The following is a 56893-nucleotide window of genomic DNA, read 5'->3' as shown; positions in this document are numbered from 1 at the left end:
GCGCTGGGCGCCACCTCGCCTCCGCCTGAATGCTGACGCTGATCAACTCCTGATGCGAACTAGCCAGGGCGCGGAAGCCCACAACCGCAGCTAGTCGGTAGTCGGCGGCTTGTTGTCGTCTCGTGACGCTGCGCGTCACCTCGGAGCAGAGAGCGTGCGGAGGTGGGTGCCGCGAGCGACGGCGTACCCGGCTCGTGGCGCTGGGCGCCACCTCGCCTCCGCCTGGATGCTGACGGCGATGAATCCCCCGATGCGACTAGCCCAGGGTGGGCGCCGGGTGTGTTGAGCGGTTGGGATCCGGCAGGGGGTACAGCTTGTGGCGCTGGGCGCCACCTCGCCTTCGTCTGGATGCTGACGCCAACCAACTCCTGATGCGAACCAGCCACAGCGCGTGAGCCTACAACCGCGGCTAGTTGGCAGTCGGCGACTTGTCGCCTCGTGACGCTGCGCGTCACCTCGGACCAGAGGGATGCATAGTGGGTGCTGCGAGCGCGGGAGGGTTGGCGCCGTACCCGGCTCGTGGCGCTAGGCGCCACCTCGCCTCCGCCTGGATGCTGACGCCGATGGATCTCCTGATGCGAACAGCCCAGGCTGGGTGCCGGGTGCCTTGAGCGGTTGAGATCCGGCAGTGGGTAAGGCTCGTGACCTCCGCGTCACCTCGGACTGGGGAGGCGCGGCGGGCGGGCCGCGCGTGGCTGAGAGCCTGTGCTCGGTCCGCCTCGTTGGAGATGGATGCCACTTCTCCTTCGTCTGAACGTACTTCGAGTCACCTCCCGGCCGAATCGTGGGTGGCGCTACCGAGGTCTGGCAGGTGCAGACGTAGGTCGACTTCGCGGAGACCGGCCGAAGAGTGATAGAACTTATAGGTTCTAGAACCTCTAGGTGTTAGGGTTGGTGGCAGTGTTCGAAGTTGTTTACACCGACTGTTGTTACGAGTGGTTGCGGCAGTTGCCTCCAACTGAGCGAGCTCGGCTACTTGCTCGGGTGGGTCTGGTAGCTGAATACGGTCCTGGCCTTGGCCGGCCGGTGGTGGAAACGATCAAAGGATCGCGACATTCGAATCTGAAGGAGATCCGAAGTGGCACAATCCGGGTGCTGTTCGCCTTCGATCCGGTTCGGCAGGCCGTGCTGTTGCTTGGTGGGGACAAGGTGAATCGTTGGGAGTCGTGGTACCTGCAGCGCATTCCGATAGCCGACGACCTGTACGACGAGTGGTTGATTGAACTGAAGGAGAACTGAGCGATGCGTGCGGCGTCCGCCGCTTGCGTCGGCCGGCTGAGCGCTCGGCAGAACAGGGGAAACAAGATGAAATATCGCAGGCATGACGAAGTACGGAGCGAGTTCGTCAGTACGCCGCAGGATGAGGCTGAGTTGGCCGCGTTCAGGGAGGAGGCGCTCGATGAGATCCGTGCCTACCGGCTCGCTGACGTTCGCCAGAAGCATGGGCTGACCCAGGTCGAGGTCGCTGAGCGGCTGCATGTCACCCAGACCGCGGTGTCCAAGATCGAGCGAGGCGACTTGGCTCGCTCCGAGCTCAGCACCATCCGTAAGTACGTGGAAGCGATCGGCGGCAAGCTCGAGATCGTCGCTGACTTCGGTGATGAACGCCTGGTTCTCGGCTGAGGCCTGAGGTAGGTCCACTGGTCGCCTGATCGTCGGTAGCGAGGTGCTCGGATCGTTCGAGCAGCCTCAGGCTTCTTCCCGATCGAAGGATTAGGTGGCGTCAGCATCCAGGCGTGGGCGAGGTGGCGCGCAGCGCCACGAGCCGGTCCTGGCGGCATTTGCATCCGGGAAACAGCGCAGGTCGCGCGGGTGCTTGCTCGCATCAGGCGGGTCGATCGGCGTCAGCATCCAGGCGGAGGCGAGGTGGCGCCCAGCGCCACGAGCCTGGTACCGGAGAGGGATAGGTTCCGGTTATGGCACTGGCTGGTGAGTCGGTTTCGGTGGATGCCGCGCGACGGATTGCGTTGAATGCTCAGGGGTTCGGGGAGGCTCGGCCGCGGCGTGCAGATGTGCGGCACCTTCGGCAGGTGGTCGGGCGGCTAGGAGTGCTGCAGCTGGACTCGGTGAACGTGTTGGTGCGGTCGCAGTACCTGCCGGGGTTTTCGCGGGTGGGGGACTACTCGCGGGCGACGCTTGATCGGATGGTCGCGCAGGGGGAGTTGTTCGAGTACTTCTGGGCGCACAAGGCGAGTTTGCTGCCGGTGCAGGGGTATCCGTTGGTGCGGTGGCGGATGCGGGCGGTGGAGCGGCAGCGGTGGGACGAACCGCCGGCTCCCGAGGTGTCGGTGCCGTGGGCGGTGGTGGTGGGGATGCGGCGGTTGAGTGTGGAGCGGCCGGGGTTGGTGGGTGAGGTGCTGGCCAGGATCGCTGATGGTGGGCCGATGACGGCGGGGGAGGCGAGCCCGGACGGCGTACGGCGGAAGCGCAGTGATCCTGATCCGGATCCGGGCACCGGGACGATGTGGAACTGGCAGGATGCCAAGATCGCGGTCGAGTACCTGTTCTGCGCCGGACAGTTGGCGATTGCGGGGCGGCGGAACTTCGAGCGGGTGTACGACCTCAGCGAGCGGGTGTTGCCGGACGCGGTACTGCGTGCGCCCGAGCTGACCGCCGATGAGGCGCGGCGCGAGCTGGTGCGGAGCTCGGCGCGGAACCTCGGGATCGCCACAGCTAAAGAGTTGTGTGGCGCGTCGGGACACTATCCGTTGCCTGTAGCAACAGCTCGGCAGGTGATCGGTGAGTTGGTGGACGGCGGCGAGCTGGTGCCGGTGCGGGTCGACGGGGTGAAGCAGCAGAGTTATCGGTGGTCGACCGCGACGGACCGGGCGGTCGAGGCGCGCGCGTTGCTCTCGCCGTTCGACACGTTGATCTGGAATCGGGATCGAACCGAGCGGCTCTTCGACTTCTTCTACCGGATCAGCATCTACACGCCGGCGGCTCAGCGGGTGCACGGGTACTACGTGCTGCCGTTCCTGCTCGGCGACCGGCTGGTCGCCAGGGTCGATCTGAAGGCCGACCGGAAGAACTCCACCCTGCTCGGTCCGACCGTCACCGCCGAGCCGGGAGCGCCCGACTTCGCTGAGCCGCTCGCGGCCGAGCTCGAGCTGATGGCGGGGTGGCTCGGGCTGGAGAAGGTGCAAATGCCGGGTAAGTCAGCACAAGGTTCCTGAAAGCCTGTCCATATTTGTTCGCTGATGTGGATTTGTGAACAAATCGGTCGTAGGGTCGATGGTTGTGACCTACGACCACAGCTATGTCGAAGACTTCGCCTCGGGTGCGGGTGTGCTGGCCCCGCGAGCCCGGCTCGACGACGATTCCGCCCGGGTGTCGCTCAGTGGGGAGTGGAGCTTCCGGCTCTCGCCCAGCTTGGCCGAGGCGCCGGACGACCTGAAGGAGCCCGACACCTCGGGCTGGGACACGATCGTGGTGCCGGGGCACTGGCAGCTCGGGGGGTACGGCGCACCGGCGTACACGAATATCGACTATCCGTTCCCGGTCGATCCGCCGCATGTGCCGACGGCCAACCCGACCGGCGACTACGCGCGGACCGTGACGGTGCCGGCCGACTGGGATGGACGCCGGGTGGTGCTGCGGTTCGAAGGGGTCGACTCGCGGTTCGCCGTGTTCGTCGACGGCACTCCGGTCGGCTGGTCCTCGGGGTCGCGGCTGCCGAGTGAGTTCGATCTCACGGATTTGGTTGCTCCGGGCAAGGAAATTCGGATCGCCGTCCGGGTGCACCAGTGGTCGGCCGGGTCCTATGTCGAGGACCAGGACATGTGGTGGCTGTCCGGGATTTTCCGCGAGGTCAATCTGCTCGGCCTCGCGCCGCAGGCGCCGACTGACGTGTTCGTGCACGTGACGTACGCCGATGGCGCGGGCACGCTGAAGGTCGACTCCGACGTACCGGGCACTGTCGTCGTCGAGGAGCTCGGGCTGGAGTTCCCGACCGGGTTCGAGACGCCGGTGCCGGCGGTCGAGCCGTGGAGTGCCGAGAGCCCACGGCTCTACGACGCCGTACTGCGGACCGAGGGCGGCGAGGTCCGGCTCAAGGTCGGGTTCCGCACCGTGGCGATCCCGGACGGCGTACTGACCGTCAACGGCAACCGGGTGCTGTTCAACGGCGTCAACCGGCACGAGTTCCACCCTGACCGCGGCCGGGCGCTGACCGAGCAGGACATGCTCGACGACGTGCTGATCATGAAGCGGGCCGGGATCAATGCGGTCCGCACCAGCCACTACCCGCCGCACCCGCACTTCCTCGACCTGTGCGACCAATACGGCCTGTACGTCGTGGATGAGTGCGACCTGGAGACGCACGGCTTCGGCTACGAGCCCGAGCCGCCGAAGCTGCCGAACCCGGTGATGGACCCGCGGTTCGAGGCCGACCTGGTCGACCGGATGCGGCGGATGGTCGAGCGGGACAAGAACCACCCGAGCATCGTGATCTGGTCGCTCGGCAACGAGTGCGGGATGGGCGAGAACCTGCGCTCGATGTACGCGTTCGCGCATGATCGCGATCCGTCCCGGCCGGTGCACTACGAGCGGGACACCCAGGCGGAGTTCGTCGATGTGTACTCGCAGATGTACACGTCGCCGGAGGACGTCACCCGGATCGGCGAGGACCCGTCGTTGTACCGCGGGTTGCCGTTCATTCTGTGCGAGTACGGGCACGCGATGGGCAACGGGCCGGGCGGGCTGGCTGACTACCACGCGCTGTTCGAGAAGTACCCGCGCTGCCAGGGTGGATTCATCTGGGAGTTCATCGACCACGGGTTGCGGACCTCGGCCGACGGCCAGGAGTTCTACGCGTACGGCGGGGACTTCGGCGAGGAGATCCATGACGGCAACTTCGTCTGCGACGGGCTGCTGTTCCCGGACCGGACGCCGACGCCGGGGATGCTCGAGTACATCAAGGTGATCGAGCCGCTGGTCATCTCCGGTGACGCTGCCGGGGTCACGATCGCCAACCGGTACGAGGTGCTGGACACCAGCCACCTGACCTTCCGGATCGTCACCGAGGTCGGCGGCGAGCGGGTTGGCGGCGGGACTCTCGCAGTACCGGCTGTTGCTGCTGGTACGTCGGTGTCGGTGGAGTTGCCGCCCGCCATCCTCGCTGAGTCGGCTCAGCCGGAGACGTGGGTAACCGTCACGGCGGAGCTGACCGAGTCGACCGCCTGGGCGGAGGCTGGGCATCGGGTCGCCTGGGGTCAGATCCGGCTGGACCAGCCGACAGGCGCACGCCACGTCGGTGCCCGGACGCAGGAAGCGGGCGCGGCGGCCTTCGCCGGCACCGGCACCAGCGACAGTACCGGCAACGGCACTGGCACCAGCGACGGCACCGGCAGCGGCACTGGCACCGGCGACGCTGCTGATGCGGCCTCCTCTTCTCTTTCTTCCGCCGATGTCGCCGAAGGCGGCGAGGCGCGGCACGCGCGCGGAGACGCCGGGGAGGACGTCATCGCCGGGGCCAACGGCATCGGAGTCGCCTCGCTGGGCATCAACAACCTGCGGCTCGACGTGTGGCGGGCGCCGATCGACAACGACGTGATTCCGGGGGTTGCAGACACCTGGAAGGAAGCGGGACTGCACCGGGTGCAGCACCGGGTGGTGTCGGCCGGGCTGGTCGACGGTGCCTGGGAGGTTGTGACCAGGACGGCGCCGCCGGCGTTGCAGTGGGGGCTGGTTGCCACCTGGCGGTGGACTCACGGGCAGGACGGGTCCGTAGTACTGGATCTGTCGGTGGAGCCTGACGGGCAGTTCCCGGCGACACTGCCGCGGCTCGGCATCACCTTCGAGCTACCGACGGTCGGCCGGGTCGAGTGGTTCGGCACCGGCCCGAGTGAGGCGTACGTCGACACCCGCAACGCTGCGGCCGTCGGCAAGTACTCCGGCACGGTGGCCGAGCTGCAGACGCCGTACGTGCGTCCGCAGGAGAACGGCCACCGCATCGACACCCGCTGGGCCCAGCTGGACTCGCTGCGGGTCGAGGCGGCGCCCGACCTGTTCGGCTTGACCGTCCGCGACTGGACGACTGCCGACCTGGCCAACGCGAAGCACGCACCTGACCTGGTCGCCGGCGATACGACGTACGTGACGCTGGACCTGGCTCAGGCGGGGATCGGCTCCAACTCCTGCGGCCCGGCGCTGCCGGACCGCTACCAGCTCCACGCCGCGGCAGCCTCGCTGTCGCTCCGCTTCACCACCAGCTGACGCGAACACAACGACAGGCAACTCGGGGGTGAGGTACTGCGCCCGCGCAGCCTCCGCGGCTCGCTCCTCCGTCGCTCCCAGCTCCGGCTGCTCCCACCCACCCTCTTTTGAAAGCCGCTCCTCCGTCGCGTGGGTGCCGGGGCGCGGGTTGTTTGTCGATCAGGCGACCAGGCGAGGTTCCGGTCAGCATCAGGTTGCGAGGTGACGCGAAGCGTCACGAGCCCCGGCGCGGGCGGCCACGCGATCTGATCAGTCATCCGATCAACATCTGCAGTTGCGAGGTGACGCCGGGCTCACGCCTGGCGATCGGCTGTCGGGATGACTACTGCCTGTCGTTGTGTACGCAAGTACGAGGTTGTCGATGGGCCCGACTAGGCTTCGGGATGTGCCGGAGGTGTATGACCCCTTGACCGATCCAGCACCGGCGCACGACGTGCGCGCGGTGTTGCGGATCCGGGCGTTCCGGCGGCTGTGGATCGGCTTCGGGCTGTCCAGTCTGGGTGACTGGATCGGGTTGCTCGCGCTGACCGCGATGGCGAAGTCCTTCGCCGGCGACGACTACCAGGCCGCCAACTTCGCGATCGGCGGGGTGCTGTTCCTGCGGGTGCTGCCCGCGCTGGTGATGGGCCCGGTCGCGGGCTGGGTCGCCGACCGGCTGGACCGGCGCTGGACGATGATCCTGGGCGACTTCATCCGGGCCGCGTTCTTCGTCAGTATCCCGATCGTCGGCACCCTCACCTGGGTGCTGGTGGCAACCGTCCTGATCGAGATCGTCAGCTTGATCTGGGGGCCGGCCAAGGACGCCAGCGTGCCGAACCTGGTGCCCCGGCACCGGCTGGAGGCGGCCAACCAGCTCAGCCTGGTCACCACCTACGGGTCGGCGCTGCCGGCCGCCGCGATCTTCACCGCGATCACCCTGGTCACCCGCGGCTTCGGCGGCAACTTCTCGATCAACCTGGCCGTCTACCTGAACGCGGCCACCTTCTTCATCTCCGGCCTGGCGATCATCTCGGTCGCGGAGATCGGCCGGTCCGGCAGCCACGACCACGAGGGTCACCCAACCCTGTGGCGCACGATGGTCGAAGGCTGGTCCTACGTCACCGGCACTCCGGTCGTGCGCGGCCTGGTCGTCGGCATCTCCGGCGCCTTCGCGGCCGGCGCGGTGGTGATCGGCCTCGGCCGCACGTACGTCGAGGACCTGGACGCGGGCGACCCGGGGTACGGCGTGCTCTTCGGGGCCGTCTTCGGCGGTCTCGCGCTGGGCATGGGGTTCGCCCCGCGGATCTTCTCCGGGCTGTCGCGGCGCCGGTTGTTCGCCGCCGGTCTGGTCGGGTCGGGGATCGGGCTGGCCGGCCTGGCGCTGATCCAGCAGATCGAGATCGCCACCATGATCGCGATCGTGCTCGGCTTCTGCGCCGGCGCCTCCTGGGTCTCCGGCTACACCCTGCTCGGGCTGGAGGTGCCGGACCACGTCCGCGGGCGGACCTTCGCCTTCGTGCAGTCCGCGGTCCGGACCGTGCTCGCGGTGACGCTGGCGATCGCGCCGTTCGTCGCGGGCGCGATCGGGCGCCGGACGGTGTCGGCCGGCGGCCACTCGATCAGCTACAACGGCGCCGCGATGACGATGCTGATCTCGGCCGTGCTGGCCACGGTGATCGGTGTGGTCGCCTGGCGGCAGATGGACGATCGCCCCGGCGTGCCGTTCTGGCGCGATCTGCGCCGCAGCTTCGGCAAGACGCCCGGGGTCTACCCGACGACCGGACTGTTCATCGCGCTCGAGGGCGGTGAGGGCGCGGGCAAGTCGACCCAGTCGGCGCTGCTGGTCGAGTGGCTGAAGGAGCAGGGCCAGGAGGTGCTGCTCACCCGCGAGCCGGGCGCCACCGACCTCGGCAAGAAGCTCCGCCAGATCGTGCTGGACCCGGCCACCGGCGACATCTCGCACCGCGCCGAAGCTCTCCTGTACGCCGCCGACAAGGCCGAGCACGTCGATTCGGTGATCCTGCCCGCGCTGAAGTCCGGCACGGTCGTCATCACTGACCGGTACGTCGACTCCGCGCTCGCCTACCAGGGCTCCGGGCGTGACCTGGAGGTCGCCGACGTCGAGCGGGTGAACCGCTGGGCCACCGACGACCTGCGCCCCAACCTGACGATCCTGCTGGACCTGCCGCCCAGGAGCGGGCTCGGCCGATTCGAGGAGCGGGACCGGATCGAGGCGCAGTCCGCCGACTTCCACGAGCGGGTCCGGGCGGCGTTCCTCGAGCTCGCCGCTGCCGAGCCGCAGCACTATCTGGTCCTGGACGCGACCCAGGAGCGCTCCGAGCTGGCAGCCCAGATCCAGGCGCGGCTGCGCCCGCTGCTGCCCCAGCTGACCCCCCAGCCGGAGCAGCAGCCCGAGCGGGTGCAGGAGGCAGTGCAGCAGCAGCCCGACCTGACGCAGCAGCCCGAGGCGGCGCAGCAGCAGGCGGTGCAGCAGCAGTCCGGCCTGGCGCGGCAGCCTGGGCCAGCGCAGGAGCAGCAGCCGGAGTCGCAGTCGAAGGTGGAGCAATGACTGTTTGGGACGACCTGGTCGGGCAGGAGCCCGCGGTCGCCGTACTGCGTAAGGCTGTCTCCGGCGCGTCAGCCCGGCTGCGCGGCGAGAGCGGCACCGTCACCAACGGCATGACGCACGCCTGGCTGATCACCGGGCCGCCCGGGTCGGGCCGGTCCAACGCGGGTCGGGCGTTCGCCGCCGGTCTGCAGTGTCTCAACGAGGGCTGCGGCGAGTGCGCCGTCTGCGCCACCGCGCTCAACGGCGCGCACCCCGACGTCACACTGATCCGCACCGAGCTGCTGTCGATCCGGGTTAGCGAGATCCGCGAGCTGGTCCGCCGGGCCGCGATGAGCCCGACCCAGGGCCGCTGGCAGGTGATGTTGATCGAGGACGCGGACCGGCTGACCGACCAGGCCGCCGACGCGTTGCTGAAGAGCATCGAGGAGCCGCCGCCGCGCACGGTGTGGGTGCTCTGCGCGCCGACCGTCGAGGACGTCGTACCGACCATCCGGTCCCGCTGCCGCTTGCTCGTACTGCGTACCCCGCCGGTGGTCGCGGTCGCCGAGATGCTCACCCGGCAGGCCGGGATCGAGCCTGCGCTGGCCGGTTTCGCGGCGCGCGCGGCGCAGGGGCACATCGGCCGGGCGAAGGCGCTGGCGCGCGACGAGGAGGTCCGGAGCCGTCGCAGCAAGGTGCTCGAGGTTCCGTTCGAGCTGCACGACATCGGCGCCTGCCTGAACGCGGCCCAGCGGCTCGTCGAGGCGGCCAAGGCGGAGGCCAAGGCGAGCGCGGCGAAGGTCGACGAGCAGGAGCGGACCAATCTCGAGCAGGCGCTCGGCGTCGGCACGAAGGGCGCCAAGCCGCGCGAGGCCGGCGCCGCGCTGAAGGAGCTGGAGGACCAGCAGAAGGCCCGGGCGAAGCGCTGGGAGCGCGACGTACTCGATCGGTCTCTGGTCGACCTGATGGCTTTGTACCGCGATGTACTGGTCGTGCAGACCGGCGCGGGAGCAGAACTGATCAACGCCGAGCTGCGCCAGGACATCGACCGGCTGGCCGGCCGGACCAGCCCGGAGTCGACCGTACGCCGGATCGACGCGCTGACCGGTTGCCGAGAGGCGATCGAGGGCAACGTCGCGCCACTGCTCGCGCTGGAAGCGATGACGATCGCCCTGTTCGAGGGCTGAGACACGCGTCTGGGTTGCGGACGCGCCTGTAACGAAGGTAGTGGCCTCGCCGATACGTGGGTGGTTAGCCCCGCCAGACCGGCGTGCCCCTTCGTAAGGATGTTCCTTGACCCAACCTCCGCCGATCCAGCCTGTGCGGGCTCCACTGCCGTCCGCCGAGTCCTGGCTGGAGGGCGTGCCGACGCCCGCGCAACGTCGGCTGGATCGCTATGCCGTGGCGGCGTTCGCGACCAGCCTGCCGGGGCTGGTGCCGATCGCGGCGGTGCTCGGACTGATCGCGCTGCCGCGGATCCGGCGGTCGGGCGCGCGCGGGCGCGGACTGGTGGTCGGCGCGCTGGTGATCTGCTGCTGCTGGCTGATCGCGATCGGGGTCGCCGCGTTCCTCAACCTGCGCGGTGAGCAGCGCGCGGGGATCGGCCGCACCACGGTGATCTCGCAGGTGGCGGTCCAGCAGTGTTTCGACGCCGACCTGGAGGTGGACACGCTGCGCCAGGTGAAGATCGCGGACTGTGCCGCGCCGCACTCCGGTGAGGCGTACGCGAAGGTCCGGGCGTCGATGACCGGGCTGTCGGTCGAGCAGAAGGGCACCGCCGCGACGCAGCAGTGCGCGACCGCTTTCCAGACCTTCGTCGGCAAGCCGTACGAGCGGTCGGAACTGGACATGTACTACGTGGTGCTGGAAGATCGTGCCGTTGCTGATGGCAACGTCCTGTGCATGGTCGGGCAGCCCGGAGCGAAATTGACCGGGTCCATGCGTGGATCTCAGCGCTAGGGGAGGCAGCTGTGAGTTATCCACCGTCGGGGTACGACCCGAACCGGCCGCAGGACGAGCCGCAGGAGCCGACCAGGCAGTTGCCGACGTACGGGCGACCGCCGGAGCAGCCGAATCCGTATCAGCCGCAGTTCGGGCAGCAGGTTCCGCAGTACGGGCAGACGCCGCAGCAGCCCTACCAGCAGGCCCAGCAGGCCCAGCAGCCGCATCAGCAGTCGCAGCAGCCGCAGTACAGGCAGCAGGCGCCGCAGTACGGGCAGGCGCAGTACCCGGCGGCGTACGGGTACGGGTACGGCTATCCGGGCGGGCAGCAGGTCAAGACGAACACCCTCGCGATCGCGGCGCTGGTCTGCGGGCTGGGTGGTCTCGTGATCGGGATCAGCGCGCCGGTCGGGGTCGGGCTGGGGATCGCCGCGCTGGCGCAGATCAAGAAGAGCGGCGAGTCGGGCAAGGGCCAGGCGATCGCGGGCATCGTGATCGGCGGCCTGATCACCCTGGTCGGCGCCGTTATCCTCACGATCGTGCTGGTGATCGCCTCCAACGACGAGTACCAGGGCAAGAACGAGTCAACCGGCACCAGGGTGATCTCCATCGAGGCGCTGGCGGTCGGCGAGTGCTTCGACGACGGCTTCGAGGAGGACGAGGTGTACCGGCGGCCGTGCACCAGCTCGCACGACGGCGAGCTGGTCTCGAACGTCACCCTGCCGGCCGGCCCGTATCCGGGCAATCGCCCGGTGGAGGACCTGGCCCAGGGCAAGTGCGACGCCGAATTCGCGAAGTACGTCGGCAACACGGTGGAGAAGTCGGAGCTGCAGTCCGGCTTCTGGACGCCGACCAAGGACCAGTGGGACGACGGCGACCGGCTCGTCATCTGCGCCGCCTACGGCCCCGACGACGACCCGCTGACCAGCAGCGTCAAGGACAGCAAGCGCTGAAGCACCGCCCCTCGAGGCCGCCAAAAGGCGCTCGTCGGGGGCGAAGCGTCCACCACCGGACGCATTGGCACGTAGTCTGGCGCGGTGGGCATGGTGATGGCGGTGTCGTTCGAGCGCTACGGGCGGCTGTACTACCTGGACCCCGGCCCGCACAGACCGCGGGTCGGGGACAAAGTGCTGGTCCCGACCGACGACGGGCCCGAGGTCGCCGAGTGCGTCTGGGCGCCGCAGTACGTCACGGAGGAGATCGGCGGGCTGCCGCTGTGTGAGGGCGTCGCCACCACGGCCGACCTGGACCGCGACGAGCAGAACCGGGTACGCCGGGCCGACGCGCGGCTGATCGCCAAGCGGCTGATCCGCGAGCACGGGTTGCCGATGAAGGTGGTCGGTATCGACTTCGTGGACCGGCGGGCGGATGTCGATCAGCTGGTCATCATCTACTTCTCCGCGCCGCACCGGGTGGACTTCCGGGAACTGGTCCGGGACCTGGCCCGTGGGTTGCGCGCGCGGATCGAGCTGCGGCAGGTCGGCGCTCGCGACGAGGCGCGGTTACAGGGCGGGATCGGGCCGTGCGGGCGGGACCTGTGCTGCGCGACGTTCCTGAAGGACTTCGAGCCGGTCAGTGTGCGGATGGCGAAGGACCAGGACCTGCCGCTCAACCCGCTGAAGATCTCCGGGGCTTGTGGGCGGCTGATGTGCTGCCTGAAGTACGAGCACCCGCTGTACCAGGAGTTCAACGCCAAGGCGCCGGCCAACGGGACGCAGGTCGAGACGCCTGCCGGTGACGGTGTTGTCGTCGGGCACAACGTCCCGAGCGACACGGTGGTCGTGCGGCTGGCTGCGTCGGGTCGGCGGTGTGCTTGTAGCCGGGCGGATGTCTGCTCGCCGAGGCAGCAGTACGAGGCCTCCGACACCACCACTTCAGATGCTCCAGCTCGGGTTGACCTCACGCTGACCACTGCTCCTGCTCCTGCGGAGCAGGAGGTAGCTGTCGAGCCGGCAGCTGCCGCTGCGCTGGCGGGGGAAGCCGAGCAGTCGGACGGCGAGGCGCTGGCCGCGCGCTCGCGGCGCAAGCCGCGTCGCCGCCGCCGGCTGAGCCAAGCGGACGGCGACAGCGCCGAGCAGGGCGGCAGCGCCGAGCAGGGCGGCAGCGCCGAGCAGGGCGGCAGCGCAGGGCCGGGCGGCGGCGCCGAGCAGGGCGAGGGCGGCAGCAGCGCAGTACAGGACGGGTTGGACGAGGGTACGGGAGACGGCTCGCTGTGAAGATGCGCAGGACGACCGTGGTGCTGACAGGCCTCGCGCTCTTGGTGAGTGGGTGTGGGGTGGCCAGTCGGGCGCAGGATGCCGACGGGCCGGGTGGGACTCAGACGAGTGCCGGGCCGAAGGGGCCAGTTGGGCCGGTGCCGGCGGGGCTGGAGAAGTTCTACGGTCAGCAGCCGAACTGGGAGCGCTGCGGGTCGGGCAACCAGTGCGCCACCATCAATGTGCCGCTCGACTACAGCAAGCCCGACGGCAAGACGATCGAGTTGCGGGCCCGCAAGGTGCCGGCGCGGGATCGGACCGGCAAGATCGGCACGCTGTTCATCAACCCGGGTGGTCCGGGCGCCTCCGGGCAGGAGTTCGCGGCGTCGGCCGGGTTCGTGCTCGGCGCTCCGCTGCTGCGGAAGTTCGACGTGATCGGCTGGGACCCGCGTGGCGTGGCCGATTCGACGCCGGTGCGCTGTCTCGACGCCGAGCAGCTGGACAAGTTCATCGCGGCTGACGGCAGCCCGGACGACGACGCCGAGATCGAGGCGCTGAACACCCAGGCCAAGACCCTTGCGAGCGGCTGCCAGCAGCGCTCCGCCGATCTGTTGCCGCACGTCGGCACCAAGGACGCGGCCCGCGACATCGACGTACTGCGTGGCATCGTCGGCGACTCCGAGCTCTACTACCTCGGCATGTCGTACGGAACCATGCTCGGCGCGACCTACGCGGAGCTGTTCCCGAAGAACGTCGGCCGGCTGGTCCTCGACGGCGCGGTCGACCCGTCGAAGTCGTCCGAGGAGAACAACATGGCCCAGGCGAAGGGCTTCGACACCGCGCTGGACGCGTTCGCCGCGGACTGCGCGCAGCGGTCCTGCCGGCTGGGCAGCAGCAAGGCCGAAGTACTGGCGAACGTGGACAAGCTGATCACCGACTCCGACGCCAAGCCGTTGCCCGGTGACGGCACTCGCGAGGTGACCCAGGCGCTGGTCGTGCTGGGCGTGATCTTCCCGCTGTACGTGAAGGACTACTGGCCGCGGCTCGAGGACGCGGTGGTCGACGGGCTGGCCGGCAAGGGCGCGCGGCTGCTCGCGCTGGCCAACGAGTACACCGACCGGACGCCGAAGGGCTACGGCAACAACCAGAACGAGGTGATCTACGCGGTCAACTGCATCGACCGCCCGGACATCACCTCGCTGGCCGAGGCGAAGGCCGACGAGCCGAAGTTCAAGGCCGCCTCGCCGCGGTTCGGCTCGTTCCTGCTCTGGGGCTCGCTGCCGTGCGCGAACTGGCCGGTGAAGCCGGTAGACAAGCCGCACACGATCAAGGCGGCCGGCGCCAAGCCGATCGTCGTGGTCGGCACCACCCGCGACCCGGCGACGCCGTACGACTGGGCCGTCGGGCTCGCCGGACAGCTGGACAGCGGTGTCCTGATCACCCGTGACGGCGACGGACACACTGGCTACAACGAAGGCAACCAGTGTGTCGACGACGCAGTCGAGGCCTACCTGCTGAAGGGCACGGCCCCGACCGCCGACATCAAGTGCTGAGCTAGTTCGGCCGGTTGTCCCCGGCGGCGCCGGTGAGCTGCAGCGTGTCCGTGGCGTGTTGGAGCACGGCGCGCAGGCCGGCCTCGTCCTGCGGGCGGCCGCCGACGGTGATCTCGACCAGGGTGCGTTTGCCGTCCTCGCTGGGGCGGAAGCTGGACAGCCCCATCCGCGGGCCGCGGGTCTTGTCGGTGTAGGTGTAGATCAGGGTGCCGTTGTCGCGGCTGATGACCTTGAGATCCTGCTCCTCGATGCTCCGTGCGCGGTTGTCGACCAGTTGGTCGGGCGACTGGCTGCTGCCGCGGGTGTCGAACCGGATCTGCCAGACCCCGGTCGGATCCACGTACTTCGGTCTGGTGCCGCCGGTGGCGCTCTTCCAGCCGGTGGGCACCTCGGCGGTAGCCGGTGCGTCGTCGGCCCCGAACGGCTGGGACGTGAACTGCAGCGAATCGGCCTGTAAACCGTCGCCGTTGCTGGGTGTCTGGGGTGGCTGGCTGCTGGCCACCTGGCTCGACTTCTTGTCGTCGCCGGAGAAATTGCCGTTGATCGCCAGTACGGTGCCGAAGACGGCGGTCCCCGCGATCATTCCCGCAAGCGTCGCCAGCAGCGCATGGTGCCTGGGCGTGAGCATCCCGACCTCACTTCCGTGTCTCGGTGTGCTCCTCGATTATCGGGTACGAAGGGGGCGTGGGCGAAACCCGCGTAACCTTGCCGCCTGTGGAGCCGCCTGTGGAGATGGACGAAGCACTGCGCGCGTACGACGCCGGCCAGGCCGGCCGGGCGGAGCTCAAGCTGCTGGTGAAGGAGTTGCTCAAGCTCCTGGTCGCCAAGGCGCCCGGTCACGCGGTCGAGGTGCGCGTCCCGCCGTACGGGGCGGTGCAGTGCATCGAGGGTCCACGGCACACCCGCGGTACGCCGAAGGCCGTGATCGAGATGCCCGCCGAGATGTGGATCGACCTCGCCCTGGGCCGGATCAGCTGGCCGGACGCGCGGGCAACAGGAAAGGTCCGCGCGTCAGGAGAACGCACGGACCTCTCTCAGCTACTGCCTGTGATGGTGCACTGACCTCAGTGCAGGACCTTGACCACGGTGCGGCCGTGGATCAGCAGCAGCTTGCCGTCGTCGCGCAGTTGCAGCACGGTGCCGGCCCGCTTGGTGGGGATGGTCCAGGCCGTGTCCCAGAAGCTCCGCATGCCGAAGGTGCCGTCCGCCAGCAGGAAGGCCCAGTTGCCCGCAGACGGCTTGTACGGCGCGGACCACAGCTTGACCTTGTTGTTCTGCATCAGTTCCAGCGCGCCGTTCGGGCGTACCTGCAGGGTGTAGACCCGGTTGCGGGAGAACAGCGAGACGGCACCGCTCACGTACCCGGTGGGCGGCCAGAGCTCGTAGCCCGGCGACATCGTCTCGATCACCATGTGGCGGTTCCAGACCGACCGGCCGGCGGTGTTGAAGACGGTCAGGTTGCCGTCGGTCGGCAGCACCAGCTTGGCGTTCGGGCTGGCCTTCGCGCCGCTGATCCAGTACTTCGTCCGGCCGTGGACGAGGCTCAGGCCGCCGTCCTTCTCCATCACCAGGACCGAGCCCGCACGGGTGGTGTTGGTGTCCCAGACCACACCGACGCCGGTCTCGACCAGCTCCAGGTTGCCGGTCGCACGCATCACGAGCGTGAAATGACGGTCAGCGGAGCGGATGTACTGCCCCGACAGCAGCCGCTGGCCGGGCAGCAGCGTGTTGGAGATCGCCGCAGCCTGAGTAGTGGAAGTGGCGGCCTGGGCCGGCGCGGTGGCCAGCGCGGCCCCGGTAGCGACGGTGGCCAGCGCCGCGGTGAAGGCGGCGGCTGAGCGTAGTTTGCGCTTGATCATGTGGGTGGTTCCCCCTGTGAGGTCCGGCAATCTCTCGCAGGGTAAGTGTCCGAGAGGGCCGACAGGTTGCAGCAGAGGCGCAGTTGCAGCTAGTTGCAACTGCGCCTCCCGAGGTCAGTGCAGGACCTTGACCACTGTGCGGCCGTGGACCAGCTGCAGCCGGCCGGTGTCGAGGAGCTGTACGACGGCGCCCGCGCGGCGGGTGGCGAACTCCCAGACCATGTAGCCGTTCGTGTCCCGGGTGAAGAACCAGCCGTCGGACTGCATCAGGGCGATGGAACCCGGGTGACCCGCGGTGCCCGTTCGCCACAGGACGGTCTTGCCGTTCTGCAGCAGGACAAGGTCGCCGTCGGGACGCATCACCAGCGTGTAGACGCGGTTCGTCGAGTACAGCACCGTGTTGCCGCCGAGCGCGGTGGTCGGGACGAGCTGCCAGCCCTGCGTCATGGTGTTGATCACCATGTGGCGGTTCCAGACCGCCTTGCCGCGGGTGTTGAGGATCTCCAGGTTGCCGGTGTTCTGCAGTACCAGCTTGGCGCCCGGGCTGTTCGCTCCGATGGAGGCGATCTGGGTCCGGCCGTAGATGATGGTCAGGCTGCCGCCGCTGCCCATCACCGCGACGACGCCGGGCCGGAAGGTCGCCTGCCAGAGCAGACCCTTCACCCCGCGCTGGGTCAGCCCGAGCGTGCCGTACCTGGTCATCGCCAGGCCGAAGACGCCGCTCTTGGAGCGGATGTACTGGCCGGCGAGCAGCTTCTGCCCGGGCAGCAGCGTGTCCGAGACGGCGGCTTGAGTGGTGGACGTGGTGGACGTGGTGGAAGCGGCGGTCGTGACGGTGGCGGTCGCATGGGCCGGCGTGGTGGCCAGTGCGGCGCCGGTGGCGACGGTGGCGAGCGCCGCGGCGAAGGCCGCGGCCGAGCGCAGTGTGCTCTTGAGCATGTTGGTGGTCCCCCTGTGAGATCCGACGAAGAGCCTTTTTCGCAGGCTAGACACGGCCAGGGGCAGCGCCGGCACTATTTCAGCCTGCTGCAACAGTCCGGCCGGACCACAGGGTGGAAACAGGTTCGTCCAGAGTTTCTGCACCTGACACGATGGGCCGGTGGCAACAAGTTTCCGGACCCGGCTGTCCCGTCTGAAGATCGATCTGACCCCGTGGCGGGGGTCGCGTGACTTCCGGATCCTGGTGGTGGCCGGCTCGGTCTTCTTCCTCGGCGGCATGGTCGGTTACGTGGCGTTGCCGTTCCAGCTCTACCAGTTGACCGGCTCCAACTTCGCGGTCGGCGCGATGGGCCTGGTCACCATCGTCCCGCTGGTCATCTTCGGCCTGTACGGCGGTGCGCTGGCCGATCACGTCGACCGCCGCAAGCTGCTGATCGGGACCGGGATCGCGCAGGCCGCGATCTGCTCCCTGATGCTGGCCAACTCGCTGCTGGCGAATCCGCAGGTCTGGCTGATCTACGTCTGCGGCGCTCTGAACGCGATCGCCACCTCGTTGCAGCGGCCGAGCCGGGAGGCGTTGTTCCCGCGGGTGGTCAAGCACGACGAGATGGCCGCGGCGGTCGCGCTGACCTCGCTCACGATGCAGATCGGCCAGCTGGCCGGCCCGGCGCTGGGCGGTGTGCTGGTCGGCACGGCCGGGGTGAGCTGGGCGTTCGGGATCGAGCTGGCCGGGCTCGTCATCGCGACCGCGCTCTACACCAAGCTCGGCTCGTACAAGATCAACGAGCACAGCAAACCGCCGACGCTGCGCGGGATCGGCGAGGGGATCGTCTACGCCTATCGCCGCAAGGACCTGCTGGCCACCTATCTGGTCGACATGGTCGGGATGTTCCTGGCGATGCCGATCGTGCTGTTCCCCGCGTTCGCGACCGACGTGCTGAAGGAACCCAAGCTGCTCGGGCTGCTCTACAGTGCCGAGGCGATCGGCGCGATGTGCGCCAGCCTGACCAGCGGCTGGGCGAAACGGGTGCACCACCAGGGCCGGGCGGTCGTCATCGCGACGATGATCTGGGGCGCGTCGGTCGGGATCGCCGGGCTGGCGCCGAACATCTGGTTCGCGATCGGCTTCTTCGCGATCGCCGGCGGCGCCGACATGGTCTCGGTGCTGTTCCGGTCGGTGATCTGGAACCAGACCATCCCGGACGAGATGCGTGGCCGGCTGGCCGGGATCGAGATGCTCGGCTACTCCCTCGGCCCGCTCGGCGGTCAGGCGCGCTCCGGTCTGGTCGCGGACGCCACCAGCGTCCGGACTGCGATCGTCAGCGGTGGCGCACTCTGCGTGATCGGGGTGGTCGGCACAGCGGCCTGGCTGAACGAGTTCTGGCGGTACGACGCCCGCACCGACGAGCACGCCGTCCGGCAACGCGACCTGCGCGCCGAGCCGACCAGCTGACCCACCGCCTCCGCCGGTTGACGGCTGTCAGCGGGTAGCTTCGGGAGCATGGTGCGGTACGTGCTGCTCGCGGTCCTCGTCCTGCTGGTTGCCGTCGGCATCCATGACCTGGTGCAGAAGAAGCACTCGATCCTGCGGAACTACCCGGTGGCCGGGCACCTGCGCTTCCTGCTGGAGAAGATCCGGCCGGAGCTGCAGCAGTACTTCATCGAGCGCAACTACGACGGCCGGCCGTACGACCGGGACACCCGCTCGACGATCTACGCCCGGGCCAAGGGCACCAACGAGGAACAGCCGTTCGGCACCGAGCGGGACGTGAACGAGATCGGGTACGAGTACCTGGTCCACTCGACCGTCCCGCGACCGGTCGCCGAGCAGGTCCCGCGGGTCAGGATCGGCGGGCCGGACTGTACTTCGCCCTACGAGATGGCGTTGCTGAACGTCTCGGCGATGAGCTTCGGCGCGCTCAGCGCCAACGCGATCGAGGCGCTCAACCGGGGCGCGGCGCAGGGCGGCTTCGCGCACGACACCGGTGAGGGCGGGATCAGCAGGTACCACCGCAGCGGCGGCGACCTGATCTGGGAGATCGGCAGCGGGTACTTCGGGACGCGCGACCGGCACGGCGGCTTCGATCCGGAGCAGTTCCGTGACAAGGCCGCCGACGACCAGATCAAACTCGTCTCGCTCAAGCTCAGCCAAGGCGCGAAACCTGGTCTCGGTGGCGTCCTGCCGGGCGCGAAGGTGACGCCCGAGATCGCGGCGGCGCGTGGGGTGCCGGTCGGGCAGAAGGTCGTCTCACCGGCGTACCACCAGGTCTTCTCGACGCCGCGCGAACTGGTCCTGTTCATCGCCCGGTTGCGGGAGCTGGCCGGCGGCAAACCGGCCGGTTTCAAGCTCTGTGTCGGGTCGCGCACCGACGTGCTGGCGATCTGCAAGGCGATGGTTGCCGAGGGCATCACTCCGGACTTCATCGTGGTCGACGGCTCGGAGGGTGGCACCGGCGCGGCGCCGCAGGAGTACGAGGACCACGTCGGTACGCCGCTGACCGAGGGCCTGCTGACCGTGCACAACGCGCTCACCGGGGTCGGGCTGCGCGACCAGGTCAAGATCGGGGCCAGCGGGAAGGTGGCCAACGGCGTCGACATCGTCAAGCGGATCCTGCAGGGCGCCGACTACACCAACGCGGCCCGGGCGATGATGATGGCGACCGGCTGCATCCAGGCCCAGACCTGTCACACCAACACCTGCCCGGTCGGCGTCGCGACCCAGGATCGACGCCGGATGCGCGCGCTCGACGTCACCGACAAGACCAGCCGGGTCGCCAACTACCAGCGCGAGACGGTCCAGCAGGCGATGCAGGTGATCGCCTCGATGGGGCTCGACGGCCCGCACCAACTCGAGCCGCGGATGCTGCGCCGGCGGGTCGACCACACCCGGACCGAGAGCTACGCGGAGCTCTTCGACTATCTGGCGCCGGGGCAGTTGCTGGCCGGCGTACAGGACCTGCCGAAGGCGTGGGCTCGCGATTGGGTACAGGCAGACCCGGACGTCTTTCGACCTTAGGGGAATCGCAGTGAGCACTGTCGCGGAGTTGCTGGTGGAGTCGTTGGCCGAGCACGGTGTCACGTCGGTGTGGGGTGTGGTCGGGGACGCGCTCAATCCGGTCACCGACGCGATCAGGCGCGAGGACCGGGTCGAGTGGATCGGCGTTCGGCACGAGGAGGCGGGAGCCTTCGCCGCAGGCGGGCAGGCATCGCTGACCGGGCGGCTCGGGGTCTGTATGGGGACGGTCGGTCCGGGGGCGATCCACCTGCTCAACGGCCTGTACGACGCCGCCAAGTCGCGGGTGCCCGTGCTCGCGATCTGCGGGCAGGTGCCGCGCGAGGAGATCGGCAGCAACTTCTTCCAGGAGGTCAACAACGACGTCCTGTTCGCCGACGTCGCGGTCTTCAGCGCGACCGTGTCGACCGCCGAGCAGGCGCCCGCGCTGATCGAGCAGGCGGTCAACGCGGCGCTGGCCGAGCGGGGCGTCGCCGTGCTGTCGATTCCTGGGGACGTCGGCGGGCTCGAAGTACCGAAGGACACGCCGGTGCCGCAGTTCCACGAGCCTGCGTCGCAGACGGTTCCGGAGGTGGCTGAGCTGCAGAAGGTCGCGGCGGTGCTGAATGCGGCCGAGCGCGTGACTTTGCTGGTCGGCGCTGGGGCTCGCGATGCGTTGGCCGAGGTGCAGCAGTTGGCGAGCACGTTGGCGGCGCCGGCGGTGCTGACGCTGAAGGCGAAGGAAGGCTTCGAGGAGAACCTGCCGCAGGAGGTCGGCCAGTCCGGGCTGCTCGGCAACCACGCGACCAAGGTCGCCTTCGACGGATGCGACGTGCTGTTCCTGGTCGGGACGGACTTCCCGTACCGCGAGTTCCTGCCGGCCGGGAAGACCGTCGTACAGCTGGATCTGCGGGGTGGCCACATCGGCAGGCGGGTGCAGGTCGACCACGGGTTGGTCGGGCACGCGCAGCCGACGTTGGCGCAGTTGCTGCCGCTGCTGGAGCAGAAGAGCGACACGGGTCATCTGGACAAGGCGCTGCACTCGTACGCCGCCTGGCGGGAGCGGCAGGTGCAGTTCACCGACCCTGCCTTCGACCGCAAGCCGAAGGGGTTGTTGCGGCGCAAGGTGGACAACCCGGAGGCCCGGATCCGGCCCGAGTTGCTGGCCGCGATGATCGACCGGCACGCGGACGACGACGCGGTGTTCACCAGCGACACCGGGATGTCGACGGTGTGGCTGGCGCGGTTCGTCCGGATGCGCGGCGACCGGCGGCTGATCGGCTCGTACAACCTCGGCTCGATGGCGAACGCGATGCCGCAGGCGCTCGGGCTGTCGGCGGTCGATCGGGATCGGCAGGTGATCGCGTTCTGTGGCGACGGCGGGTTGTCGATGCTGCTGGGCGATCTGATCACCGCGGTCGCGTACGAGTTGCCGGTGAAGCTGGTCGTCTTCAACAACGGGCGGCTGGGGATGGTCAAGCTGGAGATGGAGCAGGTCGGGTTGCCGGAGTACGGGACGAAGCTGGCGAACCCGGACTTCTCGGAGGTGGCCAAAGCGATCGGGCTGACCGGCTTCCGGGTCGAGCGGCCGGGCGAGGTGGAGGGTGCGGTCGAGGCGGCGCTCCGGACTCCGGGGCCGGTGCTGATCGACGTGGTGACCAATGCCGATGAGATCGCGCTGCCGCCGTCGCCGACCTTGCAGCAGGGCTGGGGTTTCGCGATCGCCAAGTCGAAGGAGTTTGTCGAGAGCCACGAGTAGTCCGAAGAAGTAGGCTCTGTGATCATGCGTACTCGTTCGGTGGTGGCCCTGCTCGGCAGTACTGCGTTGCTGGCTGGTTGCGGTGGTCCCGGCGGCGAGACGGCTCCCAGCGTGCCGCCGCTCGTCTCGATCAGTACGACGCCGACCGAGTCGCCCTCAGCCACACCGACCGAGACCCTGGGGACGCCGCCGACCTCCAAGGTGGCCGACACCCTGTGCATGCGGATGGACCAGACGCTCGTCCAGAGCGCTCTAGCCGTCCCCGTGGTGAAGATCGACCCGAAGCAGGTTCCTGCCGACTTCGGCTTCCCGACGTACGACGTATGCCAGCTAGGGCTCAGCACGACTCCCGCCGGTCCCGTACTGCGGGTCGGCATCTCGGTGTTCCCCTCGGCTCCGGCTGACCTCGCTGCGGCGCGCAAGGCCTACGACGCCACCAAGGGCGAGCCCGCCAAGCCGGTGACGGTCGCCCAGGGTGGCTTCGGGACCAGCAAGTTCGTGGTGTTCCTGCTCAACGGCAAGCTGGTCAAGGTCAGCGGGCCGCCCGCGACGCTCGCGAAGTACGTCGTACTGGGTGAGGAGGCGGCTCAACAGCTCGACGGGCTGCCATCGACCACACCGCCGCCCCCTCGGCAGGAATGCGACCGCGGCACCAAGACCGCCGCGAACGTGATGGGCGTCGAGGCCACCATCCGCCGCGACAGCGAGACCCCCGCCGGCGACCTCGTCTGCGGCTGGATCACCAAGACCCGCGTGCTCTACTCGACCGCCCGCCGGGTCGCCGACGCCGAAGCCGTCGTCGCCCCGACCCGCAAACTCGAGACCTCCTTCCCGATCCCGCTCGGCGACGAGGGCTACGTCGACACCGCCACCGGCCGCGGCGTGATCCGCGTCGGCACGGACAAAATCATCGACCTCGTCCCCCTCCCGGCCGGCACCGCCGACAAGGACGACATGGTCTCCTTCGCCCTCGCGATGTCCAGCCTGTACACCCGCTGAGCCCGGCGTCCACGGCGGGTGCTTAGGTTGAGCCGCCGTGGTGTTCGGGAAATCGGTGTGATGCCGGTGCGGCCCTCGCCACTGTGATCGGGATGTTCTGGGGTTGTTCCGGATTCGGAGACCACTGGCTGTAGTTGGCTGGGAAGGTCAGGCCCTTGGACGTAGTACCCGTCAGCCAGGAGACCGGCCACGGCGTGTCACACCGTCCACGAGGTGCTGGAGGCGCGCGTGAAAACGCTGGCTGCTGCTGTTGTCGTACTGTCCCTGGTCACCGGTTGTGGTGGTGCGGCGAAAGCCGGGCCCGGCGCTGACGCGGTGACGGTGAAGAACTGCGGGGTCGACGTCACGGTCGACGGACCGCCGAAGCGGGTGTTCGCGGCGTACCAGCCGGCGATCGAGATGGCGCACGCGCTGGGGATCTCCGATCGGCTGGTCGGTACGGCGTACCTGGACGCGGAGGTGCTGCCGCAGTACGCCGCGGCGCAGCAGGACCGCAAGTACTACAAGAACCTGCCGAGTCGCGAGGAACTGCTCAGCCAGGAGCCGGACTTCGTGCTCTCCGGGTTCAACGACGTGTTCGCCAGCGCGGGCAGCGACGGGAGTTTCGGGACCCGCAAGAGTCTGTCGGAGCTCGGCGTCCGGACCTGGATCTTCAGTCCGCTCTGCCCGACCGCGGACGGTAAGGGTGACGAGGCGATCGACCCGTCGACGGTCTCGATGGACAACGTGTACGCCGATCTGCGCGACCTCGGCAAACTCTTCGACGCGGGCAGCAAGGCCGAGGCGGTGATCGCCGACCAGCAGATGCGGATCTCGGCGGTCGAGGCGAAGGTGAAGGGCGCCGACCGGCCGACCGTGGCGATCCTGCGTCCGGGGCTCGAGGGCGGCGGTCTGACCGTGTCGGGTGGGCCCGACTTCGGCACCGTGCTGATCAAGCAGGCCGGCGGGGTGAACGCGTTCGCCGACCTGACCTCGAAGCGGAACGTGAAGATCAGCGTCGAGGAGTTCATCAAGCGCGATCCCGACTACGTCCTGATCAGCGGTTGCTGCGACGCCGGCCTGACCGAGGCGAAGGTCCAGCCTGACGTGCAGAAGATGCTGGCCAACCCGGCCTACGCCAACCTCAAGTCGGTCAGGAACAAGCACGTCCTGCCGTGGTTGTTCGCGCATCACTCGGCCGGCGTCCGCGGCGCCAACTCGACCGAGCTGATCGCGAAGATCATCCACCCCGACCTGGTCAAGTGAGGTCCGAGCCGGCCCTGCTGCGCAGTGGCGGCGCCCGGTCGGCCGGTCTGCTCGTCGCGGTGGCCGTCCTGTTGGCGGCCGCGTTGCTGTCGATGCTGGCCGGCAACCAGTGGTTCGGGCCTCATGACGTGTACGTCGCGGCGGCGGATTTCACCGGCTCCGACACCGACCGGGTGATCCGCTACCTGCGGTTCCCGCGGACGGCCGTCGGGCTGCTGGCCGGGATGGCGCTCGGCCTGTCAGGTGCCGTGATGCAGGGCATCACCCGCAACTCGCTCGCCGATCCGGGCATCCTGGGCGTCAACGCGGGTGCGGCGCTGGCGATCGTGGCGGCGATCAGCCTGCTCGGGGTGCAGTCGCTCAACGGCTATGTCTGGTTCGCGATGGGCGGCGCGCTGGTCGCCACCGTCGTGGTCTACCTGGTCGGATCGGTCGGCCGCGGCGGCGCCACTCCGGTCAAGCTCGCGCTGGCCGGCGCTGCCTTCTCCGCCCTGCTCGGCTCGGTCACCTCGGCCATCACCTTGCTCGACCTGACCGCCCTGAACGAGTTCCGGTTCTGGGTGGTCGGATCGTTGACCCTGGCAACCGGCGAGATCGTTGCCCAGAGCCTGCCATTCCTTGCCATCGGCATCGTTCTGGCGCTGGCCCTGGGCCGCTCGCTCAACCAGATCGCGCTCGGCGAGGAGCTGGCGGCAACCCTCGGCACCAGGGTCGGCCTGGTCCGCGTACTGGCCGCTCTCGCGATCATGCTGCTAGCCGGTACTGCGACAGCGATGGCCGGCCCGATCGCCTTCGTCGGCCTCGCCGTACCGCATGTCGCACGGTCCCTGGTCGGTGCGGACTACCGCTGGATCCTGCCCTGGTCACTGGTCCTCGCCCCGACCATGCTGCTGCTCGCCGACGTGGCCGGCCGGTTCGTCGCTCGCCCGGACGAGCTCCAGGTCGGCATCATCACCGCACTGATCGGGGCGCCGCTCTTCATCGCCCTGGTACGCCGCCGCAAATTGGCCGAGCTGTGAAGGCGCTCCGGATCGGCCCGGTCTCCACCCGGATCGACCTGACCAGCATCGTGGTGACCGTGGTCGCGCTGGCAGCGGCCACCGCGATCGGCGCGGTGTCACTAATGATCGGCGACTACGAGATCCCGCTGGCGAAGGTGCTCAACACCCTGGCCGGCAACGGCTCGCTGATCATGACCGACGTCATCGTGAACAACCGGCTGCCCCGCGTGCTGGTGGCGATCGGGGTGGGGATCGCGTTCGGGATCTCCGGCGCGATCTTCCAGCGGCTGGCCCGCAACCCGCTGGTCAGCCCGGACCTGATCGGGATCAACTCCGGTGCCGCGCTGGCCGCGGTCGTGCTGATCACTGTGATCGGTGCCGGTACAGGGTGGCTACCTGCCGGAGCGCTGATCGGCGCTGTGGCGACCGCGGTCACCATCTACCTGCTCGCGTACAAGAAGGGCGTGGCCGGCTATCGGCTGGTACTGGTTGGGATCGGCATCACCGCGATGGTCAGCTCGATCACCGTCTACCTGTTGACACTGGCCGACATCTACACCGCCAAGAGCGCCACGATGTGGCTGGCGGGCAGCCTGGCCGGCCGGTCCTGGCCGCACGCGACTCTGATCGGAATCAGTCTGCTGGTGCTGATTCCCGCCGCGTTGGCATCGTCGCGGCAACTGCGGCTGCTGGAACTCGGCGACGATCTAGCCCGCACGCTGGCCGGCAGGGTCGAGCTTTCCAGAGGCCTGCTGATCGCCATCGGAGTCGGCCTGGCAGCCCTGGCGACGGCAGCAGCAGGCCCGATCGCCTTCGTCGCGTTGGTGGCGCCGCAGATCGCCCGGCGCCTGGTCGCCGAGAGGGTGGCGGGATTGCTGGCGGCCGGAGCCGTCGGCGGGCTGCTGGTGGTCGCCGCCGACCTGGTCGCCAGAGAGCTCTTCGCCCCGACCGCGTTGCCCGTGGGAGTCGTCACCGCGTTCCTCGGCGCGCCGTACCTGCTGATCCTGATGGCCCGCGCGAACCGCGTCGGGCGAGGAGGCTGACATGCCCGTACTGCGAACCGACCACCTGAGCCTCGCGTACGACGGAACCCCGGTCGTCTCGGAGCTGTCGGTCGAGATCCCGGCCGGCCGGATCACCGTGATCGTCGGCGCGAACGCGTCCGGCAAATCCACCCTGCTGCGCGGCCTGGCGCGGCTGCTCACCCCCAAGGGCGGAACGGTCTATCTCGACGACGTCGACCTGGCACGCCTGTCGGGCGGCGCGTTGGCGACCAAACTCGGGATGCTGCCGCAGCAGCCCGTCGCGCCGGACGGCATCACGGTCTCCGACCTGGTCGGGCGTGGACGGCATCCGCATCAGCGCTGGTTCCGGCAGTGGTCGGAGGAGGACGAACGCGTCGTCGCAGCCGCTCTGCAGTCGACCGGTACGGCGGACCTGGCCGATCGGTCGTTGGACGAGCTGTCCGGTGGTCAGCGGCAACGGGTGTGGATCGCACTCGCGCTGGCCCAGGATGCGGAGACGATGCTGCTCGACGAGCCGACCACGTTCCTGGATCTGGCGCACCAGTTGGAGATCCTCGACCTGGTGCAGGACCTCAACCGCGAGCGGGGCAAGACGATCGTGCTGGTGCTGCACGATCTCAACCTGGCCACGCGGTACGCGGATCACCTGATCGCGCTGAAGCGCGGCGAAGTAGTTGCTGCTGGCAACCCTACGGAGGTGGTCACCGCCGCGGTGGTCGAGCAGGTTTTCGGGTTGTCCTGCGAGGTGATCGAGGACCCACTGACCGGGACTCCGCTAGTGCTGCCGCGACCGCGACGATCCCTTCGGTGATCTCGGTCGGCGTGCGCGCCGCATAGCCGAGGACCAGGCCTGGTGGCATCGGGTGCTGGCAGTGCCAGGACAGCGGCTGGGTCTTGACGCCCAGCCGGAGGGCTGCCGAGACGAGGTCCAGGTCGCTGAGGTCCTCGGTGTCGAAGGTGATGGTGAGATGCAACCCCGCGGCCGCGCCGTGAACTGTTGCTGTGGGCAAGTGATTGGCGATGGCGGTGATCATCGCGTCGCGGCGGGCCCGGTGGCGGCGGCGGACGAAGCGGAGTTGCCGTTCCAGCTCGCCGGACTCCATCAGGTGCGCGACGGTCAACTGCGGGAGACCGGCGTTGCCGAGGTCAGCCTGGCGTTTGGCGGCGACCAGGTCCCGGTGGAAGCGCGGTGGTGGCAGCATCCAGCCGATCCGGAGCGCGGGGGCCAGGAGCTTGGAGATGCTGCCGGTGTAGATCACCTGCTCGGTGAGCATGGCCCGGATCGCCGGCACCGGTGGGCGGTCGTACCGGTGCTCGGCGTCGTAGTCGTCTTCGATGATCAAGCCGCCGTCGGTTGCCCATTGCATCAGTTCGCGCCGCCGTTCGCCGCCGAGAACGACGCCGGTGGGGAACTGATGAGCGGGAGTGACCAGGACGGCGGGGGCGCCGCTGTCTCGGAGTACGTCGACGCGGAGGCCGTCGGCGTCGACCGTGATGGGGGTGGTTCGCATGCCCCAGAGCTGCAGGTGCTGCCGGGTTCCGAGCGAGCCGGGGTCCTCGACAGCGAGTTCGGTGATGTCCGCTCGGCTGAAGACCTGGGCGATCAGTGCGAGTGCCTGCGAGACGCCGGCGACGATGATGAGGTCGGCGGGGTCGGCCTGGATGCCGCGGTTGCGGGCGAGCCAGTTCGCGACGGCCAGCCGGAGGGCCGGAGTACCGGCTGGGTCTCCGTAGCCGAAGGCCGAGGCGGAGAGGTCGGTCAGTACTGCGCGCTCGGCCTTGAGCCAGGCGGCGCGGGGGAAGGCCGCCAGATCCGGTACGCCGGGGGTCAGGTCGATCCGCGCCTCGGTAGCGCGCATCGCGTCGAAGATCTCCTGGTCAGGAGCGTGCAGGGCAGGAGGTGCCAGGTGTGATGTGGAGGTGGCTGGTGAAGTGCCGATGGGCGCTGCCACCACGGTGGTGCCGGCGCGGCCGCGGCCGGTGACGTGACCGTCCTCGGTCAGACGCTGGTAGGCCTCCGTCACCACTCCACGCGAGACCTGGAGCTCGGCGGCGAGTTGCCGGGTCGCCGGGAGCCGGCTGCCGAGCGGAAGCCGGCCGTCGGCGATCGCCGTACGGAACTCGCCGGCCAGCCACTCGGCCAGCCCGCCCACCGGCGCGTCCTCGGGCCGCAGTTGAAGGAAGTCAGCACCTGCGACTTTGGACCTCTCACCGTCGCCTTGCCTGGTCCTGTTCACCAGTCCATTGTGCGGGTCTTAACGGGCAGGCTGGTGTGGCCGATTGGTTCCAACTGGTAAACAAGGGGCATGTCGCCGACTGAGCAACTCGAGATCGAGACCAAGTACGACGTCGACGAACACGCGATGCTGCCCACGCTGCACGAGCTGCCCGGAGTGGCGAGCGTCGCGCAGCCGGTCGAGCTGCACCTCGAGGCCGTGTACTTCGACACCGCCGCGCTCGACCTGGCCGCGAACAAGGTGACGCTACGCCGCCGGACGGGTGGCGAGGACGACGGCTGGCACGTGAAGCTGCCGGTGTCGTCGGGTGAGCGGCTGGAGATCCAGCACCCGCTCGGCAAGGCCGTGCGCAAGGTGCCGCTGCAGGTGATCCGCAGCGTCCGCGTGCACGTCCGCGACCAGGTGTTGATCCCGGTCGTGACGCTCGCGACGCGACGGATCGTGCACCGCTTGCTGGACGCCGACGGTGAGGTGCTGGCCGAGATCGCCGACGACGAGGTGACCTCGACGGTCGACGGCAAGACCGAGACCTGGCGCGAGTGGGAGGTCGAGCTGATCAACGGCGACCTCGCCCTGCTCGAAGCCACCGAGCCCGTACTCCGCGCCGCGGGCGCGCAGCCGGCGTCGGGGCCCAGCAAGCTCGCGCGGGCGCTCGGTGACCGGGTGCCGAAGCTGGCGAAGTGGGAGCTGCCGAAGAAGCCGACCACGGCCGACCTGTTCCGCGCGTACGCCGGTGAGCAGGTCAAGGCGATCCACGAGCGCGACCCCGAGGTACGACGTGACCTGCCCGACTCCGTGCACAAGATGCGGGTGGCGACGCGGCGGCTGCGATCCGCGCTGGCGACGTACCGGCCGGTGGTCGATCGGGAGGCCGGCGATCGGCTCCGCGCCGAGCTGAAGTGGTTCGCCGGTGAGCTGGGTGGCGCGCGCGATGCCGAAGTACTGCGTGAGCACTTCGGTACTGCGGTCGACGCGCAGCCGGTCGAGCTGGTGATGGGCAACGTGAAGGACTTCGTCGACACGCATCTGAGGTCGGTCTACAAGGCCGCCCGGGTGCAGGCGCTGGCCGCGTTGGAGAGCGAGCGGTACTTCCGGCTGCTGGACGCGTTGGACGAGTTGCTGGCCAACCCGCCGCTGGTCGGTGAGGAGCGCAAGGCGGCCAAGCAACTGCCCGAGCTGCTGGACCACGACTGGAAGCGGATGAGCAAGGCGGTTCGCCGGATGGAGGACGCCGAGGACCTCGCCACCCAGGACCACGAGCTGCACGAGGTCCGCAAGGCCTCCAAGCGACTCCGGTACGCCGCTGAGTCGGCGACCCCCGTGCTCGGTGACGAGGCGACCGGGCTGGTCTCGCGGGCCAAGGAGGTGCAGGAGGTGCTCGGCGACCACCAGGACAGCGTGGTGGCGCGTGACCTGCTGCGGCAGCTCGCAGTACAGGTTTATCTGGATGGCGGGAACGCGTTCACCTTCGGCCGGCTGCACGCCGCCGAGGAGCAGCGTGGCGAGGCGTCCCGGATCGCGTTCCTGGAGTTGTGGCCGACCCTGAAGGGCTGAGAACGGAAGACGGGGGACACCGGGCTGGCTGCGCCGGGTCCCCCGTCTCGGGGTTGAAGCTGTCAGGCAGGTTCGCGAGTGGTCCGCAGGGCCTGCCTGACAGGTCTAGTGTTCCGTCGCCTTCTCGGCGCCCGCGCCGGTCAGCGAGCGGACCTCCATCTCGGCGAACTTGTCGACGTTCGTGCCTTCCTTGCTGGTCAGCGTGCCGATGATGCCGAGCACGAAGGCCAGCGGGATCGAGACGATGCCGGGGTTGTCCAGCGGGAACCAGTGGAAGTCGATCCCGGTGTCGGTGATCATCGACAGGCTGGCGCCGGTCTTCTTGTCCACCTTGCCGGAGACGACCGGGCTGAAGATGATCAGGAAGATCGCCGAGCCCAGCCCGCCGTAGATGCTCCACAGCGCGCCGCGGGTGTTGAAACGCCGCCAGAACAGCGAGTAGAGGATCGTCGGCAGGTTCGCCGAAGCCGCCACCGCGAAGGCGAGCGCCACCAGGAAGGCGATGTTCTGGCCGTTGGCGAAGATGCCGCCGACGATCGCGACCGCGCCGATCACCAGCACGGTGATCCGGGCCACCCGGACCTCGCCGTCGCCGCTGACCTGGCCCTTCTTGATCACCTGACCGTAGATGTCGTGCGCGAACGACGCGCTCGCCGTGATGGTCAGACCGGCCACCACCGCGAGGATGGTGGCAAAGGCGACCGCCGAGATCACGCCCAGCAGGATCTCGCCGCCGAGTTCGTAGGCCAGCAACGGGGCCGCCGAGTTCGCCTTGCCCGGAGCCGCCCGGATCGCGTCCGGTCCGACCAGCGCCGCGGCGCCGTACCCGAGCACCAGGGTGAACAGGTAGAAGATGCCGATGATCCAGATCGCCCAGCTGACGCTGCGGCGGGCCTCCCGCGAGTTCGGCACGGTGTAGAAGCGCATCAGCACGTGCGGCAGACCCGCGGTACCGAGCACCAGGGCCAGGCCGAGCGAGATGAAGTCGAGCTTGCTGATCCCCGTTGCGCCGTACTGGAGACCGGGGCTGAGGAGCTTCTCTCCGGCGGCCGGGCTCTTGTCCACTGCAGCGCCCAGCAGGCTGGACAGGTTGAAGGTGTACTTCGCCAGCACCCAGATCGTCATGATGCCGGCGCCGATCACCAGCAGCACCGCCTTGACGATCTGCACCCAGGTGGTGCCCTTCATGCCACCGACGAGCACGTAGGTGATCATGATGGCGCCGACGATCGCGATCACCAGGTTCTGCCCGGCGCGGCCGTCGATGCCGAGCAGCAGCGCGACCAGGCCGCCGGCGCCGGCCATCTGGGCCAGCAGGTAGAAGAAGCAGACGCCCAGGGTGGAGATGGCCGCGGCCATTCGGACCGGACGCTGCTTGAGCCGGAACGACAGCACGTCGGCCATCGTGAACCGGCCGGTGTTGCGGAGCAGTTCGGCGACCAGCAGCAGGGCGACCAGCCAGGCCACCAGGAAGCCGATCGAGTACAGGAAGCCGTCGTACCCGTTCAGCGCGATGGCGCCGGCGATGCCGAGGAACGACGCGGCGGACAGGTAGTCGCCGGCGATCGCGATACCGTTCTGCGGTCCGGTGAACGAGCGGCCACCGGCGTAGAAGTCGGCCGCGCTCTTGTTGTTGCGGGAGGCCCGGATCACGATCGCCAGGGTGGCCACCACGAACAGCGCGAAGATCGCGATGTTCACCTTCGGGTCCCCGACGGTTGCCAGTGGCAACAGAAGTGGCGCGCTCACTGGTCGTCCCCCTCGATCAGGTGCCGCAGTTCCTTGGCCTCCGGGTCGAACTTCGTGTCGGCCCAGCGGACGTAGAGCAGGGTGATCGCGAAGGTGGAGACGAACTGGCCGAAGCCGAACAGCAGCCCGACGGTGATGTTGCCGCCGACCTTGTGCGACATGAACCCGTGGGCGTAGTCGGCGAGCAGGACGTAGACGAAGTACCAGACCAGGAACAGGCCGGTCATCGGGAACACGAAGCGCCGGAACCGGCGACGGAGCTCGGAGAAGTCCGGTGACAGCTGGACGTCTCGGTACGTCGTCAGTTCCGGATCGCCGGCCGCGCGGCGGGTATCGCTCATCGCGGGACCTCCAGACAGGATCAGGCCGGGCGGAAACCGGCGTGCAGGGTTGCTGGTCCGTACTGTGGGCCAGGTCACTGTCGCGCCGACAGCACCGGACCGCATCGAGCGCCCAGCGGCGCCCAGCTCTCGACCGGCGGTGAGCCCGGCCACGGTGAACGGTCGGAACCGTACGACGAACGGTCGGTTGCGGTGCTGCTTCAGGGGTGCGGCAGGCCGCGGTCGACGTCGACGGCCTCGGGGGTGTGCAGCCGGACCATGCTGCGGGCTGTGCCGCGGGGGATCTTGTGCGGGGTGAACTTGGAGACCACGATCACGGTGATGAAGGCCAGCGGCATGGTCCAGGCCGCGGGCTGGCCGATCAGGGCCTTGGGCCAGCCGGACTGCGGCGGCCCGATCACGTTGACCAGTACTGCGGTGATCGCGGCGACCCCGCCGACGACCAGGCCGGACGCGGCGCCGACCACCGACATCTTGCGCCACCAGATCCCGAGCACCAGCATCGGGCAGAACGTCGACGCGGCGACCGCGAAAGCCAGGCCGACGGTGTCGGCGAGACTCAGCGCGCCGGTCAGGTTGAACAACAGGTAGGGGATCAGGATCGCCAGCAGGGCAGCGATCCGGAAGCTGTTGACGGCCAGGTAGTCGCCGCCGGTCATCCGGTTGAGCCGGTTGCGGAGGAGGTCCTGGTCGATCACTCCTGCGATGGCGACGGTCAGGCCGGACGAGGTCGACAGGAACGCGGCGAAGGCGCCGGCGGCGACCAGTGCACCGAGCAGATCGCCTGCTGTGCCAGGGAAAATCCGTCCTGGCAGCTCCAGTACGACGGTGTCCGCGCTGCCGTCGATCAGCTCGGGCGCGAAGCTGCGGCCCAGGATCGCGTACAGGGGTGGGAAGAGGTAGAACGCGCCGAGCAGCGCCAGCACCACCACCGTCGTACGCCGGGCCGCGCGGCCGTCCGGGTTGGTGTAGAAGCGCACCAGCACGTGCGGCAGGCCCATCGTTCCGAAACAAAGGGCCAAGAGCAACGAATAGGTCGCGTACAGCGGGTGGTCGCGGCCGCCTGCCTTCGACAGCGGCTCGGCCCACTCGGCGCCGGCGCCCTGCAGGGACTCCAGCACGCCGATCGGGTGGCCGGACGAGCGCCAGGCGATCAGGATGACGAAGATCGGCGCGGCCAGGGCGGTGAGCTTGAGCCAGTACTGGAACGCCTGCACGAAGGTGATCGAGCGCATCCCACCTGCGGCAACGTTGATCACCACGATCACCGCGACCAGGGCGGCGCCGACCGCGGGCGGCGCGCCGGTCACCGTGTGGACCGTCAGGCCGGCGCCACGCAACTGGGGGAGGAGGTAGAGGGTGCCGATGCCGACGACCAGGCAGGAGCAGATCCGGCGTACGACGGCAGACTCGAAGCGGGTCTCGGCGAAGTCCGGCAAGGTGTAGGCGCCGGAGCGGCGCAGCGGGGCGGCGATCAGCACCAGCAGCATCAGGTAGCCGGTGGTGTAGCCGACCGAGAACCAGAGCATGTCGGCGCCGTTCACCAGCACCAGGCCGGCGACGCCGAGGAAGGATGCCGCCGACAAGTACTCGCCGCTGATCGCGGAGGCGTTCCAGCGTGGACTGACCGCCCGGCTGGCGACGTAGAAGTCACTGGTGGTGCGGGAGATCCGCAGCCCGAACAGGCCGATCCCGATGGTTGCCGCGATCACCAACCCGATCGCGGTCAAGCTCATCGCCGAATTCATCTACTTGCGCCCGACGAACTCGGTGAACTCGGCTTCGATCCGTTCGGCCTGGCGGACATAGATGCGGGCGGCAACATAAACCACGGGGTAGACGGCGATGCCGAGCAGTACCCAGGGCAGTGGCAGGCCGAAAACGAGGAAGGTCCGGGTGGCTGGGACGAGTAGGAAGAGCAGTGGCAGGCCGCCGAGGACGACGGCCGCGCTGCCGATCACCGCGAGGGCGAGGCGGAGTTGGGACTGGATCAGCGAGTTCATGTAGACCTCGCCGACCCGGGTCTGCTCGTCGATCTCGCGGGTGCCGGTGTGCGCGGTCATCCGGCGGGCCGCGCTGGTCCGCGGGCTGGTCACGCGAACCCGCCGCGGCGGCTCCGGCGTACTCATCGGTCCCGCCGGGGCGGCGCTGGCGTGCTCATCGGTCGCGCCGATCGGCAGGCATCTCAGCCCCGCAGGGAGGTCGAGCGGACCAGCAGGTCGCGGAGCTCGCGGGTGTGCCGGCGGCTGACCGGCAGCCAGTCGTCGCCGACCCGGACGGCGCAGCGGCCGCCGTCGACCCGCATCTCGTCGACGTGGGCGAGCGCGACCAGCGTGCTGCGATGGATCCGGGTGAAGCCCGCCTCCCGCCAGCGCTCCTCCAGGGTGCTGAGCGGGATCCGGACCAGGTGCGAGTTCTGCCCGGTGTGCAGCCGGGCGTAGTCGCCCTGCGCCTCGACGTACCGGACGGCGGAGCGCTGGACGAAGCGGGTGACACCGGCCAGCTCGACCGGGATCGTCTCGTCGTCGGAGTCCTCCTGCGGCGGTACCGCGGTCGGCGTCCGCGCGTTGATGACCCGGCGGACCGCCTCGGCGAGCCGCTCGGCGCGCACCGGCTTCATCACGTAGTCGGTGGCGTGCAACTCGAAGGCGGCCACCGCGTGCTCGTCGTACGCCGTGACGAAGACGATCTGCGGCGGGCGCTTGAAGTTGGACAGCACCCGGGCCAGGTCGAGACCGTCCAGGCCGGGCATCTTGATGTCGCAGAAGACCACGTCCAGGTCGGCCGCCTGCAGGATCTTCAGCGCCTCGGGACCGTTCGAAGCGGTGTCGATCGGGCCGATCCGAGGGTCCTGATCCAGCAGGTAGACCAGCTCGGCCAGCGCCGGCTCTTCATCGTCAGCGACGAGCGCGCGCAAGGGAGAGTCGGTCATGCCGCACACACTAAGCGGACGCATGCACTCCTGAGGAGTATTTGGGCACCCGGAAACTGACCTTTGTGCCTGCTTCCGGCGCGGTCTCGACCACCAGGCCGTAGACGTCGCCGTAGACCTGGCGGAGCCGGGCGTCGACGTTGCCGAGGCCGATCGAGTCGCTGGTCGACTCCCCGGCCAGCACCGCGCGGATCACCTCGGGGTCGCTGCCGGCCCCGTCGTCCTCGACGCTGATCTCCGCCTCCAGCCCGCGGTCCTGGGCGCGGATGGTGATCTTGCCGATCCCGGTGGTGCCGTCCAGCCCGTGCCGGACGGCGTTCTCCACCAGCGGCTGGACGACCAGGAACGGGATCGCCACCGACAGCACCTCGGGCGCGATCAGCAGCGAGACCTTGAGCCGGTCGCCGAATCGCGCCTGCTCCAGCACCAGGTACCGCTCGACGTTGCGCAGCTCGTCGGACAGCGTGGTGAACTCGCCGCCGCGGCGCAGCGCGTACCGGGAGAAGTCCGCGAACTCGAGCAGCAGCTCGCGGGCACGCTCGGGATCGGTCCGGACGAAGGACGCGATCGCGGCCAGCGCGTTGTAGATGAAGTGCGGGCTGATCTGCGCCCTGAGCGCCCGCAGCTCGGCCTCCATCGCCCGGGTGCGCTCCTTGTTGAGCTCAGCGAGCTCCACCTGACCGGAGACCCACCTGGCGACCTCCTCGGTGGCCCGGACGAGTGCTGCCGAGGAGCGCGGGCTGTAGGCGACCAGTACGGCGACCACTCGGTCCTCGGTGACGATCGGCGCGACTACCGCAGTACGGACTGGGCATTGAGGGTCGCCGCACGCCACATCATGAGCACCCAGTACTGCGGTACGCCCGGTCCGCAGTGTCGCCGCAGCGATCCCATGGGCCACGCCGCGGTGGTAGTCCTCGTAGGCGCCGCCGACACCGTCCCAGGCCAGCACACTGGTCGAGTCGCAGATCGCGATGGCCGCAGTACCGAGCAGGTCGCGCAGGTGCTTGCTCGCCTTGGTCGCGGCCGCAGGGGTCAGGCCCTCGCGCAGACTCGGCGTGGCCAGCGACGCGGTGTGCAGGGTCGCGTACGTCGCCTTGTCGGCCGAGGTGCCGAAGTGCTTCCGTCGCCGGGAAAACATGTCCCGACGGTACGCGCTCAGACCTCCGAGCGGGGCCGGAACGCGGCGAGCGCCTCGGTGTCGGAGTAGTTGGTGTGGAGGTAGGCGTCCAGCCATTCCTCGATCCCGGGGTACGACGACTGCTCGGCCAGCTGGTCGGCAGCGGTGGCGTCGAGCGCAGTACGGCGTAGCTGGACGCCGGTTGGAGTCAGGAGAGCCCAGCTGGCACCGGGAGCGCCGTACGGCATGCCGATGCTGCCCGCATTGACCACTAGCCGCCGGTCGACTTGCCGGGCGAACGGCATGTGCGTGTGGCCGCAGACGATCGTCCGGACCTCCTCGGGTACGCCGCTGAGCACGTCTGCCCATCTGGCGATCGGGCTGTCGACCAGCACGACCTCCTCGTCATCGCGAGGCGTCGCGTGGCAGAACAGGGTGTCGCCGATCGTCACGCTGGTCGGCAGAGCGGCCAGTAGCTCGACCTGGTCCGGCCGGAGCTGCTTGGCCGCCCAGGGGCTGACCTCGTCCGGCGGTTGCCCGGCGTACGAGCCGCGGGCCATCTCCACCAGCTCCCGGTCCGCGTTGCCGCGCACCCACACTGCCCGCTTGCCCAACCCCACCAGGAGATCCAGCGTCTCCACCGGCTGCGGTCCGCTGGCGATGTCGCCGGCCAGCACGATCACGTCGGCCGCAACCACGTCGGGCTCGGCCAGTACTGCCTCCAACGCAGGCAGTACGCCGTGGATGTCTGCCAGCACCACCACTCGTTCCATACTGAGCAGTCTGCCGCCGAGGAGCGCTGATGTGCCGCAGGTTAGCTGTTGGCAGACATCAGCTGCCGAGGACCAGGTCCCCGACGTACGGCTTGGTCGCCAGCTCGCACTCGCCGTTGGTGAAGTCGCACCGGATGATCGCCCGGGAGGCGTTCTCCTCGCCGGCGTTCTTCACCACGGCGACGATCAGGAAGTGCTGGTCGTCCTCGGCGGTGATCGAGTGGAAGCAGCCTTTCCACTGGCGGACCAGCTTGCCGCTGCGGGCGTTGAGCGCGGCCTGCTCGACGTCGCAGTAGCCGTCCGGGTACGCCGGCCCGCCGATCGCGGTACCGCCATCGGGCGTGAAGCCCCGGATCATGTTGTCGCAGGTCCGCCACAGCTGCTTGCCGGTCGCGACCTCGCTGATCGTGCTGCAACTCCCGCCGTCGGTGATCACACTCCCACCGAGGCGGCCACCCGGCCGTCGTCCGAGACAGCAGTGGGGGAGACGACCGGTTTGACCTGAGCCGTCGCGGCACCCGGCGTCCAGGAGTAGAGCTTCCAGGCGCCGGTCTCCGTGTCACCCGAGCGGAAGTAGACCTTGCCGCCTGCGTGCGCGAGCACCTCGATGTCCCAGCCGTTCGGCACCTTCAGGCTCTGCACCGAGCCGCTGCTCTCGGAGTAGACGACACCACCCTTGGTCGCGGCCCCCTGCGAGCTGGGCCGGGACACCGCGTACGCCGCTGCCGACTGGTCCGCCGCGGTCACCAGCGACGAGACCCCCGCAGTACGCCGGACCTTCTCGTCGCCGAGCCGGAGCAGTTCGGTCCCCTCGCCCTTCGAGACGATGACCAGCACCGAGTTGCCGAGCCGACCCACCTGGCGGATGGGCTCGGTGCCAGGGACCTTCGGCGTCGCCCCAGCTCCTCCACGGACCTCACGGCCGACCACGTAGGGCAATTGCGGGCTACGGCCTTCGGGAAGCTTGGCCGCGTTGAGGGTGATCGAGGTGGGGCCGGTGTAGGTCTCCGAAACCACCGGTGTGGTGGTCGGCGGCTTGGAGGTGGCGGACGCCGGCGGTGTCGACGGCACCTTTCCCGGCGTCGGGGTCTGGCCCGGAGTCGGAGTCGGCGCCGGAGTACCGGTGGGAGTGCCGCTCTGCGTGGGCAGGGGAGCTGCGTCGACGCCTTCCTGCTCCGGCGCCTGCCGGGAGGCGAGCACGCCACCGATCACCACCGCGGCGACCGCGATCGACGCGACCAGGACGGCCAGCCGGCCGTTCGACTTCTTCATGGCTTGCTCCTCTTCCCGCTGCCCTGCTTCATCGTCATCTACCGCTGAGGATCAGCTGGGAGCTGGTCAGGCCGACCGCCGCTTCACAGCTACCGGTGTTGATCTCGCACCGGATGATCGCGCTCCTGGTGCCGCCGGTCGCGTTCTCGGCCACGATCAGCAGGTGCTGGTCGTCCTCGGCCACGACGCTGTCGAAGGCACCCGTCCACTCGCGGATCACCGTGCCGGTGGCGGTGTCCTGAGCGGTGATCCGGGCCGCGGTGCCGACCTCGGCCCGGTCGCCGACGCCGATCACGACCGAGTGGTCCGGGGTGAAACCGCTCAGCACACTGTCGCAGGTCCGCCAGAGTTGCTTGCCGGTGGCAAGGGTCGTCACGGTCGAGCAGAGCCGGGTGGTCTCACCGGGCGAGGAGTCGGAGGTGGAGATCGCCACCGCGCCGTCGAGCGACACCTGGTCGGGGGAGTTGACGGTCGTCAACTGCTTCGCGGCCGCCGCACCTGGCTGCCACTCGAACAGTCGCCAAGGCGCTGCCTCAGCGCCCTTCCAGTGGTAGTAGATGCTGCCGTTGCTGCCCAGCCGCAGTACTTCGAGGCCACGAGCCGCAGCCGGTACTGCGAGCTTGCGCACCGACCCGGCCGTCTCGGAGTACACGACTCCACCGGTGCCGTCGGCCGGTACTGCGGCGTAGGCCACGGCACTACCGTCGTTGCCCACCAGCGAGCTGACGTCGGCGGTGGACCGCGATTTGCCCGAGCCGTCGATCTTGACGAGCCCGAAGTCGAAGCCCTGCACGACTGCCAGCACGTCGTCGCCCAGTCGCGCCACCTGGTGAATCGTGTCCGTGCCAGGGATCTTCCGCATCCAGCCGCTGCCGCCGCGGACCTCGCGGCCGATCAGGAACGGCACCTGGGGATCCCGGCCCTTGCCGAGCTTGCCCAGGTTCACGCTCACCTTGACCGGGCCGGCCTGCCCTGACGGCGTCGCCGACGGCGTTGGGGTGGCTGCGATCGAGGGCGTCGCCGACGGAGGCGTCTTCGGTACGACGACGGGCGCCGGAGCGGACGGCGTACCGGTCGGGGTCTTCGAGACCTGCGCACTCGGACTGGTCGGAGCAGCCAGTGGAGCAGCCTGCGCTCCGAACGACTTCGGGCTCTGCCGATAGGCGAGCGCACTGCCGGCCACCACCGCTGCCACCGAGACCGCCGCGACCACCATCGCGAGCCGGGTGTTGATCTGCATCCCCGTCACCTGCCGCTGATACTCAGCCGCGAAGTGGTCAGGCCGATGGCGGCTTCGCAGGAGCCGGTCGGGACCTCACAGCGGATGATCGAGCTCTTGCTCCAGTCACCACCGAGCTTCTCGACCCCGGCCAGGATCAGGATGTGCTGGTCGTCCTCCGCGACGGCGCCGCCGAACGATCCGGTCCATTCGCGCAGCAGTTTGCCGGTGGCCGTGTCGTGCACCTGGACCTTCGTCGGCGGGGTGTTCGCTCCGTACCCCGCCAGGCCGATGGTGATCGAGTGGTCCGGGCTGAAGCCGGTGATCAGGTGCTCGCAGCTCTTCCACAGTCTCTTGCCGGAGTCGAGCAGCGACACTGCCGAGCAGGTCTGGCCCCCCGCGGCCGAGCTGATCGAGCTGACCACCGCGCCGTCGCTGGAGACCCTGGTCGGTGAGTCGACCGTCTTGACCTGCTTCGCCGTTGAATCACCAGGCGTCCACTCGAAGAGTTTCCAGGGACCGCTGAGCCCGTCCTGCGCCCGGTAGTAGACCTTGTCGGTCAGTCCGACCACTTTGAGCCCATTACCGCCGGCGGCCGGTACCTGGAGCTTCAGTGGCGGCACCGGCTCTGTGGTCCGGTAGTAGATCGTGCCCCCGCCCGTCGGCACACCATCGGCGTCAGTGCGCTCTGCGACGTACGCCGCTGTCCCGCCTTCGGTGGTGAGCAGCGACGTGACGTTGTCGGTGCGCTCCGGCTCCCCGGACGAGTCGAGCTTGAGTAGTTCGCTGCCGGGCTTGCCGGGCCTCTTCGCGACGATCACCAGCACGGAGTTGCCGATGCGCTCGACCTGCTGGATCGACTGCGAGCCGGGGACCTTCGTGCTCCAGCCGCCGCCCCCGAGGACCTCCCGGCCCACCAGGTAAGGCAGTTGCGGGTCCCGGCCCTTGGTGAGCTTGTCCACTTCCACCTTGAGCTGCACCTTGCCGGGATGGGGTGGTGTCGTCACCGGCGTCCCGGACGGCTTGGCCGGAGTGGGCAGCGGCGTCGCGGGTGGAGCGGACGGCGTACGGGATGGGCTGTTGCTGGGAGTGGGAGTGGAGGTGGGCGATGCCGCCAAGGGAGCTGCGGCTGCGCCGAGGACCTCCGGGACCTGCTGGTAAGCCAGCACGCCTCCGATGGCGACCGCTGCCACGCCGACAGCTGCTACCACGACAGCAAGGCGGGCATTGGTCTGCATTGCTGTCCCTCCCTGGATCGCGCCGGGCCGCCGCTGGTGACACGCCCCGTCCGGGATAGGACGCCGGCCGTCGCTGTTTTGTTCGTCACGCTTCGTTTCGGTCTCGGACGCGCGCTCAGGCGACCCGGTCGCACCTGGGATCGAGCATAATGCGGGGATGGACCAGCCATCGCGGATCGGCCGGTACGCCCTCGTCCGCCGGGTGGGTGCCGGGGGTTTCGCGACCGTCTGGCTGGCCCGCGACGAGCAGCTCGACGCCGAGGTCGCGGTCAAGATCCTGTCCGACAACTGGATCGACGAGGACGACGTCCGGCGCCGCTTCCTGGCCGAGGGGCGGTTCCTGCGCCGGGTCGACTCGCCGCACGTGGTCGGCGTGCACGACGTCGGCGAGACCGAGGACGGCCGCCCGTACCTGGTGCTGACCTATGCCGACGCCGGATCGCTCGCGGACCGGATCAAGGCCGGGCCGCTGGCGATCGACGACGTGGTCGACATCATCGGCCAGGTCGGCAGTGGCCTCAAGCAACTGCATGCCCGCGGTGTGCTGCACCGCGACGTGAAGCCGGCCAACGTGTTGTTCCGCACCGACGAGTCCGGCCGGCGCGCGATGCTCGGCGACCTCGGCCTGGGCAAGTCGCTGGAAACCGTGTCCCAGTTGACGATGCCGGGCGGTACCCCGGCCTACGTCGCGCCCGAGCAGGTGATGGGCGACCGGCTCGACCACCGCGCGGACCTGTACTCGCTCGGCGCGGTTGCCTACGCGGCCTTCACCGGCCAGGCGCCGCACGGCGTGATCAGCCTCGGCGCGGTGATGCGGATCGAGAAGCCGCCGCCGTCGATGAGCACCTTGCGCGACGACGTCTCGGCTGCGATCGACGCCGTCGTACGGCGGGCCCTCGAGCCGGATCGCGACAAGCGCTGGCCCGACCTGGACAGCTTCCTCGACGCGCTGCGCGAGGCTCACAAGACCGGTGAGATCCCCGCGGGGCTGGTCCCGGCCGAGGCGTTGCCGGGCCCGGTCGGGTCAGGCGGTGTCGACCAGGAGACCGCGCTGTCGGCGGCCAACGCCCCGACGATCGCTGGTGCTCCGGCGGAGGCCACGACCGCTCCGGCGGCCTTGGTGGCGACCCCTGCGGCAGCACCGCGACGCTCCGCTCGCACGTGGGCGCTGACCACCGTGCTGGCGGTCCTGCTGGCCGCAGGTGGTGGCTACGGCGGCTACCGGCTCATCCTCAGCCGCCCGGCGACCGTCACCGAGGGGAGCCTGTCGGTGAAGGTCGACCGAGCGTGGGATCAGAGGTCCGGCAACGACGTCGGGTCCGCTCTGCTGGTCACCACCGACACCGCCGGGTGGCACCAGACCGCTGATGTCCCGGGGGTCTATCTGGAGCTGAAGCGCGGCGAGACGGTTCCGAAGGCCGGCAAGCCACCGGCCGGCTGCGAGCTCGAGACCAGCAACCCGGGTACTGGCGACAATGCGCTCTTCTACTACAAGTGCAGCGGCGCCCAGGGCATCGTCGGGGAGCGCTACCAGTCGGTCGACAACGGCACGGCAGTGCTGTGGACCCAGGTGCGAGGCAGCGACCGCCAGGACGTCAACGACGTCCTGGCCTCCGCCACCTACAAGAAGAAGTCCTAGGGCACCAGCGAGGTCAGCGACGACGCGGTGGCCTTGTGCATCCGGGGGATGACGTTCAGCGTCGCCGAGTCGCCGCTGTAGAGGTGCGAGCCCGACTCGTAGACCAGGTACGCCGTGCCGTTGTACTCCGTGATGCCCTCGGTCATGCTCGGCGCCCGGAAGCAGCTCAGCGCGGCGGCATCCAGGTCCTTCTGACCCCGGCGTACGACGTACAGGTTGCTGCGGTTACCCCGCCCGTACGACGTGCTGTAGACGAAGTGGTTCGCCGTCACCATCAGGCCCTGCGTCTTGGTCGGCACCTCCCAGGCACCAGGCTGGGTGGTGAGCGTGCCGTCCGTGGCCACCTTGTACTCGTACATGGCGCCGCGGCCGGTCTCGTTGAAGGTGCCGGAGAAGACCGAGTCGCCGTAGCTGGTCAGGAAGCCGGAGCCGGCTACGTCACGGGCGGTGCCGACCTGAGCGAGGTACGGCGTACCGGCGGCCTTCAGCGCGGCACGCAGCTCGGTGAGCCGGTACTTGCGGATCGAGCTGCCCGCGCCGGCCACGAAGGCCCAGCCCTTGGTGGTGGTGATCCCGCCGACGTGCGCCTCGGCGATCGCCACCACGCCGACCGTGGCGCCGGTGGCCGGGTCGATGCCGTAGATCTGCGAGTCGGCGCCCGCGCGGTACGAGGTGACCAGCAGCAGGTTCTTGCCGGTGCCGTCCCAGTTGTACCAAGTGCCGGCGCCCTGCGGGGTGTGCGTGCTGAGGTTGGGGATACTCGCGCTGTTGCTGAACCGGGCGTCGTACTTCTTGGAGGCCGACGGGCCGTCGTAGAACGGGCTGCCGGTGTTGGCCGCGGTGTCGCAGGTGATCGCGGCACTGGCCGGCGAGCTGAGCGCGGTGACGGCGGCCGCGGTGGTGACGAACGCGGTCAGGATGGCGAAAGGCCGAGTCATGAGGTCCTCTACGGTTTGGGCGACAACCTTCGAGATGTTCTCCGTAGAAGGTAAGTGATTGACCCGCAGTACGGTAGGGCGCATGACCGATCTAGCCGCGGCGATCGACCGCGTTCTGCCCAGTGTCCGTGCCGACCTCGAGGACCTCATCCGGATCCCCTCGGTCAGTGCGGACCCGGCCCGTGCGGCCGATGTCCAGCGGTCCGCCGAGGCGACCGCCGCGCTGTTCGAGGCCGAGGGCTTCACAGTACAGATCGTCCGGGCCGGCGACGGCGCGCCCGCGGTGATCGCGAAGAAGGCCGCGCCCGAGGGCAAGCCGACCGTGCTGCTCTACGCGCACCACGACGTCCAGCCGACCGGCAAGGTGGAGGAGTGGACCTCGGAGCCGTTCGAGCCGACCGAGCGGGACGGCCGGCTGTTCGCCCGGGGCGCGGCCGACGACAAGGCCGGGATCGCGGCGCACCTGGCCGCAGTACGGGCCTTTGGCAACGATCTTCCGGTGGGCGTGACGGTCTTCGTCGAGGGCGAGGAGGAGATCGGCTCGCCGACCCTGCTGCAGCTGCTCGACGAGTACGCCGACGAGCTGACCGCCGACGCGATCGTGATCGCCGACTCGGGCAACTGGGCGATCGGCCAGCCCGCGCTGACCGTCTCGCTGCGCGGCCTGGTCGACTGCTTCGTCGAGGTGCGGACGCTGAAGCACGCGGTCCACTCGGGATTGTTCGGCGGAGCCGTACCGGATGCGCTGACCGCGCTGTGCCGGTTGCTCGCGACGCTGCACAACGATGACGGCGATGTCGCGGTCGACGGGCTGCACGCGACCCGGGCGGCGGCGCTGGAGTACCCCGAGGACCGGTTCCGGTCGGAGTCGAGCGTGCTGGACTCGGTCAAGCTGATCGGCTCGGGCACGCTGGTCGACCGGCTGTGGACGCGGCCGGCGATCGCAGTACTGGCTATTGACGCGCCGCGGGTCGCAGACGCGAGCAACACCCTGGTGCCGGTTGCCCGGGCCAAGGTCAGCCTGCGGGTTGCCCCCGGCGACGACGCGGTCAAGGCGATGGAGGCCCTGCGCACCCACCTCGAGCAGAACGCGCCGTGGGGAGCCCAGGTCACGGTGACCGAGGGCGATATCGGCCAGCCGTGCTCGATCAACGCCAACGGAGCGGCGTACGACGCGGCGCGGTCCGCGTTCGCCGCGGCCTGGGGAGTGGAGCCGGTCGACACCGGGATGGGCGGCTCGATCCCGTTCATCGCGGAGTTCCAGCAGGCCTTCCCGAACGCCGCCGTCCTGGTCACCGGGGTGGAGGACCCGGACACCCGCGCGCACGGGATCGACGAGGGTCTGCACCTGGAGGAGTTCGCCAAGGTCTGCCTGGCCGAGGCGCATCTGCTGCAGAACCTGGCCTGACCGCAGGGCCCGGCCCCAGCTTCAAACGGGTGACGATCTGTTCGATCCTGGAGCCGGGCTTTCCGCATACCGTCTGCTTGGCATAGGTTTCGGCGAGTGAAGATCGCAGTAGTGCGAGAGACCAGACCGGCCGAGCGCCGGGTGGCCCTGGTGCCGGAACAAGTCATCAAGCTCGTCCAGCTCGGCTACGAGGTCGCGGTCGAACCCGCGGCCGGCGAGCGCGCGCTGTACTCCGACGACGCCTACCGCGAGGCGGGCGCCGACGTGGCTTGGGGTGCTGATCACGCGGCGACGGTGGTGGTGTCGGTGCAACCGCTCGAACGCGAGCGCCTGCAACGACTGCACGCCGGCACTGCGCTGATGTCGTTCCTGCCGACGAATCCGCCGGACGTGATCCGGGCCGCGACCCGGGCCAAGCTGACGGCGTTCGCGATGGAGATGATCCCGCGGATCTCCCGGGCCCAGTCGATGGACGCCCTGTCCTCGCAGGCCCTGGTGGCCGGCTACCGCGCCGCCATCGTTGCCGCCGAGCGGCTGCCGCGGTTCTTCCCGCTGAACATGACGGCCGCCGGCACCGTGCCGCCCGCCCAGGTGCTCGTCCTGGGTGCGGGCGTCGCCGGACTGCAGGCGATCGCCACCGCGAAGCGCCTCGGCGCGGTCGTCAAGGCGTACGACGTCCGCACCGCCGCCGCCGAGGAGATCGCCTCGATGGGCGCGCAGCCGATCGAGCTGGAGCTCGGCACGCTGGACGGTCCCGGCGGGTATGCCCGCGAGATGACCGAGGAGCGCGCGCAACTGCAGCGCGACCTGCTCACGCCGTACATCGCCGGTGCCGACGCGCTGATCACGACGGCCGCCGTACCGGGCCGGACCGCGCCGATGCTGGTGTCGCGGTCGATGGTCGAGCAGATGAAGCCCGGCTCGGTCGTCGTCGACCTGGCCTCGGAGTCCGGCGGCAACGTCGAGGGCTCGGTGGCCGGCACCGAACTGATGATCGGCAACGCGCTGGTCTGGGGCGGCGCCAACGTGCCCAGCCAGATGGCCGGTCCGGCCAGCCGGCTCTACGGCCAGAACATCGCGAACCTGATCACGCTGATGACCCGGGACGCGGAGTTCAACCCCGACTTCGACGACGAGATCGTCCGCGGCTGCTGCCTCACCCACGACGGCACCGTGCTGCACGAGCCGACCCGCGAACTGCTGGAGGGAACGGCATGACCGAGACCATCGCTCTGCTGACGATTTTCGTGCTCGCGGCGTTCGTCGGCGTCGAGGTGATCAGCAAGGTCTCCTCGACCCTGCACACTCCGCTGATGTCCGGCGCGAACGCGATCCACGGCGTCATCCTGGTCGGCGCGATCATCGTCACCGGACAGGCCGAGTCGACCGGCGTGGTGATCGTCGGACTGCTGGCCGTCGTGCTGGCGACGGTGAACATGGTCGGCGGGTTCGTCGTCACCGACCGGATGCTGCAGATGTTCCGCGGCCCGGCGGCGCGCAAGAAGGAGCTGCACAAGTGATCGCCACCTGGGCCCAGATCGGTTACCTGATCTCCGCGGTCTGCTTCATCGTCGCGCTGAAGGCGCTCTCGTCGCCGAAGTCGGCGCGCAGCGGCAACCTGCTCGGCGCGGCCGGCGCTGCGCTCGCGGTGATCATCACGTTCGCGGCGTACAAGCCGGATCACCTGGCCGCGATCCTGGTGGCGCTGGTGATCGGCACGGTCGCCGGTGTGGTCGGCTCCCGCCGGGTGCAGATGACGCACATGCCGCAACTCGTTGCGTTGTTCAACGGCGTCGGCGGTGGCGCTGCTGCGCTGGTCGCGCTGATGGAGCTCGGCGAGGTGCGCGACGGTGAGACGATCGCCGCGATCGCGACCGCCTTCACCATCCTGGTCGGCGCGATCAGCTTCTCCGGCTCGGTGGTGACGTTCGCCAAGCTGCAGGAGCTGATGACGAGCCGGCCGGTGACCTTCCCGGGTCTGCCGGTGCTGTTCGTGGCCGGCATCCTCGGTGGCCTGGCGCTGTCGATCTGGCTGGTCTCGGACCCGCGGGTCTGGGTCGGCGTGCTGCTCTGCCTGGTCGGCCTGGCGCTCGGCGTGATGCTGGTGCTGCCCGTCGGTGGCGCCGACGTGCCGATCGTCATCTCGCTGCTGAACGCGTTCACCGGCCTGACGGTCGCGGCCGGCGGTTACGTCCTCGGCAACACCCTGCTGCTGGTGGCCGGAACGCTGGTCGGCGCGGCCGGAACGCTGCTGACCAAGATGATGGCCGACGCGATGGGCCGCTCGGTCTTCAACATCCTCTTCGGCGCGGTCAAGGGCGGCTCGACGCTGGGCGGCGGTACGGCGTCCGACCGGCCCGTCATCTCCGGTACGCCGACCGACGTGGCGATCCTGCTCGGCTACGCCCAGCGAGTCGTCATCGTCCCCGGCTACGGTCTCGCCGTCGCCCAGGCCCAGCACACACTGCGTGACCTGGTCGAGGAGCTGCAGGGCCGCGGGGTCAAGGTCGACTACGCGATCCACCCGGTGGCCGGCCGGATGCCCGGTCACATGAACGTCCTGCTCGCCGAGGCCTCGGTGCCGTACGACCAACTGCGCGAGATGGACGAGATCAACGGCGACTTCAAGTCCACCGACGTCGTCCTGGTGGTCGGCGCCAACGACGTCGTCAACCCGGCCGCCCGGACCACCCCGAGCGCCCCGATCTACGGGATGCCGATCCTGAACGCTGACGAGGCGCAGCGGGTCATCTTCCTGAAGCGCTCGATGCGCCCAGGCTTCGCCGGTATCGAGAACGAACTGCTCTACGACCCGAAGACCACCCTGCTGTTCGGCGACGCCCGCGAGTCCCTCACGAAACTCCTGGCTGCCGTCAAGACCGTCTGAACCGCAGTACGACGTCCGGCCGGGTGGTGCCAATGCACCCGCGGCCGGACGCTTGCGTTAATTGCCGGGTAAAAGCAGCCGCATTTGTTGGACGGCAATTGCGGAGTTCCGCTGGGGATTTCTCCGTCAGACCCAGCCGCGTTTGGCGGCGGCCACTCCCAGCTCGAAACGGCTGGTCGCGTCCAGCCGGTCCGAGAGGTTGGCGGTGATCCGGCGGGCGGTGCGCAGCGAGATGCCCAGCAGGCGGGCGACCTGCTCGTCCTTGGCGCCGCCGGCCAGCAGGCGCAGTACCTCGGCCTCGTGCGGGGTGAGCGGGTTGTTGTCGTCGCGGTCCTCGGGGGAGAACAGCTCGGTGGCACGGGCCCAGTAGGAGTCGAAGAGGGCCAGCGCGAGTGCGAGCACGGACGGGCTGCGGTGGATCACGGCGCCGGCGGTCGGGTTCTCCGGATCCATCGCCATGATGGCGATCTCGTGGTCGAGGATGAGCAGCCGCATCGGCAGCGTCGGCGTGGCCCGTACCTCGCCGCCGAGGCGGTGCAGCATCGCCGCGTAGTCGAGGCCGGGCTTGGAGACCGTCATGCTCTGCAGGTAGATGGTGCGCATCTTCAGGCCACGCTCGAGCAGCGGCGCGTCCGGGGAGCCTTCGACCGGGTGCAGCGCGTCGTCGATGTGGGCCGGGACCATCCCCCAGAAGGAGTGCTTCGCCTTCAGGCCGAGCTCCTCGATCCGGCGGGACGCGTTCGCACGGCCCTTCAGTACCTCGATGTCGCCGCTGCTGCGGGAGGTCAGCAACTCGTTGTACTGCTCGGCGATCACGTCGGCCGAGGACTCCGCCTGGCTGAGCTCGTTCAGCATCCTGGTCAGCTCGCCGCGCCGCCGCTCGGCCAGTCCGGACAGGCCGACCCGGGGATGGACCGCGTGCTCGGCGTCGGGATCGGTCCAGGTCGGCACCAGCAGATCGAGCTTGCGCAGCTGGTCCATGGTGTCGAGGATTTCGGCCACCGGCCGGTTCAGTAATCCGGCGATCTGCGCAGGTGTGCTGTCCGGCCGGCTGAGCAGGGCGTGGTAGACCGCGAAGGTGGCGTCATCCACACCCAGCGGTTCCAGCACGGTAGTCCACTCCCTCAGCGCCTGTTTGGAACCGACCATATACAGAGTGCGTCGACAATGAGCGCTTGATTGGCTCTTTCAGATTATTCGGAGGGACGACTCGTGATCAAGAAGTGGCTTACTGTAGCCGCCGCCGTGGGACCCCCGGCGTGAACTGGTCGCGGATGTAGTCCCGTAGACTGCTGATCGTGGCTCGTGGCGATGGTCGGCTCACTCATGATCTTGACCCGCAGGACCTAGGCCCTCAGGACGCTTGTGGCGTCTTCGGGGTGTGGGCTCCCGGGGAAGAGGTCGCCAAACTCTCCTATTTCGGACTCTTCGCTCTGCAGCACCGGGGCCAGGAGTCGGCTGGCATCGCGGTCAGCAACGGCACCCAGATCCTGGTCTACAAGGACATGGGTCTGGTCAGCCAGGCCTTCGACGAGGCGACGCTCGCCTCGCTGAAGGGGTACATCGCGGTCGGTCACTGCCGGTACTCGACGACCGGGTCCAGTGTCTGGGCCAACGCCCAGCCGACCTTCCGGTCCACCGCGACCGGCTCGATCGCCCTCGGGCACAACGGCAACCTCACCAACACCGGTGAGCTGGCCGCGACGCTGGCGGGCAACGACGGCCTCGATCTGGGGCTGGACGTCGACATCGAGCACGCGAAGGCGAACGCCAAGCACAACGCGTCCTCCGACACCGATCTGCTCACCTCGATGCTGGCCGGTTATCCGGACCTGACCATCGAGCAGGCGGCCGCCAAGGTGCTGCCGAAGGTGAAGGGCGCCTACAGCCTGGTCTTCATGGACGAGACCACCCTGTACGCCGCCCGCGACCCGCAGGGCATCCGCCCGCTGGTGCTGGGCCGGCTCGAGCGGGGCTGGGTGGTGGCCAGCGAGACGGCCGCCCTCGACATCGTCGGCGCCAGCTTCATCCGCGAGGTCGAGCCGGGCGAGATCGTCGCGATCGACGAGGACGGCCTGCGCTCCACCAAGTTCGCCGAGCCGGAGCCCAAGGGCTGCCTGTTCGAGTTCGTCTACCTGGCCCGCCCGGACACCCAGATCTCCGGCCAGCGGATCCACTCCACCCGGGTCGAGGTGGGCCGCCAGCTGGCCCGCGAGCACCCGGTCGAGGCCGACCTGGTGATCGCCACCCCGGAGTCCGGTACGCCGGGCGCCATCGGGTACGCCGAGGAGTCGGGCATCCCGTACGGTTCCGGGCTGGTCAAGAACGCCTATGTCGGCCGGACCTTCATCCAGCCCAGCCAGACGATCCGCCAGCTGGGCATCCGGCTGAAGCTGAACCCGCTGCGCGAGGTGATCGAGGGCAAGCGTCTGGTCGTCGTCGACGACTCGATCGTCCGCGGCAACACCCAGCGCGCGGTGATCAAGATGCTGCGCGAGTCGGGCGCGGCCGAGATCCACGTCCGGATCTCGTCGCCGCCGGTGAAGTGGCCGTGTTTCTACGGCATCGACTTCGCCAGCCGCGCGGAGCTGATCGCGAACGGCCTGAACACCGAGGAGATCTGCCGCTCGATCGGCGCGGACTCGCTCGGCTACGTCAGCCTGGACGGGCTGATCGAGGCCACCACGGTGCCGAAGGACAAGCTCTGCCGGGCCTGCTTCGACGGGGTCTACCCGGTCGCGCTGCCCGAGCCGGAGCAGCTGGGCAAGCACCTGCTCGAAGTACCGGTCAGCACCGACATCGACGGCCTCGCCACGGTGTCCGGCGGCGCCGGCGCCGCGGACGCGCTGTCCCGGCCGTAGCAAGCCCCTTAAGAAGGAGAACCACAGTGAGCGAGGGCGCGAGCTACGCGGCCGCCGGCGTCGACATCGAGGCCGGTGACCGGGCCGTCGAGCTGATGAAGGAGTGGGTGGCCAAGGCGACCCGGCCCGAGGTAGTCGGGGGGCTCGGCGGTTTCGCCGGGCTGTTCGACGCGAGTGCGCTGACGGCGTACCGGCGGCCGTTGCTGGCCACCTCGACCGACGGCGTCGGGACCAAGGTCGCGATCGCCCAGAAGATGGACCGGCACGACACGATCGGGTTCGACCTGGTCGGCATGGTGGTGGACGACCTGGTCGTCTGCGGCGCCGAGCCGTTGTTCATGACCGACTACATCTGCACCGGCAAGGTGGTTCCGGAGACGATCGCGCAGATCGTCAAGGGCATCGCCGAAGCCTGCGTCGAGGCCGGTACTGCGCTGGTCGGCGGCGAGACGGCCGAGCACCCGGGCCTGCTCGAGGCCGACGAGTACGACGTGGCCGGCGCGGCCACCGGAGTCGTGGAAGCCGACGAGCTGATCGGCGCCGACCGGGTCCGGGCCGGTGACGTGGTGGTCGCGATGGCCTCCTCCGGACTGCACTCGAACGGCTACAGCCTGGTCCGGCACGTCTTCTTCGACCGGGCCGGCTGGCAGCTCGACCGGGAGGTCCCCGAGCTCGGCGGCACCCTCGGCGAGACCCTGCTGGTCCCGACCCGGGTCTACGCCAAGCACTGCCTGGAGCTGATCCGGGCCGTCAACGCTGCCGACGACAAGCCGCTGCACGCGATGTCGCACATCACCGGCGGTGGCTTCGCGGCAAACCTGGCTCGCGTCATCCCCGAAGACCTCGCGGTCCGGATCGACCGGTCCAGCTGGACCCCGGCGCCGATCTTCGGCCTGGTCGGTCAGCTGGGCGGCGTCCCGCAGCTCGAGCTGGAGAAGACGCTGAACATGGGCGTTGGCATGGTCGCGGTCCTGGACCCGGCCGCGGCCGACCGTGCGATCGCTGCCCTGGCCGAGCGCGATATCGCCGCCTGGGTCTGTGGCGAGGTCAGCGCCGCGACCGACAGCCTGGCAGGCGTCGAGCTGCAGGGTGACTACGCCGGCTGAGCCCGCGACGTACGGAAATCCTCCGGTGCCCCTGCAGGATCTAGGGCGCCGGAGGATGAACCGGACCGCAAACGCCTCGGAAAAGGGCAGGCTCGGATGACCTGACCTGCCGTGTGGTGGAACTACGTCGGTGAAGCACAATCAACCTGCCCACGCGCCCTGAGGCGCTGGGCAGGTCGATCAGAGTGCTGCTGCAGCTTTACCGACGGGGGTGGTAGTCGTCGGCGTCATCGCCGACGTCAGCGTCGTTGTTGCCGTTCGCAGAGGTACTGCCCTCGTCGCCGCCGGACAGCTCTTTTTTGAGCTGGTCCAAGTCGGTGTCCCAGGTGCGGTACTTCAGGTCGCGTGCGACCTTCGTCTGCTTGGCCTTTGCACGGCCGCGCCCCATAGCGTCGACCCCCTCGCACAAGTCAACCGGGTACGCAGCGTGGCGCCCACGGATCAGTCGTCAGTAATCGTGGTTCTAGGTTACCTGGAGCCGGTGTCCGACACACGCACCGCCCCCTGGCTGGACACCGGAAGTCCTCCGATATCAGGCCAGGAGGCCCAGCCGGTCCCCTCAAACCGGCCAGGCCTCCCGCGTCTTCGACCCCTGACAGGGGTGTTACTTCACCTCACGACGTGAGCTTGCCCACAGTCCGACGATGGTCGGCAGCACGATCCAGACCGCGAGCGCGGTGGCCGTCTGCGGCACCATCCCGTGCAGGTCCCGCTCGGCGATCCGGCCGAAGGCGCCGAACACGTCCAGGTAGTCGGCGTTGCTCTTGAACAGCGCCGGACCGGCCAGCGTCCAGGCGGTCGGGGCGATGAAGAAGACCAGGATCGCGACCGCGGTCTGGGCGATCACCGCGCCGAAGGCGGCGCCCATCACGACGTTCAGCGCGGTGGTCAGGTAGGTGCCGGCCAGCGCGCCGCCCATTCCGGCGTACGTCGCTCCGTCGCCGCTCACCGAGCCGCCGATGGCCGTCCCGGCCAGGGCCAGCAGGGTGGTTGCGCTCAGCACGACGGCGCTCAGCAGGATCGCGGAGACGAACTTGGCCACCTGGACCCGGATCCGGCGCGGCGAGAGCGTGAAGGTGGTCAGCGCGGTCCGCTGGGTCCACTCACTCGTCATCGCCATCACGCCGATCACGGGCAGCAGCAGGATGACACCGGTCGACGCCGCGTCCAGGTAGCTGGAGAACGCCTGCCGGCCGTCGTTCAGGTGGGTGAGCTGCCAGCCCAGCGCGGCGACCGCCAGGGCCAGGATGCCGAGGATCAGGAACCGGCCGCTGCGGGTGTTGACCGACTTGCGCAGCTCGATCGCGACGAGCTTCAGGAAGGATTGGCCGCGGGCGGGCGGCAGCGCGGTGGCGACGGCCGCCCGGTGCTTGCCCGGAGCCGCCGTGACGACCGGTGAGGTGATTTCAGAGACAGCCATGGTGATAACTCCAGGAAGAGAAAAAGAAAGGGAAGGAAGGAAGCGTGGGGGGTGCGTCGCGCGAGGTGTGGGGATCAGGCGGCGACGGCGGTGGGCGAGGTGAGCTGGAAGAAGAGCTCCTCCAGGCCGGCGCCGTCGCTCTCGCGCAGTTCGATCAGGATCTGGCCGGCGGCGAGCGCGACCCGGCCGACCTGCTCGGCCGAGGCGTCGACGCGCAGGGCGCCGTCGTGCAGCGGCTCCAGGCTCAGCCCGGCGGCGGTCAGCGCCTGGTTCAGGGCGATCGGGTCGAGGCCGCGGACCAGCGTGCCGCTCCCGGCCAGCAGCTCCTCCAGCGAGCCGTTCGCGACGATCTTGCCGCCACCGATCACGACCAGCCGGTCGACGGTCGCCTGGACCTCGCCGAGCAGGTGGCTGGACAGGATCACCGTGCCGCCGCGGGAGGCGAAGTCCTGCAGCAGGCCACGCATCCAGCGAATGCCCTCGGGGTCCATGCCGTTGGCCGGCTCGTCCAGGATCAGCGCTGCCGGGTCACCGAGCAGCGCGGCGGCGATACCGAGCCGCTGACGCATGCCCAGCGAGTACTGGCCGACCCGGCGCTTCGCGGCGCCGGTCAGGCCGACAGCCTCCAGCATCTCGTCGGCGCGGTTCTTCGGCACCCCGAGCAGCGACGCGTTCAGCTGCAGCGTCTCGCGGCCGGTGCGACCCGGGTGCTGGGCGGCGGCGTCCAGCATCACGCCGACGACGCGGCCGGGGTTCGGCAGGTCGGCGTACTTCTTGCCGGCGATCGTCGCGTGCCCGGCGCTCGGTGGGGTGAGTCCCGTCAGCATCCGCAGCGTGGTGGACTTGCCGGCGCCGTTCGGGCCGAGGAAGCCGGTGATGCTGCCGGGCTCGACAGTGAAGGACACGTTGCTGACGGCCGTGGCGCTGCCGTAGCGCTTGCTCAGGTTCTCGACGGTGATCATGTCCACTACTCAACCGTTTCCGGCCCCCTCGCCACATCGACCGAGCGGCCCCACCTACCCCCTACTTAAGTCGCCGGGAGAGCCGCCCGACCCCCACCGGAAGGGGGATACGGCACCGCACCCGAAGAGGGACGTAAGTCCTGACCTGGCGCGACTACGCTGACGCAATGCAACGGTTGAAGCGCTGGTACGCCTGGTTCGTCCGGCATGCCCCGCGCTTCCGCGACCTGATGTACGTCGGGTTCAGCCTGCTGACGATCTTCGCCCAGGCCGCCGGTGGCCGCCCTGGCTGGCATCCCGACGGCTGGGTGGTGCTCACCCTCGGGGTGATCTCCTCGCTGGCCCTGTGGTGGCGCCGGAAGTACCCCGTCGCCGTCACCGTCCTGGCCGTGATCGCGATGGGCGTGGCCGGCCTCTTCATGCCGGTCGGGCTGGCCCTGCTGACGCTGGCGATCCGGCGCCGCGACCTGGTGCTGGCGATCCTCTCCTTCGCCGCGTACGTCGCGTACGTCGTCTCCAACCTGCCCTCGAACGGCGATCCCACGGTGCCGATCTTCACCGGCCCGTTCGTGATCGGCACCTGGGTCGCGATCGGCGCCTACGTCGGGGCCCGCCGCGACCTGATGGTGTCGCTGCGGGACCGGGCCGAGCGGGCCGAGTCCGAGCGCGAACTGCGGGCCGAGCAGGCCCGGCTGGGCGAGCGGTCCCGGATCGCGCAGGAGATGCACGACGTGCTCGCCCACAAGGTGTCGCTGATCGCGCTGCACGCCGGCGGGCTCGAGGTGAACCCGGCGGTCGGGCCGGAGAAGGTGGAGAGCTCGGCCGGCCTGATCCGCGAGACCGCCCGGCAGGCGATGGAGGACCTTCGCGAGGTTCTCGGCGTACTGCGAACCGATCTGAGTCAGAGCGGCGCCGACCTGGCCCCGGTACCGCGGGCCGCCGACCTGGCGCGACTGGTCGAGGCGTCGCGAGCGGCCGGAGTACAGGTGAGCAGCTCGCTGACCCTGCCGGACGACGTACCGCCCTTGGTGGGGCGGACGGTCTATCGGGTCGTGCAGGAGGGGCTGACCAATGTGCACAAGCATGCGCGCGGCGTCTCCACCGAAGTACTGGTGGACGGCGCGCCCGGGACCGGTGTGACGGTCCGGGTGACCAACGTGCGGCCGGTGGCGGCTGATTCACTGTTGCCGGGTTCCGGCGCGGGGCTCGTCGGGCTGCGCGAGCGGGTCACCCTGTCGGGTGGGCGGCTGGACGCCGGACCGACTCAGGACGGCGGGTGGCGGGTGGAAGCCTGGTTGCCCTGGTCCGATGGCAAAGAGGGAGAACGATGACGCGGCTGTTGATCGTGGACGACGAGGCTCTGGTCCGGGCCGGGCTGAAGATGATTCTCGAGTCGGCCGACGATCTCGAGGTGGTCGCCGAGGCGGACGACGGCGCCGACGCGGCCGCGATGGTTCGGCAGCACAAGCCCGACGTGGTGCTGATGGACATCCGGATGCCGCGGCTGGACGGCTTGGCCGCGACCCGGGAGGTCCAGGCGTTGCCTGATCCGCCGAAGGTCGTCGTACTGACGACGTTCGATCTGGACGACTACGTGTTCCGCGCGCTGCAGGCCGGGGCGAGCGGGTTCCTGCTCAAGGACACGCCGCCGCGCGAGTTGGTGCAGGCGGTCCGGGTGGTGGCCGGGGGCGAGGCGATGCTCTCGCCTACGGTGACCCGGCGGCTGATCGGGCACTTCGCGGCGGATCCGCGGACGGATCGGCAGCGGATCGCTCGGGAGCGGCTGCTCGCGCTCACCGATCGGGAGCGCGAGGTACTGGCGTCGATCGCGCAGGGACTGTCCAACGCCGACATCGGCCGGGCGCTGTTCATGAGCGAGGCGACCGTGAAGGCGCATGTGTCGCGGGTGCTGGTGAAGCTCGACGCGACCAACCGGGTCCAGGTCGCGATCCTCGCCCATGATGCGGGGCTGCTGGATCTCTAGTGGTGTTCCCGGACATGGACAACCGGTCGGGCGTCGCCGGAGGGGGGTGGGGTGGCGACGCGCGACCGGTTGTCAGGTCAGCGGCGGCTCGAGGGGGGAGTCGAGGCCGCTGACGGGCTGGAACTCAGGCGCGGCCGAAGGCGACGCTGCTGGTCCAGATCTTTGCCTTGGCGATCGGCTTGCCCGGCTTCGAGGCGTGCCAGAGCAGACCGCTGCCCGCGTAGATGCCGACGTGGTACACGCCGCCACCACCGCTGCGGAAGAACACCAGGTCGCCCGGCTTCGCGGCGGCCCTGCTGATGTGCTTCGTCGCGCTGTACTGCTGACGCGACGTACGGGGCAGCTTCTTGCCGGCCTTCTTGTACACGTAGCCGGTGTAGCCGGAGCAGTCGAAGCCACGGGTGGTCGTGCCGCCGTAGCGGTACGGCGTGCCCTTGAGCTTCGCGGCCTCACGCAGAACCTTGGCGCGGAAGGTCGTCGTGGTGCCGGTGGCGGCCCCACCCTTCTTGCCGTAGAGCACGCCGTGGTTGGCGGCCCAGGTGAGACGGTTCCAGGTCGGCTTGCTCATGTAACCGGTGGCGCTGATGCCCCAGGAACGCTGGAACTTCTTCACCGCGGCGACCGTGCTGTTGCCGAAGTACCGGTCCTGCGGAAGACGCAGGGTCTTCTGGATGTACTTGACCGTGGAGCCCGAGTCGCGGAAGCGAATCAGGGGGCGACTGGCGATGCTGGTGCTGCCGCGGACCTGACCGGCAGTGAGCTTCGCGGTGGTTGCTGCAGAGGCGGTCGTCGGAGCGGTGACCACGCTGAGCGCGGCTCCACCGCTGACGGCCAGGCCGACCGAGAGGACGGCTGCCGCGGCGCGAGGGGCGGCCGCGGACTTGTTGGTCTTGCGGTGCTTCGCCAGGGTCCGGCCGGTGGGCCGGGTACTGGCATCGCTTGACTGACTGACGGCGCCCTGAAGCGCTGTCCGTCGGGCAGTGACGGGCATGGTTGTCTCCCGAC

Annotated in this window: 50 protein-coding genes and 2 riboswitches (1 of these 52 cut by a window edge); of the genes, 29 read left to right on the top strand and 21 right to left on the bottom strand. The window is 69.2% G+C overall.

From position 1 onward, the window contains the following. Positions 1-894 precede the first annotated feature (894 nt). The 10 genes from AB0P21_RS28995 to AB0P21_RS28950 all read left to right on the top strand — a co-directional run bounded on the left by AB0P21_RS28995 (position 895) and on the right by AB0P21_RS28950 (position 14429). Positions 895-1239: a type II toxin-antitoxin system RelE/ParE family toxin gene (locus tag AB0P21_RS28995; RefSeq protein WP_363700394.1), complete on the top strand. Its 345-nt coding sequence runs from the start codon at positions 895-897 to the stop codon at positions 1237-1239. A gap of 66 nt (positions 1240-1305) precedes the next feature. Continuing rightward, positions 1306-1623, top strand: a complete 318-nt coding sequence (locus tag AB0P21_RS28990; protein ID WP_363700393.1) for an XRE family transcriptional regulator — start codon at positions 1306-1308, stop codon at positions 1621-1623. Positions 1624-1916: 293 nt separating this feature from the next. Further along, positions 1917-3173, top strand: a complete 1257-nt coding sequence (locus AB0P21_RS28985) for a crosslink repair DNA glycosylase YcaQ family protein (RefSeq protein ID WP_363700392.1) — start codon at positions 1917-1919, stop codon at positions 3171-3173. 64 nt (positions 3174-3237) lie between these two features. Further along, the gene (locus AB0P21_RS28980; protein ID WP_363700391.1) at positions 3238-6213 is read left to right on the top strand and encodes a glycoside hydrolase family 2 TIM barrel-domain containing protein; all 2976 of its coding nucleotides are present in this window, start codon (positions 3238-3240) and stop codon (positions 6211-6213) included. A 406-nt stretch (positions 6214-6619) separates the two neighbouring features. Then, positions 6620-8761 (top strand): dTMP kinase, encoded by a 2142-nt coding sequence (gene tmk / locus AB0P21_RS28975; protein WP_363700390.1) that lies wholly within the window; start codon positions 6620-6622, stop codon positions 8759-8761. After that, complete coding sequence (locus AB0P21_RS28970) at positions 8758-9927, top strand: DNA polymerase III subunit delta' (RefSeq protein WP_363700389.1); 1170 nt, start codon at positions 8758-8760, stop codon at positions 9925-9927. The genes tmk and AB0P21_RS28970 overlap by 4 nt, the downstream gene beginning before the upstream one ends. A gap of 106 nt (positions 9928-10033) precedes the next feature. Next, positions 10034-10699, top strand: a complete 666-nt coding sequence (locus AB0P21_RS28965) for a DUF4190 domain-containing protein (RefSeq protein ID WP_363700388.1) — start codon at positions 10034-10036, stop codon at positions 10697-10699. 11 nt (positions 10700-10710) lie between these two features. Continuing rightward, complete coding sequence (locus AB0P21_RS28960; RefSeq protein WP_363700387.1) at positions 10711-11634, top strand: DUF4190 domain-containing protein; 924 nt, start codon at positions 10711-10713, stop codon at positions 11632-11634. Between the two features lie 90 nt (positions 11635-11724). Further along, on the top strand, positions 11725-12897 hold the full coding sequence (gene ricT / locus AB0P21_RS28955; RefSeq protein WP_363701255.1) for a regulatory iron-sulfur-containing complex subunit RicT: 1173 nt from the start codon (positions 11725-11727) through the stop codon (positions 12895-12897). Positions 12898-12899: 2 nt separating this feature from the next. Beyond that, positions 12900-14429: an alpha/beta hydrolase gene (locus AB0P21_RS28950; RefSeq protein WP_363700386.1), complete on the top strand. Its 1530-nt coding sequence runs from the start codon at positions 12900-12902 to the stop codon at positions 14427-14429. 1 nt (position 14430) lies between these two features. Here the strand turns inward: AB0P21_RS28950 and AB0P21_RS28945 are convergent, their stop codons facing one another. Beyond that, positions 14431-15057, bottom strand: a complete 627-nt coding sequence (locus AB0P21_RS28945) for a hypothetical protein (protein ID WP_363700385.1) — start codon at positions 15055-15057, stop codon at positions 14431-14433. An 86-nt stretch (positions 15058-15143) separates the two neighbouring features. On the opposite strand from AB0P21_RS28945, the gene AB0P21_RS28940 reads away from it, so the two are divergent. Then, complete coding sequence (locus tag AB0P21_RS28940; protein ID WP_363700384.1) at positions 15144-15491, top strand: sterol carrier family protein; 348 nt, start codon at positions 15144-15146, stop codon at positions 15489-15491. Between the two features lie 2 nt (positions 15492-15493). Here the strand turns inward: AB0P21_RS28940 and AB0P21_RS28935 are convergent, their stop codons facing one another. Together AB0P21_RS28935 and AB0P21_RS28930 are read right to left on the bottom strand one after the other, a co-directional pair. Continuing rightward, positions 15494-16288, bottom strand: a complete 795-nt coding sequence (locus AB0P21_RS28935; protein ID WP_363700383.1) for a hypothetical protein — start codon at positions 16286-16288, stop codon at positions 15494-15496. A 114-nt stretch (positions 16289-16402) separates the two neighbouring features. Further along, positions 16403-17227, bottom strand: a complete 825-nt coding sequence (locus AB0P21_RS28930; protein ID WP_363700382.1) for a hypothetical protein — start codon at positions 17225-17227, stop codon at positions 16403-16405. A gap of 160 nt (positions 17228-17387) precedes the next feature. Between AB0P21_RS28930 and AB0P21_RS28925 the strand changes: the two genes are divergently transcribed. The 8 genes from AB0P21_RS28925 (at position 17388) to AB0P21_RS28890 (ending at position 27059) form a co-directional block, all read left to right on the top strand. Then, positions 17388-18680 (top strand): MFS transporter, encoded by a 1293-nt coding sequence (locus AB0P21_RS28925; RefSeq protein WP_363700381.1) that lies wholly within the window; start codon positions 17388-17390, stop codon positions 18678-18680. Between the two features lie 48 nt (positions 18681-18728). Beyond that, positions 18729-20243, top strand: a complete 1515-nt coding sequence (locus tag AB0P21_RS28920; RefSeq protein ID WP_363700380.1) for an FMN-binding glutamate synthase family protein — start codon at positions 18729-18731, stop codon at positions 20241-20243. Positions 20244-20253: 10 nt separating this feature from the next. After that, complete coding sequence (locus AB0P21_RS28915; protein ID WP_363700379.1) at positions 20254-21978, top strand: thiamine pyrophosphate-dependent enzyme; 1725 nt, start codon at positions 20254-20256, stop codon at positions 21976-21978. Between the two features lie 24 nt (positions 21979-22002). Further along, on the top strand, positions 22003-22977 hold the full coding sequence (locus AB0P21_RS28910) for a hypothetical protein (protein WP_363700378.1): 975 nt from the start codon (positions 22003-22005) through the stop codon (positions 22975-22977). Between the two features lie 21 nt (positions 22978-22998). Then, a riboswitch (cobalamin riboswitch) is annotated at positions 22999-23184 on the top strand. A gap of 6 nt (positions 23185-23190) precedes the next feature. After that, positions 23191-24222 (top strand): ABC transporter substrate-binding protein, encoded by a 1032-nt coding sequence (locus tag AB0P21_RS28905; RefSeq protein WP_363700377.1) that lies wholly within the window; start codon positions 23191-23193, stop codon positions 24220-24222. Continuing rightward, a complete protein-coding gene (locus tag AB0P21_RS28900) occupies positions 24219-25241 on the top strand; it encodes an iron chelate uptake ABC transporter family permease subunit (protein WP_363700376.1) in 1023 nt (340 codons plus the stop codon). The genes AB0P21_RS28905 and AB0P21_RS28900 overlap by 4 nt, the downstream gene beginning before the upstream one ends. Next, on the top strand, positions 25238-26266 hold the full coding sequence (locus AB0P21_RS28895; protein WP_363700375.1) for an iron chelate uptake ABC transporter family permease subunit: 1029 nt from the start codon (positions 25238-25240) through the stop codon (positions 26264-26266). Before AB0P21_RS28900 ends, AB0P21_RS28895 begins: the two co-directional genes overlap by 4 nt. A 1-nt stretch (position 26267) precedes the next feature. Further along, positions 26268-27059: an ABC transporter ATP-binding protein gene (locus AB0P21_RS28890; RefSeq protein ID WP_363700374.1), complete on the top strand. Its 792-nt coding sequence runs from the start codon at positions 26268-26270 to the stop codon at positions 27057-27059. On the opposite strand, the gene AB0P21_RS28885 is transcribed toward AB0P21_RS28890, so the two are convergent. Beyond that, on the bottom strand, positions 26950-28485 hold the full coding sequence (locus AB0P21_RS28885) for a PLP-dependent aminotransferase family protein (RefSeq protein WP_363700373.1): 1536 nt from the start codon (positions 28483-28485) through the stop codon (positions 26950-26952). The two genes, AB0P21_RS28890 and AB0P21_RS28885, sit on opposite strands and share 110 nt — an antisense overlap. A gap of 69 nt (positions 28486-28554) precedes the next feature. On the opposite strand from AB0P21_RS28885, the gene AB0P21_RS28880 reads away from it, so the two are divergent. Then, positions 28555-30039, top strand: a complete 1485-nt coding sequence (locus AB0P21_RS28880) for a CYTH and CHAD domain-containing protein (protein WP_363700372.1) — start codon at positions 28555-28557, stop codon at positions 30037-30039. A gap of 105 nt (positions 30040-30144) precedes the next feature. Here AB0P21_RS28880 and AB0P21_RS28875 read toward each other — a convergent pair whose 3' ends face one another. From AB0P21_RS28875 to AB0P21_RS28825, 11 genes are all read right to left on the bottom strand, one after another. After that, on the bottom strand, positions 30145-31788 hold the full coding sequence (locus AB0P21_RS28875) for a cation acetate symporter (RefSeq protein ID WP_363700371.1): 1644 nt from the start codon (positions 31786-31788) through the stop codon (positions 30145-30147). After that, on the bottom strand, positions 31785-32129 hold the full coding sequence (locus AB0P21_RS28870; RefSeq protein ID WP_363700370.1) for a DUF485 domain-containing protein: 345 nt from the start codon (positions 32127-32129) through the stop codon (positions 31785-31787). The genes AB0P21_RS28875 and AB0P21_RS28870 overlap by 4 nt, the downstream gene beginning before the upstream one ends. A 200-nt stretch (positions 32130-32329) precedes the next feature. Continuing rightward, positions 32330-33865: a cation acetate symporter gene (locus AB0P21_RS28865; protein ID WP_363700369.1), complete on the bottom strand. Its 1536-nt coding sequence runs from the start codon at positions 33863-33865 to the stop codon at positions 32330-32332. Between the two features lie 12 nt (positions 33866-33877). Continuing rightward, positions 33878-34258, bottom strand: coding sequence for a hypothetical protein (locus AB0P21_RS28860; RefSeq protein ID WP_363700368.1), 381 nt, complete (start codon positions 34256-34258; stop codon positions 33878-33880). A 56-nt stretch (positions 34259-34314) separates the two neighbouring features. After that, positions 34315-35061 (bottom strand): LytTR family DNA-binding domain-containing protein, encoded by a 747-nt coding sequence (locus AB0P21_RS28855; protein WP_363700367.1) that lies wholly within the window; start codon positions 35059-35061, stop codon positions 34315-34317. 10 nt (positions 35062-35071) lie between these two features. Beyond that, entirely contained in the window at positions 35072-36202 is a 1131-nt protein-coding gene (locus AB0P21_RS28850; protein WP_363700366.1) for a histidine kinase, read from the bottom strand. Positions 36203-36219: 17 nt separating this feature from the next. Then, positions 36220-36954: a metallophosphoesterase family protein gene (locus tag AB0P21_RS28845; RefSeq protein WP_363700365.1), complete on the bottom strand. Its 735-nt coding sequence runs from the start codon at positions 36952-36954 to the stop codon at positions 36220-36222. A 58-nt stretch (positions 36955-37012) separates the two neighbouring features. Then, a complete protein-coding gene (locus tag AB0P21_RS28840) occupies positions 37013-37390 on the bottom strand; it encodes a hypothetical protein (RefSeq protein WP_363700364.1) in 378 nt (125 codons plus the stop codon). Continuing rightward, a complete protein-coding gene (locus AB0P21_RS28835; RefSeq protein WP_363700363.1) occupies positions 37387-38226 on the bottom strand; it encodes a hypothetical protein in 840 nt (279 codons plus the stop codon). The genes AB0P21_RS28840 and AB0P21_RS28835 overlap by 4 nt, the downstream gene beginning before the upstream one ends. 34 nt (positions 38227-38260) lie before the next feature. After that, a complete protein-coding gene (locus AB0P21_RS28830; RefSeq protein WP_363700362.1) occupies positions 38261-39466 on the bottom strand; it encodes a hypothetical protein in 1206 nt (401 codons plus the stop codon). 5 nt (positions 39467-39471) lie between these two features. After that, on the bottom strand, positions 39472-40683 hold the full coding sequence (locus tag AB0P21_RS28825) for a hypothetical protein (protein WP_363700361.1): 1212 nt from the start codon (positions 40681-40683) through the stop codon (positions 39472-39474). A gap of 157 nt (positions 40684-40840) precedes the next feature. On the opposite strand from AB0P21_RS28825, the gene AB0P21_RS28820 reads away from it, so the two are divergent. Next, complete coding sequence (locus AB0P21_RS28820) at positions 40841-42322, top strand: serine/threonine-protein kinase (protein ID WP_363700360.1); 1482 nt, start codon at positions 40841-40843, stop codon at positions 42320-42322. On the opposite strand, the gene AB0P21_RS28815 is transcribed toward AB0P21_RS28820, so the two are convergent. Next, positions 42319-43260 carry a hypothetical protein gene (locus tag AB0P21_RS28815; protein WP_363700359.1) on the bottom strand — a complete coding sequence of 314 codons (942 nt, stop codon included), beginning with the start codon at positions 43258-43260 and terminating at the stop codon, positions 42319-42321. The genes AB0P21_RS28820 and AB0P21_RS28815 overlap by 4 nt on opposite strands. 82 nt (positions 43261-43342) lie before the next feature. On the opposite strand from AB0P21_RS28815, the gene AB0P21_RS28810 reads away from it, so the two are divergent. The 4 genes from AB0P21_RS28810 to AB0P21_RS28795 all read left to right on the top strand — a co-directional run bounded on the left by AB0P21_RS28810 (position 43343) and on the right by AB0P21_RS28795 (position 47555). Beyond that, positions 43343-44668, top strand: coding sequence for a dipeptidase (locus AB0P21_RS28810; protein ID WP_363700358.1), 1326 nt, complete (start codon positions 43343-43345; stop codon positions 44666-44668). A gap of 96 nt (positions 44669-44764) precedes the next feature. Continuing rightward, complete coding sequence (locus AB0P21_RS28805) at positions 44765-45886, top strand: NAD(P) transhydrogenase subunit alpha (protein ID WP_363700357.1); 1122 nt, start codon at positions 44765-44767, stop codon at positions 45884-45886. Next, positions 45883-46188, top strand: a complete 306-nt coding sequence (locus AB0P21_RS28800) for an NAD(P) transhydrogenase subunit alpha (protein ID WP_270134291.1) — start codon at positions 45883-45885, stop codon at positions 46186-46188. Before AB0P21_RS28805 ends, AB0P21_RS28800 begins: the two co-directional genes overlap by 4 nt. Further along, a complete protein-coding gene (locus AB0P21_RS28795; RefSeq protein WP_363700356.1) occupies positions 46185-47555 on the top strand; it encodes an NAD(P)(+) transhydrogenase (Re/Si-specific) subunit beta in 1371 nt (456 codons plus the stop codon). The genes AB0P21_RS28800 and AB0P21_RS28795 overlap by 4 nt, the downstream gene beginning before the upstream one ends. A gap of 126 nt (positions 47556-47681) precedes the next feature. Here AB0P21_RS28795 and AB0P21_RS28790 read toward each other — a convergent pair whose 3' ends face one another. Then, on the bottom strand, positions 47682-48665 hold the full coding sequence (locus tag AB0P21_RS28790) for a LuxR C-terminal-related transcriptional regulator (protein ID WP_363700355.1): 984 nt from the start codon (positions 48663-48665) through the stop codon (positions 47682-47684). Between the two features lie 188 nt (positions 48666-48853). On the opposite strand from AB0P21_RS28790, the gene purF reads away from it, so the two are divergent. Both purF and purM read left to right on the top strand, forming a co-directional pair. Further along, a complete protein-coding gene (gene purF, locus AB0P21_RS28785) occupies positions 48854-50416 on the top strand; it encodes an amidophosphoribosyltransferase (RefSeq protein ID WP_363700354.1) in 1563 nt (520 codons plus the stop codon). A 26-nt stretch (positions 50417-50442) separates the two neighbouring features. Beyond that, positions 50443-51522, top strand: coding sequence for a phosphoribosylformylglycinamidine cyclo-ligase (gene purM / locus AB0P21_RS28780; RefSeq protein WP_363700353.1), 1080 nt, complete (start codon positions 50443-50445; stop codon positions 51520-51522). Between the two features lie 199 nt (positions 51523-51721). Here purM and AB0P21_RS28775 read toward each other — a convergent pair whose 3' ends face one another. From AB0P21_RS28775 to AB0P21_RS28765, 3 genes are all read right to left on the bottom strand, one after another. Then, positions 51722-51910: a DUF3073 domain-containing protein gene (locus tag AB0P21_RS28775; protein ID WP_363700352.1), complete on the bottom strand. Its 189-nt coding sequence runs from the start codon at positions 51908-51910 to the stop codon at positions 51722-51724. Between the two features lie 216 nt (positions 51911-52126). Continuing rightward, positions 52127-52942 (bottom strand): ABC transporter permease, encoded by an 816-nt coding sequence (locus AB0P21_RS28770; RefSeq protein WP_363700351.1) that lies wholly within the window; start codon positions 52940-52942, stop codon positions 52127-52129. 74 nt (positions 52943-53016) lie between these two features. Then, complete coding sequence (locus AB0P21_RS28765) at positions 53017-53904, bottom strand: ABC transporter ATP-binding protein (RefSeq protein WP_363700350.1); 888 nt, start codon at positions 53902-53904, stop codon at positions 53017-53019. A 167-nt stretch (positions 53905-54071) separates the two neighbouring features. On the opposite strand from AB0P21_RS28765, the gene AB0P21_RS28760 reads away from it, so the two are divergent. Both AB0P21_RS28760 and AB0P21_RS28755 read left to right on the top strand, forming a co-directional pair. Further along, a complete protein-coding gene (locus AB0P21_RS28760; protein WP_363700349.1) occupies positions 54072-55235 on the top strand; it encodes a histidine kinase in 1164 nt (387 codons plus the stop codon). Next, positions 55232-55888, top strand: coding sequence for a response regulator transcription factor (locus AB0P21_RS28755; RefSeq protein ID WP_363700348.1), 657 nt, complete (start codon positions 55232-55234; stop codon positions 55886-55888). Before AB0P21_RS28760 ends, AB0P21_RS28755 begins: the two co-directional genes overlap by 4 nt. A 124-nt stretch (positions 55889-56012) precedes the next feature. Here the strand turns inward: AB0P21_RS28755 and AB0P21_RS28750 are convergent, their stop codons facing one another. After that, the gene (locus AB0P21_RS28750) at positions 56013-56879 is read right to left on the bottom strand and encodes an NlpC/P60 family protein (RefSeq protein WP_363700347.1); all 867 of its coding nucleotides are present in this window, start codon (positions 56877-56879) and stop codon (positions 56013-56015) included. Next, positions 56879-56893: riboswitch (cyclic di-AMP (ydaO/yuaA leader) on the bottom strand; it runs 178 nt beyond the window's last position. (Overlaps the previous gene by 1 nt.)

The sequence above is a fragment of the Kribbella sp. NPDC056861 genome (assembly GCF_040687575.1).
Lineage (GTDB): Bacteria > Actinomycetota > Actinomycetes > Propionibacteriales > Kribbellaceae > Kribbella.
The sequence above is the reverse complement of the archived record's forward strand: the minus strand, read 5'-3'. Positions and strand labels throughout refer to the sequence as shown.

Excerpts from the sequence above, each read along its gene's own strand:
- AB0P21_RS28990 (WP_363700393.1), top strand. The coding sequence starts at position 1,306 with ATGAAATATCGCAGGCATGACGAAGTACGGAGCGAGTTCGTCAGTACG.
- AB0P21_RS28985 (WP_363700392.1), top strand. The coding sequence starts at position 1,917 with ATGGCACTGGCTGGTGAGTCGGTTTCGGTGGATGCCGCGCGACGGATT.
- AB0P21_RS28970 (WP_363700389.1), top strand. The coding sequence starts at position 8,758 with ATGACTGTTTGGGACGACCTGGTCGGGCAGGAGCCCGCGGTCGCCGTA.
- ricT (WP_363701255.1), top strand. The coding sequence starts at position 11,725 with ATGGTGATGGCGGTGTCGTTCGAGCGCTACGGGCGGCTGTACTACCTG.
- AB0P21_RS28950 (WP_363700386.1), top strand. The coding sequence starts at position 12,900 with ATGCGCAGGACGACCGTGGTGCTGACAGGCCTCGCGCTCTTGGTGAGT.
- AB0P21_RS28945 (WP_363700385.1), bottom strand. The coding sequence starts at position 15,057 with ATGCTCACGCCCAGGCACCATGCGCTGCTGGCGACGCTTGCGGGAATG.
- AB0P21_RS28935 (WP_363700383.1), bottom strand. The coding sequence starts at position 16,288 with ATGATCAAGCGCAAACTACGCTCAGCCGCCGCCTTCACCGCGGCGCTG.
- AB0P21_RS28930 (WP_363700382.1), bottom strand. The coding sequence starts at position 17,227 with ATGCTCAAGAGCACACTGCGCTCGGCCGCGGCCTTCGCCGCGGCGCTC.
- AB0P21_RS28920 (WP_363700380.1), top strand. The coding sequence starts at position 18,729 with ATGGTGCGGTACGTGCTGCTCGCGGTCCTCGTCCTGCTGGTTGCCGTC.
- AB0P21_RS28910 (WP_363700378.1), top strand. The coding sequence starts at position 22,003 with ATGCGTACTCGTTCGGTGGTGGCCCTGCTCGGCAGTACTGCGTTGCTG.
- AB0P21_RS28890 (WP_363700374.1), top strand. The coding sequence starts at position 26,268 with ATGCCCGTACTGCGAACCGACCACCTGAGCCTCGCGTACGACGGAACC.
- AB0P21_RS28880 (WP_363700372.1), top strand. The coding sequence starts at position 28,555 with ATGTCGCCGACTGAGCAACTCGAGATCGAGACCAAGTACGACGTCGAC.
- AB0P21_RS28870 (WP_363700370.1), bottom strand. The coding sequence starts at position 32,129 with ATGAGCGATACCCGCCGCGCGGCCGGCGATCCGGAACTGACGACGTAC.
- AB0P21_RS28865 (WP_363700369.1), bottom strand. The coding sequence starts at position 33,865 with ATGAGCTTGACCGCGATCGGGTTGGTGATCGCGGCAACCATCGGGATC.
- AB0P21_RS28860 (WP_363700368.1), bottom strand. The coding sequence starts at position 34,258 with ATGAGTACGCCGGAGCCGCCGCGGCGGGTTCGCGTGACCAGCCCGCGG.
- AB0P21_RS28855 (WP_363700367.1), bottom strand. The coding sequence starts at position 35,061 with ATGACCGACTCTCCCTTGCGCGCGCTCGTCGCTGACGATGAAGAGCCG.
- AB0P21_RS28850 (WP_363700366.1), bottom strand. The coding sequence starts at position 36,202 with ATGTTTTCCCGGCGACGGAAGCACTTCGGCACCTCGGCCGACAAGGCG.
- AB0P21_RS28845 (WP_363700365.1), bottom strand. The coding sequence starts at position 36,954 with ATGGAACGAGTGGTGGTGCTGGCAGACATCCACGGCGTACTGCCTGCG.
- AB0P21_RS28835 (WP_363700363.1), bottom strand. The coding sequence starts at position 38,226 with ATGAAGAAGTCGAACGGCCGGCTGGCCGTCCTGGTCGCGTCGATCGCG.
- AB0P21_RS28830 (WP_363700362.1), bottom strand. The coding sequence starts at position 39,466 with ATGCAGATCAACACCCGGCTCGCGATGGTGGTCGCGGCGGTCTCGGTG.
- AB0P21_RS28825 (WP_363700361.1), bottom strand. The coding sequence starts at position 40,683 with ATGCAGACCAATGCCCGCCTTGCTGTCGTGGTAGCAGCTGTCGGCGTG.
- AB0P21_RS28820 (WP_363700360.1), top strand. The coding sequence starts at position 40,841 with ATGGACCAGCCATCGCGGATCGGCCGGTACGCCCTCGTCCGCCGGGTG.
- AB0P21_RS28815 (WP_363700359.1), bottom strand. The coding sequence starts at position 43,260 with ATGACTCGGCCTTTCGCCATCCTGACCGCGTTCGTCACCACCGCGGCC.
- AB0P21_RS28810 (WP_363700358.1), top strand. The coding sequence starts at position 43,343 with ATGACCGATCTAGCCGCGGCGATCGACCGCGTTCTGCCCAGTGTCCGT.
- AB0P21_RS28800 (WP_270134291.1), top strand. The coding sequence starts at position 45,883 with ATGACCGAGACCATCGCTCTGCTGACGATTTTCGTGCTCGCGGCGTTC.
- AB0P21_RS28775 (WP_363700352.1), bottom strand. The coding sequence starts at position 51,910 with ATGGGGCGCGGCCGTGCAAAGGCCAAGCAGACGAAGGTCGCACGCGAC.
- AB0P21_RS28770 (WP_363700351.1), bottom strand. The coding sequence starts at position 52,942 with ATGGCTGTCTCTGAAATCACCTCACCGGTCGTCACGGCGGCTCCGGGC.
- AB0P21_RS28765 (WP_363700350.1), bottom strand. The coding sequence starts at position 53,904 with ATGATCACCGTCGAGAACCTGAGCAAGCGCTACGGCAGCGCCACGGCC.
- AB0P21_RS28760 (WP_363700349.1), top strand. The coding sequence starts at position 54,072 with ATGCAACGGTTGAAGCGCTGGTACGCCTGGTTCGTCCGGCATGCCCCG.
- AB0P21_RS28755 (WP_363700348.1), top strand. The coding sequence starts at position 55,232 with ATGACGCGGCTGTTGATCGTGGACGACGAGGCTCTGGTCCGGGCCGGG.
- AB0P21_RS28750 (WP_363700347.1), bottom strand. The coding sequence starts at position 56,879 with ATGCCCGTCACTGCCCGACGGACAGCGCTTCAGGGCGCCGTCAGTCAG.